We start from the raw sequence: 57,671 nt of genomic DNA on the forward strand, positions 1-57,671 counted from the left end.
GCTAAGGTCCCAAAGTCATAGTTAAGTGGGAAACGATGTGGAAAGGCCCAGACAGCCAGGAGGTTGGCTTAGAAGCAGCCATCCTTTAAAGAAAGCGTAATAGCTCACTGGTCGAGTCGGTCTGCGCGGAAGATGTAACGGGGCTAAACTATGCACCGAAGCTGCGGATTCAAACTTTGTTTGAGTGGTAGGGGAGCGTTCTGTAAGCCGTTGAAGGTGTACCGGGAGGTATGCTGGAGGTATCAGAAGTGCGAATGCTGACATGAGTAACGATAATGCGGGTGAAAAACCCGCACGCCGGAAGACCAAGGGTTCCTATCCCATGTTAATCAGGGTAGGGTAAGTCGACCCCTAAGGCGAGGCCGAAAGGCGTAGTCGATGGGAAACGGGTTAATATTCCCGTACTTGGTATAATTGCGATGGGGGGACGGAGCAGGCTAAACAAGCATGGCGTTGGTTGTCCATGTGAAAGTGAGTAGGTTGAGAGTTTAGGAAAATCCGGACTCTTAAGACTGAGACACGAGACGAGCACCTAAGGGTGTGAAGTTGTTGATGCCATACTTCCAGGAAAAGCCTCTAAGCTTCAGATTATACCGAATCGTACCCCAAACCGACACAGGTGGTCAGGTAGAGAATACTAAGGCGCTTGAGAGAACTCGGGTGAAGGAACTAGGCAAAATCGTACCGTAACTTCGGGAGAAGGTACGCTCCTATCTGTGATGAGACTTGCTCTCTAAGCGGACGGGAGCCGCAGTGACCAGGTGGCTGGGACTGTTTATTAAAAACACAGCACTGTGCAAAATCGCAAGATGACGTATACGGTGTGACACCTGCCCGGTGCCGGAAGGTTAATTGATGGGGTTAGTTTTCGGACGAAGCTCTTGATCGAAGCCCCGGTAAACGGCGGCCGTAACTATAACGGTCCTAAGGTAGCGAAATTCCTTGTCGGGTAAGTTCCGACCTGCACGAATGGTGTAACCATGGCCACGCTGTCTCCACCCGAGACTCAGTGAAATTGAAATCGCAGTGAAGATGCTGTGTACCCGCGGCTAGACGGAAAGACCCCGTGAACCTTTACTACAGCTTGGCACTGAACATTGAACCTACATGTGTAGGATAGGTGGGAGGCTTTGAAGCAGAGACGCTAGTCTTTGTGGAGCCGTCCTTGAAATACCACCCTTGTAGTTTTGATGTTCTAACGTTGGTCCCTAATCGGGATTACGGACAGTGCCTGGTGGGTAGTTTGACTGGGGCGGTCTCCTCCCAAAGAGTAACGGAGGAGCACGAAGGTTGGCTAAGTACGGTCGGACATCGTACGGTTAGTGTAATGGTAGAAGCCAGCTTAACTGCGAGACAGACACGTCGAGCAGGTACGAAAGTAGGTCATAGTGATCCGGTGGTTCTGAATGGAAGGGCCATCGCTCAACGGATAAAAGGTACTCCGGGGATAACAGGCTGATACCGCCCAAGAGTTCATATCGACGGCGGTGTTTGGCACCTCGATGTCGGCTCATCACATCCTGGGGCTGAAGTCGGTCCCAAGGGTATGGCTGTTCGCCATTTAAAGTGGTACGCGAGCTGGGTTTAGAACGTCGTGAGACAGTTCGGTCCCTATCTGCCGTGGGCGTTTGAGAATTGAGAGGGGTTGCTCCTAGTACGAGAGGACCGGAGTGAACGAACCGCTGGTGTTCGGGTTGTCATGCCAATGGCACTGCCCGGTAGCTACGTTCGGAACTGATAAGCGCTGAAAGCATCTAAGCGCGAAGCAGGCCTCGAGATGAGTTCTCACTAGACTTTTAAAGTCTCTGAAGGGCCGTTGAAGACTACAACGTTGATAGGCAGGATGTGGAAGTGGTGCGAGCCATTAAGCTAACCTGTACTAATTACCCGTGAGGCTTAACCATACAACGCCAAACGCGTTTTGTGACAGCGTAACAGACAGAAGTTAAGAAACTAAAGTAGACATTTACTTGATATCAGAATTCCGAATTTTAGTTAATTGCTAAGGCGATTAACGACCCAAATTTGCTTGGTGACAATAGCGTTTTGGACCCACCTGACCCCATGCCGAACTCAGTAGTGAAACGAAACAGCGCCGATGATAGTGTGGCATTTGCCATGTGAAAGTAGGACATTGCCAGGCTCCAAATTAAAGAAAGCCCGGTTCGAAAGAGTCGGGCTTTTTTGCGTCTGGAGCTGTCAGCTTTCAGCCGTCAGCTGAAATGTGGGGGTGTTTTTTACAGAGTCTCCCTCAGCAACAAAACCCTGTAGGAGGCACGTCAGTGCCGAATTCAGATCATAACCAACACATTCATGGCTAAAGCCATTCCTACGTGATGCGTTGTCAGACATAAGATGGCATTTGATCTACAGGATTGTTTGGTACTTCAGAGTCTCCCTCAGCAACAAAACCCTGTAGGAGGCACGTCAGTGCCGTATCTAGACCTTAATAAACACATTCATGGCTAAAGCCATTCATACGTGATGCGTTGTCATACATTAGATGGCAGTTGATCTACAGGATTGTTTGCTACTTCAGAGTGTTCCTCAGCAACAAAACGAGTAGGAGGCACGCCAGTGCCGTATCTAGACCTTAACAAACACATTCATGGCTAAAGCCATTCCTATGTGTTGCGTATCTCAGGTGCCAGACATTAGATGGCAGTTGATCTACAGGATTGTTTGGTACTTCAGAGTGTTCCTCAGCAACAAAACGAGTAGGAGGCACGTCAGTGTCGAATCTAGGCCATAACCAACACATTCATGGCTAAAGCCATTCCTACGTGATGCGTATCTCAGATGCCAGAGATTAGATGGCAGTTGATCTACAGGATTGTTTGGTACTTCAGAGTGTTCCTCAGCAACAAAACGAGTAGGAGGCACGTCAGGGTCGAATCTAGGCCATAACCAACACATTCATGGCTAAAGCCATTCCTACAACGACACTTTTCCTAGAGCCTAGAGCCTATATGGCTTATCCTAACTCGCTAACTTTACTCTCACAATTCGCTAACTCATAACCCAAAAACAAAAACGCCAGCATATAGCTGGCGTTTTTAATCTGAAGGTAAGCTTGGTATCATACCAATCCGCAATAATACTTAATCATTTTGAGGGATTAAACCTGTCGCTATCTGCGTTAAAAATTTCTGATTTAGAACAACTAAATAACGAAATTTTTGCCTTGCTATCAACGAGGTTTTATTGCCTCAAAATAGATCACTTAATTAAGCGAATTGGTATTAAGCTTTTGGACCTGCTGATTTGATTGCTTCTGAAACATCGTATTTTGCAAAGTTTTCAGTGAAGTCAGATGCTAGTTTGTTTGCGTATTCTGCGTACTTCTCTTTATCTTCCCATGTGTTGATTGGGTTAAGAAGCTTACTGTCTACACCAGGAACTGAAACTGGTACATCTAGGTTTAGAACATCTATGTGTTGAGTTTCAACATCAGCTAGTTTACCTGATACGATTGCATCAACTACAGCACGTGTAGTTGGGATATCGAAACGTTGACCAGTACCGTAAGGGCCACCTGTCCAACCTGTGTTAACTAGGTAAACTTTAGCGCCGAATTCACGTACACGCTTCATTAGAAGCTCTGCATAAACGCCTGCAGGGCGTGGGAAGAATGGAGCACCGAAACATGTTGAGAATGTAGACTCAATGTCGCTTGTTGAACCGATTTCAGTTGAACCTACTTTTGCAGTGTAACCGCTTAGGAAGTGGTAAGCTGCAGCTTCTTCAGTTAGTACTGAAACTGGTGGTAATACACCGCTCACGTCACACGTTAAGAATACAACCGCTTTTGGCTCGCCAGCACGGTTTTCTACTTTACGTTTTTCAACGTGCTCTAGAGGATAAGCTGCGCGGCTATTTTGTGTAAGGCTTGTATCATGGAAATCTGGTACACGGTTTTCGTCAAGTACCACGTTTTCTAAGATTGTACCGAAGCGAATTGCATTCCAAATAACAGGTTCGTTCTTTTGCGATAGGTCGATACATTTAGCGTAACAACCACCTTCGATATTAAATACGCTACCAGGTGCCCAACCGTGTTCGTCATCACCGATAAGGAAACGAGTAGGATCCGCAGATAATGTTGTTTTACCTGTTCCAGATAGACCGAAGAATAAAGCTGTGTCGCCTGCTTCACCTACGTTTGCAGAGCAGTGCATTGGTAATACACCTTTTGCAGGAAGTAGGAAGTTTTGTACAGAGAACATTGATTTTTTCATTTCGCCTGCGTAGCGCATACCAGCTAGTAGTACTTTACGTTGTGCGAAGTTGATGATTACAGTGCCATCACTGTTTGTCCCATCACGCTCTGGGTCACATACAAATGAAGGTACGTTCATTACCTGCCACTCTGGGAAGTCGGCAGTATTGTATGTTAGTGGTTCGATAAACATGTTTTTGGCAAAAATATGATGCCATGCAGTTTCTGTTGTAACTACAACTGGTAAATAGTGCTCAGGATCAGCGCCAACTTCTAGGTGAGAGATGAAGTGGTCTTTGCTTTTCACGTGTTCTTCTACACGTGCCCATAACGCATCAAACTTGTCTGCATCGAATGGGCGGTTTACGTTGCCCCATTGGATTTCGTTTTCAGTGCTTGGCTCTTGAACAATAAAACGATCTTTTGGAGAGCGGCCAGTGCGTACACCGGTTTTAGCAACAAAAGCACCATTAGCGGCTAAAGTCCCTTCGCCACGACGAATAGCGTGTTCGACAAGTTCAGCTGCTGTAAGATCAACAAAACTAGTAGCGTTTGCAGTCATGTTTATACCTAAATTGTGAGAGATTGAACGGGATAGCTCTGGGGTTCTTAGTTTTCCCTTTTGCTAAAAGAATAGTAACAGAAGGATTAGGGATATTCGAGTGTCTGAAGGGCCTAAAAAGGCATATATTTGGCAAAAAACATGAATAATTTCAATGATACCGGTGTCATAAAATGGCGCTTTTTCATGACACCGGTATCATTATTTTTGATAATTTTTTTTAATAAAAAAGCCGCATCGAATGCGGCTTTAATACAATAATATTTTTAATTGGGTGTATCAGTTAAAAATAGCTTTAATATCCTGTTCGTTAAAAATGTAATCTTTTAAGCAGTAATGGCAGCTAATTTTTACTTCGCCGTTTGCTTTTACATCGGCAAGTAACTCTTCTTGACCTACATTCACTAACGCAGCAATTGTTTTATCTCTGCTACAGCCACAACGGAAACTAATAGATTGTGGCTCGAATAATTGAGGGTTATCTTCGTGGTAAAGTCTGGTTAAAACTGTATTTGCATCTAAACCTAGTAACTCTTCATCTTTAATAGTGTTGCTGATAGCTTCAAGATGAGTGAAGTCTTCAACAGATTTTTCCTTATTCACAGGTAATACTTGTAAGAATAAGCCAGCTGCTTTTGCTGTGTCTGCTGTTACTTCAGTTGCAAACCAAAGACGTGTTTTTAACTGTTCTGATTGCTCAAAATAGTTCTCTAGGCATTTATCTAAGCTATCGTGCTCTAAAGGTACAATACCTTGGTATCGCTCACCTTTAGTAGGCGTAATTGTAATAACCATATAGCCATTACCAATTAAGTCTTTTATTGTGCTTCCTGTCACTTCACCTTGTAGACGTGCTATGCCTCGCATGTTTTGTTTATCGTCACCATTAATTACCGCATATTTAACAGGGCCATCGCCTTGTAGTTGAACGGCAATTTCACCTTCAAACTTTAAAGTAGCTGTTAATAAGCAGGTAGCAACAAGTAATTCACCTAATAAGGTTTGCACAGGTGCTGGGTAATTATGGTTTGCGATCATCTCTTGATAAGTGTTTTCAATTTGTACGAGTTCGCCACGTACATCGAGCTGATCAAATATATAACGATGAAGTAAATCTTGTTGCATGAGTTGCATTACCTAACTTGATTTCATTTTTAACAGTTCACGTCTTTGCTTTTTATCTGGTTTACGATCAGGATGTGGAGCAAAGAAGCTGTTGTTCTTACGGGCGATAGCATTTGCTTCGCGTTTCTCAATACTAGCTTGAGTTTCTTGATATAAGGTTTGTGCAATGGGGGCACCTTGACGTTTTTCAAGGATCTTTTCAATTGTCACGACCTTTTCGTCTACCCCTTGTAGCAGTTTAACTACAGCACCGACTTCAACAATTTTGCTGGGCTTGGTACGTTGTCCATTATAATGTACTTTGCCACCTTGCACCATGTCTCGTGCGATTGAGCGGGTTTTATAAAAACGTGCAGCCCATAACCACTTATCAAGGCGTACGTTTAATTCATCTTGCTTGTCTTGCGACTTATGAGTGTTACCTTTTGACACAATTGTGCTCTTTGAAAGCTGCTTATATATAGGCAAAATTTACCATGAAACTTAATCACAAATAAACAGTCGTAGTAATTCCTTGCAGCCCACTGTTCGTCGAATTTACCTTGTTTACAAAGTTTAATATAAGCGCGCTTGTTGAATGAAAAATGAAAAGGTACTATAGGCCAGCTATCAAGCAGTAAATTAAAATAAGAAATAGAGTTTATGGATCAACACTTACAACAAGTTAAACAGTTTTTGAACGGCTTACCTCATGCCAAGCTAAGTGCATTTGTAGTGCTGTTAGTTGTTGTTTATATTGCTTTTTTATCATCCAAGCTATTTTGGCTTGTGTGGCCGGAGCCCGATACAAGAGCACTGCCTGTAACAGGTGTTAACACCATGGCAAAGCGAGCAGAGACTGTAAGCTCACGTCAAATTATCGAACAGAATTTATTCGGCAAAGTTGTTGTCGAAGCTAAAAAACCTACCTCAAAACAAAATCAAGTTATTAACAACGCCCCTGAAACTCGCCTAAGTATTAACCTAACCGGTATTGTTGCGGTAAGCCAAAATGACCAAGCTGGCCTTGCAATAATCGAATCTCAAGGCAAGCAAGAAACATATGTTGTTGATGATGCAATTAAAGGAACTCGCGCAAAGCTAGCTCAAGTATTACCCGATCGAGTGATTTTAGATGTTAGCGGTCGTTTTGAAACTTTGATGCTGGATGGACTCGACTTTACGAAAACAGTTTCTATGCCCGTATTGGCAGAGCGTAAAGAGTCAGAATTAACCGCAGGTCCGCAGCTTGTCGAAAATAGTGAAATAAATGCGACTGAAGATGAAGAAATAAAAGAAGCGCTTATCGAAACGCGTGAAGAAGTATTAGACGATCCCGGTAAATTATTTGACTATATTCGCGTCTCTCAAGCGATGGTTGATGGTGAGTTAGTGGGTTATCGTTTAAGCCCAGGTAAAGATCCTGCTTTATTCAAGCAGATGGGATTAATGAATAATGATTTAGCTATTGCGATTAATGGCTATCAATTAAATGATTTGAAACAGGCAATGTCAGCAATAAACGAATTACGAAATAGTACTGACGCAAGTATCACTATCGAACGCGATGGTGAACAAATTGATGTGCAATTTAGCCTGCAATAACTAGCTTTGGAGTTTTTATAGAATGGTTCACGCGCTACACCTCACAAAAATCAAAAAAGGGTTAGCTAAATATGCAGCGCTTTTTTTATTAACAGGATTATCGCTTTCAGTTTCAGCTGTTGAGTATGCAGCTAATTTTAAAGGCACTGATATTAATGAGTTCATTAATATCGTAGGTCGGAATTTAAATAAAACCGTTATTATTGACCCAAATGTGCGCGGTAAAGTAAACGTGCGCAGTTACGAGCTAATGGACGAGAAGCTTTATTATCAGTTTTTCTTAAATGTACTCGAAGTTTATGGTTATTCAGCTGTTGAGATGGATAACGGTATTATTAAAATTGAAAAAAGTTCTGATGCTAAAAAGTCGAATGTACCGCTGATCACTGAAGATAACCAAGCCAGTGGCGATATGATGGTGACACGTGTGGTACGTGTTAAAAACGTAAGTGTACAAGAGCTTGGTCCTCTAGTTCGTCAATTTAGTGACCAAAAAGATGGTGGTCACGTTGCAAACTTTAATGCTGCGAACGTGATGATGTTGACTGGTCATGCTGCTTCAGTTAACCGCTTAGTAGAAATTATTCGCTCTGTTGACCAAGCAGGTGATAAGCGTGTAGATATTGTACAGCTTAAATTTGCTACCGCAGACGATGTGGTATCTGTTGTTGAGAATATTTACAAAGATGGTGGCAAGGGAAGCGTTCCTGAGTTCTTAATTCCTAAGGTTGTTGCTGATGGTCGTACTAACAGTGTGATTGTCAGTGGAGAGGCGCAAGCACGTACTCGTGCTGTTGAATTAATTAGCCGTTTAGATGGTGAGTTAGAGAACCAAGGTAATACTAAGGTTATCTATTTAAACTACGCAAAAGCTGAAGACCTTGTAAAAGTACTGCAAGGTGTGAGCAAAACATTAGCCGAAGATGCGCAAGGTGGTGCGACTAAAACTCGTTCTCGCAACCAAAACGAAACAAGTATTGAAGCACACCCTGATTCAAACTCTCTGGTTATTACTGCGCAACCAGATACGATGCGCTCACTTGAACAAGTGATAGAACGTCTTGATGTACGTCGAGCACAGGTACTTGTTGAAGCTATCATCGTTGAAGTGTTAGAGGCTGATGGTATCAACTTAGGCTTGCAATGGATTTCAGAGCAAGGCGGGATGATGCAGTTCAACAATGGTACAACAGTACCTGTTGGATCATTGGCAGTTGCTGCTGAGCAAGCTCGTGATAAAACGATACAAAAAACGATTACAGGTAATGAGACTGGTAATACGACTCCTTATGAAGAAACCGTTGAAGGTGATCTGGGGCCTCTCGGACAACTGCTCGGCGGTATCAATGGTTTAGCAATGGGTATTGTTAAGAACGACTGGGGTGCAATTATCCAAGCTGTTTCAACGGATACTAACTCTAATATTCTTGCTACGCCGTCTGTAACGACTATGGATAACGAAGAAGCGTCAATGATTGTTGGTCAAGAAGTACCGATTATCACAGGCTCGCAAACAGGCTCAAATAACGCTAACCCATTCCAAACAGTTGAACGTCAAGAAGTAGGTGTAAAGCTAAAAGTTACACCACAAATCAATGACGGTTCAGCGGTTCAGCTAACGATTGAACAAGAAGTTTCCAGTGTAAGTGGTGCTACTGCGGTAGATATCTCAGTGAATAAACGTGCAATTAAAACCACGGTTATGGCTGATGATGGTGGTATGGTTGTACTAGGTGGCCTGATTGATGAAGACGTGCAAGAAAGCGTCTCTAAAGTACCGTTATTAGGTGATATCCCGGTACTTGGTCATTTATTTCGCTCAACCAGCACTAATAAGCGTAAACGTAATCTGATTGTATTTATTCGTCCTACCATTGTGCGTGATGGCATTAGTATGAATAAGTTGAGCCACTCTAAATATAACTTTATCCGTGGCGAACAACACAAACAAAAAGAAGATGGTATTGATTTAATGCCGTTGACGGATGCACCAATTCTTCCTGAATGGAATGATGCCTTGGTATTACCGCCAACTTACGAAGAATATCTAAAGCAACAAAACGCGAATGAGCGCAACGATGACTAATGCAATTACAGAAATCAATGATGAGTTAGCACCCGATGTGCCAGCAAATCATGATGAGCTGCTAACAAGCGATGATCTTGTTAGCTTGCCAACCAAGCGTTTGCCATTCTCGTATGCGCGTCGTACAGGTGTATTATTAGGTAAAGATCAGGATAACTGGACTGTGTATTACCGCGGTGAGTTAGGCGTTGATGCATTACTTGAGGTACGACGTATCGCGGGTCATGGTTTTTCACTAGAACAATTACCAGATGACAAATTTGAGTTGTTGCTAGAGGCCTCATATCAGCGTGATAGTTCTGAAACGCAGCAAATGATGGAAGATATCGGTAACGAAGTGGATTTATTCTCGCTTGCAGATGAGTTGCCGCAAACTGAAGATCTACTTGCTGGTGATGATGATGCGCCAATTATTAAACTAATTAACGCTATGCTGAGCGAAGCGATTAAAGAAGGTGCGTCGGATATTCATATCGAAACCTTTGAACAAGAGCTAGTGATTCGCTTTAGGGTTGATGGGGTATTAAAAGAAGTATTAAAGCCAAATCGTAAACTCGCCTCATTGTTGGTGTCGCGTATTAAGGTTATGGCAAAACTAGATATTGCCGAAAAACGTATACCTCAAGATGGCCGTATTAGTTTACGAATTGCTGGTCGTGCTGTTGATGTGCGTGTTTCTACTATGCCATCAAGCTTTGGTGAGCGTGTTGTACTGCGTCTACTTGATAAAAACAACGCACGGCTGAATCTTGAAGATTTAGGTATGACTGAGCGTAACCGTGAATTGTTTGCTGACTTAATCAGTAAGCCCCACGGTATTATCTTAGTAACCGGTCCAACGGGTTCTGGTAAAAGTACCACTTTGTATGCAGGCATGAGCCAAATTAACTCGCGGGATCGTAATATCCTCACTGTTGAAGATCCAATCGAGTACGAGATCCCAGGGATTGGTCAAACGCAAGTCAATACTAAGGTTGATATGACCTTTGCACGTGGCTTACGTGCCATCCTTCGTCAAGACCCTGATGTAGTAATGGTTGGTGAGATCCGTGACCTTGAAACGGCACAAATTGGTGTGCAAGCTTCATTAACTGGTCACTTGGTTATGTCGACACTGCACACTAATACGGCTGCTGGTGCTATCACACGTATGGAAGACATGGGCGTTGAGCCTTTCTTACTATCATCATCGTTATTAGGTGTGTTGTCACAACGTCTAGTACGTACTTTATGTAATAGCTGTAAAGAAGGTCACATTGCCGATGAGCGCGAATGTCAGTTATTGGGGGTCAACCCTGCTGAGCCGCCAACAATTTATCGTGCCGTAGGGTGTGAAGAGTGTAACTTTAATGGTTACCGTGGCCGTACTGGTATTCATGAATTGTTGGTTGTTGATGAAGCAATTCGTGAAATGATCCACAGTGGTAAAGGCGAGCAAAGTGTTGAAAAGTATATTCGCAAACACAGTCCAAGCATTCGTCAAGATGGTTGTAATCGTGTGTTAGCGGGTCGCACTACCTTAGAAGAAGTCTTGCGTGTAACACGTGAGGAAGGTTAATCATGGCAGCATTTGAATACCGTGCCCTTGATGGCAAAGGTAAAGAGAAAAAAGGCATTCTTGAAGCCGACACGGTAAAACAAATCCGCCAAACCCTACGTGATCAGGGTTTAATGCCGTTAGAGGTCGTGGCTGCTGCTGAAGGTGAAAAGCAAGCTAAAGGAGCGAAGAGCTCTTTATTGAGTAGTTTCTTTAAACCAAAAATTTCTACTTCAGATTTAGCTTTGATCACTCGCCAGCTTGCAACCTTAATACAGTCGGCATTGCCTGTTGAGGGAGCCGTAATGGCGGTAGCTGAACAATGTGAAAAGCCGCGTTTAAAGCGTATGTTAATGGCCGTTCGCTCTAAGGTAGTTGAAGGTTACACCCTAGCCGATGGCATGAGCGAGTTCCCGCATGTGTTTGATGATTTATATCGTGCTATGGTGGCCGCTGGTGAAAAATCGGGTCACCTTGATCAAGTTTTAAATCGTTTAGCTGATTACACGGAACAACGCCAGCATATGCGTAGTCAAATAACACAAGCGATGGTGTATCCAACCATCCTGGTTGTATTTGCTATTGCAATTGTGTCGGTACTGTTAGGTACTGTGGTACCAAAAATCTTGAAGACCTTTGAAAAGTCAAAACAAGTTTTACCATGGACAACCGAATGGGTAATGGCAGCTAGTAATTTTGTACAAAACTACTGGTTCATAAGTTTAGTCATTATAACCGCATTAGCTGTGGCAATTAAGCAAGCGCTTAAGCAGCCGCATATTCGTTACTGGTATGACGAAAAAGTGCTTCATTTACCGGGGATTGGTAAGGTTGCACGAGGTGTGAATACGGCGCGTTTTGCGCGTACTTTAAGTATTTTGTCGTCAAGCTCAGTACCACTACTTGAAGGGATGCGTATCTCGGGTGGTGTATTGGTTAACGAGAAAATGAAAAAGTCGGTGCAAGATGCTGCAACACGTGTAAGTGAAGGGGCTAGCCTTCGTGCTTCACTTCAGCAAACCAAACTTTTTCCACCTATGATGCTACACATGATAGCCAGTGGTGAAAAGTCAGGTGAACTTGAGCAGATGCTTGAGCGTGCGGCAAATAACCAAGATCGTGAGTTTGAGAGCATGGTAAACGTGTCTCTGAAACTATTAGAGCCTGCGATGATTGCCTCAATGGCGGTAATTGTATTGTTTATTGTTATGGCAATATTACAGCCGATTATGGCAATGAATAAGGCTGTAGGTCTTTAAATTAGGGAATACTAGAGCAATTAGCAGTTAACACTGTCGCTCTATAATAAATTTTTGAAGAAAGTTAGAGGTATTTTTGTGAACAAACAGTCAGGTTTCTCATTACTAGAAGTCATGGTAGTACTGGTTATCATTGGTATGATCATGTCAATTGTGGCGCCAAATATCATGGGTCAGCAAGAAGAAGCTGCAATCGATAAAGCACACTTAGATATTCAACAAATTGAAGATGCGTTAAGCCTATACAAGCTTAAAAATAAAACGTATCCAACCACAGAGCAAGGCTTAGAAGCGCTAGTGAACAAAACAAGCATTGAGCCAATTCCAAGACGTTTTCCTGATGGCGGTTTCCTTGAGAAATTACCAGAAGATCCATGGGGTAACCCATACCAACTAATCAGCCCAGGAGAAATCGGTAAAATTGATATCTTCTCTATGGGTCCTGATGGTGAAGCAGGTACTGATGATGACATTGGTAACTGGGATGAAGAAAAGTAACAATGCCTAAATTCAGCCAACTGAACAAAGCTTATACACATCAAGGCTTACTATTATGGTAAGCCTTGGTCGTTTGCGTTTGGCTGACCGTGCTAAGCACGCGAAAGGGTTTAGCCTAATCGAGATTTTAATGGTGCTTGTGGTGATTGGTTTTGTCACCAAAATGGTTGCCTACAGTTTTGATGGTGGTGCTGAAGAAGAACTCGAAAAACAAGCTCTCAGATTACACACTACGATTAATATGGCTTCTGAGTTTGCAATTTTAAATCAGGTTGAGTTAGGTTTTCACCTTGACCAAGATACATTTGAATTTTTAGTTTTTGACGGTGATAAGTGGGTTACTTTTGACCGTGAAAAATTGTTTGCCCCAATTAAGGTTGATGAGCGCTTTAAGCTTACTCTTAACCTTGATGATTTAGCCTGGGCACAAGATAACTTGCTTGAGCAGTCAAACTGGCGTGAATTAATGAGCGGTGGTGACGAAGACAGCCTACTTGAGCTAAAAAAGCTCAAAATACCGCAAGTACTTATTTTATCTTCTGGCGAAGTCAGTGCGTTTCAACTGGTTTACGAGCTTAAAGATGAGCGAGAGCCGCAGTATTTTATCGAAGGCGAATTCATGGCCCCGGTAAAGTTTCGTATGGAGCCTGAATAATGAATAAGTCAGCAGGTTTTACCTTACTCGAAGTGATGGTTGCATTGGCTATTTGTGCAATGGCTGGTATTGCCGCAATGCAAGCAACCGGAGAGCACATTAATCATCTTTCGTCGATTGAAGAGCAAACTTATGCCTCTTGGGTTGCTGAAAACGTGATGGTTGAGCAGCGCGTCAAAGGCGAGAAGTGGACAGGTAAAAATGGTGTTAAAGGCACTGAAACATTAGCTGGCTTTGAATGGTATTGGCGTCAGGACGTGGTTCCTACTGCTGATAAAACGTTTGTAAAGGTAACCATTAACGTGTTCGCCGATGAAAAGCTTGAATATCCAGTTTATGAGCTTTCTACTTATTTAAATAAAGGTGATAAGTAGTGAAGCAACGCGGTTTTACCTTACTTGAAGTGATTGTCGCTATGGGGATCTTAGCTTTTGTGGTGTTATCAACTCATCAAATTCTTGATTCAACAACGAAAGCAAAAGAAGCTTCAGATGAAACGATTGCGGAATTAAATGGCTTGCAAACCTTGTTTCGTCTAATGGATCAAGACTTTAGTCAAATGACGAAACGTCAGGTTCGAAACGAAGCGGGTGACTTTCAAGAAACTTATGTTTTAGCTGGTCGCTACGTTCTTGATAGCCAATACGATGGCATTGGCTTTGTACGTGATGGTTGGATTAACCCAATTAATTTACTGCCGCGCTCTGAATTACAAGCAGTTGGCTATCGCGTTATAGATGACAAACTTGAGCGTGTATATCGTGTATATGTCGATCAGTTAGATAACATAGAGCCTCGTTCGCAAGTCATTCTTGAAGATATCGAAGACCTTAAATTTGAATTTTTAGATGACAAAGATGAGTGGCAAGAGCAGTGGCAAATAAAAGCGTTACCAAAAGCTGTTGCAGTTACTATTCAAAAAATTGAACAAGAGCCAATTCGTCGCGTGTTTTTAGTGCCTGGTGAAGGAAAAGTAACAGCCCAAGCAAATGATGGCAATAACGGAACGGGTGGCTAGCCATGACTGCGATTAAACGCTCTAAAGGTGCGGCGCTTGTTATCGTTTTATTCATCGTGGCGCTTGCGGCTATGTTAGCTGTCGAGATGAGCGCTAATTTAATGGTGCAAGTGCAGCGTAGTAGCAATATTCAAAACCATCAACAGGCAAAGTGGTATGCCTTCGCTGCAGAAGAGCTTGCAATTAAGGCACTTAAACAAACTAAAAAAGATGAACCAGATAAAACGCATTTAGAACAAGTTTGGGCGCAGCAGGGAGGGGTACCATATCCGGTTGATAATGGCACCTTGAGTGGCACTATTACTGACTTGCAAGCTTGTTTGAACCTAAATGCATTGCATGTAAAGCCCGATCAACAAACGGATCCAAATAATAAAACTAATCCAGCACATAAGGCATTGTTGGCATTATTAGAAAATATTGAAGATTTACCATCAGATGAGTCTGAAGAAGCTATGGCTGATAGTGTGTTTGATTGGTTAGACGCTGATAGTATTACCTATCGCTCGGGTGCCGAGGAAGATGAATATTTATCTCGACAATACCCATATATGACTGCAAATAGTTATTTTGCTTCGACCTCAGAGCTTCGTTTAGTAAAAGGCTTTAATCCATTAGTAATGGAAAAAGTCTTACCATTTGTGTGTGTGATTCCAGGCAGTGAGTTGCTACAAATAAACGTTAATACACTACCTGTAGAAAGTGCCATTATATTAAGCTCGCTTATTGATGGCTTAAGTCTTTCAGGGGCTGAAGCGGTATTATCATCACGTCCTCAAGATGGTTATGATGATTTAGAAGCATTTTTTGAAGAGGTTAATCAACAAGGCGCACAAAATGTGAAAGCCGTTGAAGACTTATTCAGTATCAACAGTGAATATTTTAAACTACAAACGCAGGCTGAATTTGCAGAGCTGCGTTTTTCGATGACCACCTTACTCCATGCCACTAATGGTACAGTAACGATACTGGCGCGAAAATTTGGAGGCGTACAGTGACAGAGATATTGTTGATCCGTACGGGTCAAACATTAAAAGACAGCCTTAATTGGCTAATTTACTCACCAACAGAACAAGAAATAATTGCCAGTGGCGAAATTGCCAATGCAACACAACTTGGTGAGCTTACAGAGAGAGCGCAATCACGGGAAGTGGTTGTAATATTGCCAAGTGATCAAGTACAACTAAAAACAGTTGCTTTGCCAACCAAGTGGAGCCGCAAGCTAGAGCAAGCACTTCCTTACATGCTAGAAGAAGAAATAGCCTGTGATGTTGACGACTTATTCATAGCGATTGCAGAACCAACACTTATTGATGAGAAGCACGCTATTAACATCGCGATGACCGATCGTGAATGGTTTGAGCAATGGCTGGCTGAGTTCAATGAGCATGGTATCGAAGTATATAAAATACTGCCCGATGCTTTATTGTTACCTGATGTCGATGACAACGCTCAGTTACGTGCTATTGAGCTTAATGGTCAGTGGCTATGTAAACACGGTAACTGGCATATTGCCGCTGTAGAGACGAATTGGCTTGCTGGCTATTTAACGGCATTAGGTAACCCTGATGTTGCACACTTTAGTCCAGCAAAGGGTTTTCCTGATACGGTTAACCTAAATGCTCGAACAGAACAATACGATTTACCATTAGCTTTATTTGCCAAACAATTACCAGAGGTTAATTTTAACCTGCGCCAAGGCGTTTATCAGCTTAAGAAAAAATCAGCGATTTGGTGGGGCTATTGGCAAAAGGCCGCTATTGCAGCTGGTGTAGCGTTAGTTTGTAGTGTCGGTGTTAAGTCACTTGAGCTCTATAAGTTAAATAGCGAACTTGAAGCAATGAAAGCCGAAGTAGTTGCCAATTATCAGCGTGCTTTTCCTAACAAAAAAGTGCGTCCGCAACTTATTCGCAGCCAAATTCGTAATGAACTTGCATTAATCGATGCAGGTAGTACGGCAGGCTTTTTAGATTTGACTAACGATCTGGTCTCGATTTTTAGTCAAGTGAAAGACTTCACACCAGAAACGCTTCGTTATGATCAAGGCCGTAACGAATTACGTATTCGTGCGCGCGGCAAAGATTTCCAGTCATTCAGTAAAGTTAAAGCAATTTTAGAACAGCGTGGCTTAACCGTTGATCAGGGTTCGCTGAATAATGATGGTGATTTTGTCGTTGGTGAAATTAAGTTACGAGGTGCGGCATGAAAAATCAAATAATCAATTATTGGCGCTCGTTAAAAGAACAAGAACAGCAACTTGTTATTGTTGCAGGTGTGGTGTTTGTTATTTTTGTGCTAGTTATGGGAGTCTTTCGTCCACTTAACACGGCTATCGAAAAGGCTGAGCAAGACACTATAAAACAGCAAGAGCTATTAGTTTGGGTTGATGAGAGTATTGCTAAATTAAAAGCAAGCGGTAATGCACGTAGTACGAGCAGTCGTAGTTTAAGCCAAATCGTTAATAGCACCCGTAATCGTTATCAAATTATCATTAGTAAAATGCAGCCGAATGACAATTCACTTCGTTTAACAATTGATTCTGTTGAGTTTAATAACCTTGTTGAATGGCTTGATGAATTGGTTAATTCGCACGGCGTACTAATCGAGAATTTAGATTTAAGTAAAGATGACAAATCAGGCTTTGTGCGTGTAAGTCGTTTGGTACTAGAGAAGTAAACGATGAAAAGAGTTATTTTATTAATCACAGTGTTTGTGATGTGTTTTTTGGTGTTTACGCTGGTAAAAACACCCGCTGCCGTTGCACTTGATTTAGCTAAGCCGCATTTACCAAAGCAATTACAATTAGGTAAGGCCAGTGGCACGCTATGGGACGGCCGCATTATGCAGGTACGTTTTGATGGTGAGCAATTAAATAATGTGCGTTGGCAGTTATCAGGCTGGTCACTGTTCACAGGTAAATTAGTAGGTACGGTGCGCTTTGGCAATCCTCGTGATAAAGCGGATATATCTGGTCATGGTGATTTTACATATGGTCTCTTTAACCAAACAGTCACTGTGAAAAAGACTACTTTACGCTTAACGGTTGAACGTGCCATGGAGCGTTTACAACTCCCTTTACCGATTAGTGCACAAGGCCGCGTAATAGTTGATTTAAACGAGTACAGCTCAGGTCAGCCTTATTGTGAGAGTTTAAGCGGTGAAATCGCGAGCCCTAACATTGATGTCAAAGGAATGAACAACTGGTTTAGTATTGGTCCTCTGAGCGGCCGTTTAAGTTGTAAATCGGGTGATGTAGCAGTACTTGTAGACCCAGAAAACCGTTTAGGACTTGAAGCTGATGCAGTATTAAAAGCGAATCTAGACTTTAAAGTAGCTGGCTATATTAAACCTGAAGCAAGCTTACCAAAAGAAGTGCATGATGCAGCTAAGTTCCTTGGTCGTCCTGATAACGAAGGCCGTTATCCGCTTAACTTTTAAATTGGATTAATTGAATAGTATGCAATTACCTGAGTTTTCAAAGCAGCAAAGCGAGCTTCTAAGTCAGTTTTTAGCGCAGCATCCAGATGCGCTTACTTTGGCGCAAACCCAAGGTTACTTGTTTGCCGTGATTTGTGCTCCTGAGCCGCTTGATGTTCACCAGTGGTTAGAAGAGGTTGCACCAGGCTCTGATGGGCAAATGGATGAGCAAGTATTGTTTGCATTTATGGCCTTGTATCAGCAGATCAGCGAGCAAGTATTTGAAACGGGTTTTGCATTACCTGTGAGCCTGCAGCTGAGCTCTCAAGGGCAACAATACCTAGATATTCAAGAATGCCAGCATTGGAGCCAAGGTTTTATGCATGGTGCACAAGGCTACGTTAATAAGCTACTAAGTGCTCCACATTTAGCTGATGAACTTAAAGAAGCGTTGGCTACCGCGCTGCAAAGCTTAGGCTTTTTTACTCTTGAAAGTAGTGAAATTGCAGCCCTCGCAACTGAGCATGGTTTATCTGAAGGGCAATTATGTCAGCAGCAGTATGAAGTGATGAATGAGTTTGCCGCTGGCTTTGCAGAACTTATTGAAGTTGTTGCTGTAAATAGCCAACTTTATAACGATGAGGGCTGGAACTAACCCAGCTCTAATAGGATGTCTGTGCAACCTTTGCTACAGCGTACAACGCCTTTACCTGGCTGATCAGTTTTTAAGTCTAAGGTAAGGGCGCCTTTACACACTTCACAGTATAAGGTTTGCCCTTTACCAAGCTTTTTTAAAATATTGCGCTGTTTTGCGAACGAATCGCTGGTTTTTTTGTTTAAAGCAGAAAAGTCCATTACTTGTTTAGCCTTTCCTCAAGCGCATTCGAGACAATACTACATACTCGGTTTAAGCGGTCACCATAAAAATACAAGTTAATGTCTTTTTCACGGCAGTAGTGTAAGTGAAAAATTTGCAGCTTATCGTCTGTTGTAAATGTGTCCTCAATATATTCAAGCTCTGAATTAGATAAATTGAGTTGTGACTTAATATTATTTTTTGCCATATTCGCCGCGGGACTACGATTAATTTTACTCGCATCAGATAGTAATGATACGCCATCTCCTAGTAACCTTTCCCTAGGCTCTTTGATCAAAGGGTGATCAATCGTGAAAAGTGCTAAAATAATAAGCACTAAAATAAGAAATTTTTTCATAGCACAATAATCTTTGATCTAAATAAATACGGTATAGGTGCAAGTTTAATAAAATGGTCGTTTTAAAAGCAAGCAGATACGATTAAATAATTAAAATGTCGTATTTTCGATCAATCCCTGAAATTTTTTATAGATTGAGTATAATGCTTTATAGATTTGAAGTTTCAGAAATCTTTGAACGTAATGAGATGTATTCTGATTTGCCTAAGAGCTTAGAGAACCATCTGCTATAAACATATGTTTGAATGTTATTTCCTAGTGGCGTTGAGGAATTTTAATGGATAAACAGATTAAGGTTAAAAATATCCCAACGGAAGTGAAAATCCAGAAACCGGAAAATGCTTCCCTCGATGATAGATTTAATCCACGCAACCGTATTTATGTTCGAGCTGTAACTGGCTTACATCAATTGCTCAGACAGCGAATTGGTTTTGTCGGTATGCTTGCGTTTATGTTACTACCTTGGATTAATTTCCACGGCCAACAAGCTGTATTGTTCGATTTGGTAGGGCAAAAGTTTAACATTTTTGGCTTAACGCTTTGGCCACAAGACCTGACAATCCTTGCCTTTATTTTAATGTTGGCGGCTTTTGCTCTTTTCTTGGTAACTACTTTCTATGGTCGGGTTTGGTGCGGTTATACCTGTCCACAAACCGTTTGGACCTTTATTTTCATTTGGTTTGAAGAAAAGTTTGAAGGTAGCGCTAATCAGCGTAAGAAACTTGATCAACGCCCGATGGATTTTGATAAGTTTTGGCGAAAAAGTGCTAAACACGGAAGTTGGTGGTTATTCTCACTTTATACCGCATTTACCTTTGTTGGTTATTTTACGCCTATCCGCCAACTATTACCTGATCTGTTTACTCTTGATGCAACAGCATATTCATATATTTGCTTAGCCGTATTTGCGGTGTGTACCTATGGTAACGCGGGTTGGATGCGCGAAATTATGTGTTTACACATTTGCCCATACTCTCGCTTTCAATCAGCTATGTTCGATAAAGATACCTTCACAGTAAGCTATGATGAAGCGCGTGGTGAGAGCCGTGGTCCACGTTCACGCAAACAAGATCCAAAAGAACTTGGTTTAGGTGACTGTATTGACTGTAACTTGTGTGTTCAGGTTTGCCCGACGGGGATCGATATTCGTAATGGTTTACAATACGAATGTATAAATTGTGGTGCGTGTATCGATGCATGTGATGGGGTGATGGATAAAATGAATTACCCTCGCGGACTTATTTCCTATACCACAGAGCGTAATTTAGAAACACCAGATAACAAAACCCATGCACTTCGTCCTAAGTTAATTGGCTATCTCGTCATCTTAGTGCTGCTAACTGGGGCGCTGGTGGCGAACATTGCAATGCGTAAACCTATGGACTTAGATATTATTCGTGACCGTAATCAGTTATACCGTGTTGACTTTAATGGTTTAGTTGAAAATACCTATACATTAAAGGTTATCAATAAAGCGCAACATGAGCAGACATTTAATATTCGTGTCGAAGGGCTTGATAACTTTGAGTACATAGGCAAACAAACATTCACTGTGCCTTCTGGTGAATCATACAATGTACCACTGTCATTGGTTGTTGACCCTTATGATTTGAAAAAGCCAATGACAAAGTTTGAGTTTATACTTTCTGTCGATGGTGAGCCTGATGTGCAGATTTCACAGCCGAGTAACTTCTTTAAGGCACGATAATTAAGTACACTGAGTAAATGAATAAAAAGCGGGATTTTCCCGCTTTTTTTATATGATGAGACATTATGAGTAAATTTAGTTTTGTTGACCTTACACCCGATTCAATTTTAGATGCAGTTGAAAGTATCGGTGTCTATGCTGAATCAGGACTGCTGGCATTAAATAGCTACGAGAACCGTGTTTATCAATTTAAAGCAGAAGATGGCCAACGATATGTTGTTAAGTTTTACCGACCAGAACGCTGGAGTAAGGCGCAAATCTTAGAAGAGCATGCGTTTGCATTTGAACTTGCTGAGGCCGAAGTGCCGGTTGTTGCGCCTGTTATTATCGAAGGGCAAAGCTTGTTTGAGCATAATGGCTATTTGTTTACGTTATTCCCTAGTGTGGGTGGCCGCATTTTTGAAGTTGATAATTTAGATCAACTCGATGTGCTTGGCCGTTTAATTGGTCGAATGCACCAGGTAGCAAAAGCAAAGCCATTTGAACATAGGCCTGTGATCAGTTGCGAAGAATATCTTCAGACAGCTAAAGTTCAGTTACAGGCAAGTAACTTGGTGCCAATGACATTAGAGAACGCCTTCTATACAATTTTAGATTTGGTAATCAAAGAAACCACACAACAGTATAAAAATGTTGAAACTATCCGCCTGCACGGTGACTGCCATGCTGGTAATATATTGTGGTCTGGTGATGCATTGATGTTCGTTGATTTGGATGACAGCCGACAAGGACCTGCCATTCAGGACCTTTGGATGATGCTCAGTGGCGATCGTAACAACCAACTGTTACAGTTAGACACTTTAGTGGCTGCCTATGAAGAATTTTGTGACTTCGATCACAGCCAATTAAAACTGATAGAACCACTCAGAGCGATGAGAATGGTGCATTACATGGGGTGGTTGGCAAAAAGATGGGATGATCCAGCATTCCCACGGAACTTTTCATGGTTTGCTGAAGACAAATACTGGGAGCAGCAAATACTAGCGTTAAAAGAACAGCTTGCAGCGCTACAGGAAGCACCATTAAAATTATTACCATAAATTTTTAAAAGCTAATAAAGACGAGAAAATAATGTTTAAAAAATTAAAGTTAAGTCTACTCATTTTATGTTTACCTTTTGCAGCCCTTGCTGCTGATTTTGAGGCAGGTAATCAATATGAAGTTTTAAAAGTTGAGAAAAGTGCAACACCGCAAGTAACCGAGTTCTTTTCGTTTTATTGCCCACACTGTTTTCAGTTTGAGCCTGTAGCAAAAGCATTAACTGCAAGTCTTCCTGAAGGTACCGAGTTTGTAAAAAGCCATGTTAACTTTTTAGGTGGTGTATCTAAGCAAACACAAAGTAATTTAAGCTATGCCTACTTAATTGCTAAGCAGCATGGCAAAGCAGAGCAAGTTGCTGACCAAATTTTTAATAGCATCCACAGACAACGCGCTTTACTTAAAGACATGAAAGACGTTAAAGCATTACTTGCGACCAATGGTATTAGCAACGATGTGTTTGATGCTGAAATTGCAAGCATGCCAGTGATTAGTGCTGAAAAAGCGATGCAAGATAAACAGCAAAAATATTCTGACATGGGTGCGTTAACAGGTGTGCCTACTTTTATCGTAAATGATAAATATAAAATCAATTTAAATACCATCAAAAGCCAGCAGATGCTTGATGAGTTAGTCGAATTCTTATTAAAACAATAATTTTGGAGTAAAGAAGTAATGATCAAGTTAGTAAAAGCTGTATTAATGGCTGCCACGCTAGGTTTAGCGGCAAATGCCTCAGCTGCTCAATATGAAGAAGGTAAGCATTATGAAACGATTGATGCACGCGCTTCTAAAAAGCCTGAAGTAAAAGAGTTCTTCTCATTCTACTGCCCACACTGTAATAACTTCGAGCCAGTAGTGAAAGAGCTTAAAACACTTCTTAAAGAGGGCGTAAAGTTCAAAAAGAGTCATGTTGATTTTTCAGGTCCTCGTGACCCAGAGATTCAAACCATCTTAGCGCAAGGTTATGCGACGGCTAATGTGTTACCACAGAAAGACGCGTTAGTAGCCGCTGTGTTTAATCATATTCACGGTAAGCGTGCACGTATTAACGAACTAGCAGACATGAAAGACATCTTCGTTTCACAAGGTGTATCGGCTGAAGATTTTGATAAGTACTACAACAGCTTCTCTGTACGTACTATGGCGTCTAAAATGAAACGCGACCAAGAATACTACCAACAAAAAGGTGCTTTAAAAGGCGTTCCAACTTTTATTGTTAATGGTAAATATCGCGTGATTATAGGTGCGGATTCAGGTATTAGCGATGCAAAGAGCATGGCAGACTTAATTAATTACCTAGCTGATAAATAAGTTTAGTTTAATTAAAATTAAAGCTCCGCACGCGGAGCTTTTTTTATTGGTAAAGCAAATGCAAAAAATACTAGTTTCAAGCTGTTTGTTAGGAAACCATGTTCGTTATGACGGGCAATCGCAAAATTTACTTCATCCTGGCTTAGAAACTCTAAAACAGCAGGGAAGGCTTATTGCATTCTGCCCTGAAGTAGCTGGTGGCTTACCTACACCAAGGCCGCCAGCAGAAATTAAATTGGGAAGAGTACTCACCAAAGATGCGCAAGATGTCACAGTGCAATTTGCTTATGGTGCAGAACAAGCTCTTAAACTTTGCCAAAAGCAAGGTATTCGTTATGCCTTGTTAAAAGAATCAAGCCCGTCATGTGGTCGCAATACGATTTACGATGGTAGTCATTCTGGAAGGAAAATTTCAGGGATGGGGTTAACTGCAAAGCTGTTAACTGACAACAATATAGAAGTGTTTAGTGAGCAGCAGTTGCCAGCACTATTTAAAGCGCTGGCAGACTAATTTTATTTACGCTGTAAAAACACACCTGATTCAATGTGGTGGGTGTAAGGGAATTGATCGAAAATAGCAAAACGCTTTACTGCATGGGTTTTGCATAAGTGGTCAAGGTCACGCTCTAGGGTATCTGGATTACACGAGATATAAATAATATTGTCGTAGTTCGCAACTAGGTCACAAGTCAGTGTGTCCATGCCAGCACGTGGTGGGTCCACCAAGATTGTTTGGCAGTTATAGCTTTTCAGATCAATGCCATCCAAACGAGAGAAAGTGCGCTCGCCTTTCATTGCTTGAGTGAACTCTTCACTCGACATACGAATGATATCTAAGTTTTCAACCTTGTTCTGCGCGATATTGTATTGTGCAGAGTAAACCGATGATTTTGAAATCTCAGTCGCTAATACGCGGTCGAATGAATCTGCAAGAGCAATGGAGAAATTACCATTCCCGCAATATAACTCCAGTAAGTCATTGCTAAGTGGTTGGCAAAGCGCTTGTGCCCACTCTAGCATCTTGATGTTCACTTTCGCATTAGGTTGAGTAAAGCTATTTTCGACTTGTTGATAGATAAGCTCTTTACCGTTTACGTTTAAACGCTCAATAACGAAATCATTACCAATCACTTCTTTTTGCTTGCGAGCACGGCCAATAAAATCAATTTTAAACTGTGTGCTAAGTTTTGCTTTAAGCTCTTTAATAGCTTGTAGCCACTGCTCATCTAATTGTTTGTGGTATAACAAACTAACTAGAATCTCGCCACTTAAGCTTGAAAGATAATCGATTTGAAACAGCTTGCGACGCAGAACTTCATTGTCTTTTAAGTTTTCGATCATGGCTTGCATGACTTCACCCACTAAAGGCGCTGCAGGGTCAAACTCGTCAACACGGATCTTTTCTTTAGTTTGTTGATCAAACATGATGTGAAAAAGGTCTTCACCTTCATGCCAGACACGAAACTCTGCACGTTGGCGGTAATGAATAGGGTCAGAGCCAAACACTTCTAATTTATCGACCCCAAAACGTCTAAACTGTGAGGTGATGCGCTGCTCTTTCTCACTCAATTGTGCATCATATTGAGTTGTATCAATTTTTATAACCGCCATGGCTGATTACCTTTTATCTCTTAGCTTTATAACGGCGCTATTGTAGGGAGCGCTGAGGATTTGTCTAGTTTTGTTATTTATTTTAGTGTCGTTTTTTTATACAAAAAACTTAAGTTCTGTGGTTTTTGGCCGATAATGAGTTAACCATAACATGGAGTCGGATCATGAAAATTGGCAACCTAGGCTATATGCCTAATACAAATGTGAATAAATACAATGGCAAACAGGCATTGCAGCAGCCTACTATTCAAAATCGTCAAGATAGTTACCAGCAACGAGGCCGAGAGCTGGCTGCTAAAGTTCTTGATGATAAACTTGCTGAGGCACTAGGTTTACCTAAAGCCGAAGAGAAAAAAGATAAACCACTGTTCGACTTTGAAGAGATCGTTAAAAACGTTCTCGACTTTGTTGGCGGTGCGCTTCGCAAAGCAAAAGCAGATGGTGCTGATGATGAAAAGCTCAAAGGTATGCTTGGTGATGCACGAAAAGGTGTACAAATGGGCATCGACGATGCTTATGATGAGCTAAAAGGGTCAGGTATTCTTAATGATGACATCGAAGAGGGTATCGAAAAGTCTAAAGAAGGTATCTATAAAGGTATTGATGAATTAGAAGAAGACTTGTTCAATCCTAAACCAAATTCGGTTTCAGTAAGCCAGGCCCAATACGTTAGTTTAAGTAATAACGCAGAATACACTTTCACTACTGCTGAAGGTGATGAAGTGAGTATTAGCTTTGCTGATGCATACGAAAGTAAGTCAGCAAGCGGCTATAGCAAAAATGGCGATAACGAAGCGTTTGTCAGTGAATCTTCTCAATCACGTGACTTATCATTCTCGATGACAGTCAATGGTGATTTAAATGAGCAAGAGCAGCAAGCTATCAATGAATTGATGGAAGACTTGCAGAGTGTTAGCGAAACATTCTTCTCTGGTTCATTAGAAGACGCCTTTGAACAAGCTAAAGAGTTGAACTTAGGTAACGAGCAACTCGTTGGCTTTACCATGGATCTGAAACAAACAAAAACAGTTGCTGCTATAAAAGGGTATGAAGAATATAAACCATCCCCTGAAAAAGAAGTCGCTGATAAAATAGCGCCATTTAATGACGATTTGAAACAAGCGTTCAATAAAGCGGGTGAGTTAGGTTTGCAAAATGAACTTGCTGGTATCTTACAATGGTTAAACCAAGATAAAGAAGAAGTAAGCAAGCTGGTGGATTATACCAAAGCAATGTTTGAACAAATGAATAAACTACGTTCGGCAACTGAAGAAGCTTAACCCTTTCTTTATTTTTATATAGCTGCATGGCAAACTGCTGGCCTTTGATAATCCGAGGTAAGCAGTTTGTCAGTTCATATAATGGTGTTTGATTCTGGTATAGGTGGGACAACCGTACTTGAACAGATCCAAGCACTGATCCCAGATGCTGATTATAGCTATTTTATGGATAATGCTTTATTGCCATATGGCGCGCAAAGCCAGCAAACGATCATAACCCGCCTTTTTGCGCTACTACAGTTTATCGAAATAGAAAAATTACACGTAGATATCCTAGTAATTGCGTGTAACACCGCCTCTACATCTGCATTAGAAACTATTCGCCCGTATACAAATATAGAAGTAGTTGGTGTTGTGCCTGCGATAAAGCCAGCAAGCGCTTTAAGCAATAGCAAACATATTGGTTTGTTGGCAACGCCATCGACGACCAAGAGCCACTATACTGCAAACTTAATTAGTACTTATAGCCAAGGCACTCAAGTCAGTTTATATGGTTCAACTGAGCTGGTGGAAATAGCAGAAACACTGTTTCATACGCAGACACTCAATAAAGAAAAACTTGAAAAAGAATTGTGTGGTCTAGCTATCGCAGAAGATATAGATGTATTGGTACTTGGCTGTACACACTTTCCATTATTAGCAAATGCGATTAATGACTATTATAAACAACGGATCTTACTTATAGATTCAGGCAAAGCGATTGCTAATCGCGTTAAAAGTTTAATTGAACTTCGGGGATACACAGTAACCGGAGATAAAAAAAAGCCGCTGCACTTTTATGCAACGGCTCCTATTTGTCACTCGCAATTAAACGTTGAGCTGATTACGCTGACTGATCAGATCCCTCACGGAAGCTATTAGTCTCGTTCTCTTGTTTTTGTTTTGCTTCACGTACTTTTAAAGTACGCTGTTGGAATTCGCTATCATTTAATTGATTGATTGCGTTTTCAGCATCTGCTTCAGCCATTTCCACAAATCCAAAGCCACGACGTTTACCTGTGTTTTTATCTTTTAGTAAGCGTACGTTGAAAACTTTGCCTTGTTCTTCAAATAAAGCACGAATAACACCTTCATTAGCACGATAAGGTAGGTTGCCAACATAAAGAGTTTTTGTTTTTACTTCGGCCTCCTCACTTGACGTTGATGAAAGCGCAGCAATAACTAAAGCACCAATTAATAAGCCTGCACCAAATAGCAATGCTGGGTCTAACGCTAAGCTTGCAAATGCAAACTTAACAACTACAAACCCCAAAACAGCAAGAATAACGGAGAAAAGAAAAGATTTTTGATCGGGTAATTTCATTTTGATCTACCAATAAACAAGAAATAAACATTAATTTAACATTGTGAACTTGCTATCTTAACGAGTTAAATGAACATAGCAATGAAATTTGCATGAAATTATGAATATTGGCATAAAAAACAGCCATAATAGCGACCGTTTTTGCTATTTTCGGTAATTTTAGTTCGCTTTTTGAGCGAACAGTAAAAAGATCGAAAAAAAGTGTTGAACTGTTTTTGGATCTCCCTATAATGCGACCCCACTGACACGGCGGGCAGCAACGAAAGACGCTGAACAACGTAGCAGAGAGTTAAGTGAAACTTCGGTTTCAAATTATCGAAAGAAAGTTTGAAATTAAGTGTTGACTCGAAAAATTAAGGATGTATTATACGCATCCCTAGCGACAACGTCGCAACGTTCTTTAACAATATAAAGCAATCATCTGTGTGGGCACTCGTACAGATTGAGTTCTAACAGCAGATTCTAGTTCGCTAGATGACGCAAACAAATTTAGAGTCTCAATTGAACTGAGTGACCAACGGAAACAAGTTTACTTGTTTCAGCACAGTCAATTCGATTCGAAAGAATCAAAATTCAGAATTCATTGAGCATGTCCTTCGGGGCAGAAAAAACTTTTAATTGAAGAGTTTGATCATGGCTCAGATTGAACGCTGGCGGCAGGCCTAACACATGCAAGTCGAGCGGAAACGAAGAGGTGCTTGCACCTCTGGCGTCGAGCGGCGGACGGGTGAGTAATGCTTGGGAATATGCCTTATGGTGGGGGACAACAGTTGGAAACGACTGCTAATACCGCATGATGTCTACGGACCAAAGTGGGGGACCTTCGGGCCTCACGCCATAAGATTAGCCCAAGTGGGATTAGCTAGTTGGTGAGGTAATGGCTCACCAAGGCAACGATCCCTAGCTGGTTTGAGAGGATGATCAGCCACACTGGGACTGAGACACGGCCCAGACTCCTACGGGAGGCAGCAGTGGGGAATATTGCACAATGGGCGCAAGCCTGATGCAGCCATGCCGCGTGTGTGAAGAAGGCCTTCGGGTTGTAAAGCACTTTCAGTAAGGAGGAAAGGTTAAGTGTTAATAGCACTTAGCTGTGACGTTACTTACAGAAGAAGCACCGGCTAACTCCGTGCCAGCAGCCGCGGTAATACGGAGGGTGCGAGCGTTAATCGGAATTACTGGGCGTAAAGCGTACGCAGGCGGTTTGTTAAGCGAGATGTGAAAGCCCCGGGCTCAACCTGGGAACTGCATTTCGAACTGGCAAACTAGAGTGTGATAGAGGGTGGTAGAATTTCAGGTGTAGCGGTGAAATGCGTAGAGATCTGAAGGAATACCGATGGCGAAGGCAGCCACCTGGGTCAACACTGACGCTCATGTACGAAAGCGTGGGGAGCAAACAGGATTAGATACCCTGGTAGTCCACGCCGTAAACGATGTCTACTAGAAGCTCGGGTCTTCGGACTTGTTTTTCAAAGCTAACGCATTAAGTAGACCGCCTGGGGAGTACGGCCGCAAGGTTAAAACTCAAATGAATTGACGGGGGCCCGCACAAGCGGTGGAGCATGTGGTTTAATTCGATGCAACGCGAAGAACCTTACCTACACTTGACATACAGAGAACTTACCAGAGATGGTTTGGTGCCTTCGGGAACTCTGATACAGGTGCTGCATGGCTGTCGTCAGCTCGTGTTGTGAGATGTTGGGTTAAGTCCCGCAACGAGCGCAACCCCTATCCTTAGTTGCCAGCGATTCGGTCGGGAACTCTAAGGAGACTGCCGGTGATAAACCGGAGGAAGGTGGGGACGACGTCAAGTCATCATGGCCCTTACGTGTAGGGCTACACACGTGCTACAATGGCGCATACAGAGTGCTGCGAACCTGCGAGGGTAAGCGAATCACTTAAAGTGCGTCGTAGTCCGGATTGGAGTCTGCAACTCGACTCCATGAAGTCGGAATCGCTAGTAATCGCATATCAGAATGATGCGGTGAATACGTTCCCGGGCCTTGTACACACCGCCCGTCACACCATGGGAGTGGGTTGCTCCAGAAGTGGATAGTCTAACCTTCGGGAGGACGTTCACCACGGAGTGATTCATGACTGGGGTGAAGTCGTAACAAGGTAGCCCTAGGGGAACCTGGGGCTGGATCACCTCCTTATACGATTTAGAACTTATTTGTTCGTAGTGTCCACACAGATGATTGTTGATTGTAAAGAGAACAACACTTATTGTTTGGGTCTGTAGCTCAGTTGGTTAGAGCGCACCCCTGATAAGGGTGAGGTCGGTAGTTCAAATCTACTCAGACCCACCACTTCTTTGAAGTGGAAACTAAACAGTAAGTACCAGCATATGTGGGGCTATAGCTCAGCTGGGAGAGCGCCTGCCTTGCACGCAGGAGGTCAGCAGTTCGATCCTGCTTAGCTCCACCACTTTTACTCCTTAAAAATAAACATTCTTAATCAGGTAATAAACTGCTTGAGAATAGAGTGTGTTTAATTTTGAGAAGTTTATTCTCTTGCTCTTTAAAAATTTGGAAAGCTGATATTAAAATTCTTATAGATACTTGTATCTATAAAGAGTTTTCAAAAGTAAAAATATGCCATTAATCGAAAGATTAATTGGTATCTACTTTAGTATTCTCATCATTATTTGATGAATTAACTTCTGGCGAAGTTAACAGCTGTCACTAACAAAGACCCGTTTGGGTTGTATGGTTAAGTGACTAAGCGTACACGGTGGATGCCTTGGCAGTTGGAGGCGATGAAGGACGTATTAACTTGCGATAAGCCTAGTCAAGCTAGTAAAAAGCGCTTGAGACTAGGATTTCCGAATGGGGAAACCCACCTGCTTGCAGGTATCGTTAACTGAATACATAGGTTAACGAGGCGAACGCGGAGAACTGAAACATCTAAGTACCCGTAGGAACAGAAATCAACCGAGATTCCGGAAGTAGCGGCGAGCGAAACCGGACCAGCCCTTAAGCTTATTATGTGTTAGTGAAACATTCTGGAAAGTTTGACGATACAGGGTGATAGTCCCGTACACGAAAATGCATCTTAAGTGAAATCGAGTAGGTCGGAGCACGTGAAACTTTGACTGAATATAGGTGGACCATCATCTAAGGCTAAATACTCCCAACTGACCGATAGTGAACCAGTACCGTGAGGGAAAGGCGAAAAGAACCCCTGTGAGGGGAGTGAAATAGAACCTGAAACCGTGTACGTACAAGCAGTAGGAGCCCTTCGAGGGTGACTGCGTACCTTTTGTATAATGGGTCAGCGACTTATATTTTGTAGCGAGGTTAACCGATTAGGGTAGCCGTAGTGAAAGCGAGCGTTAACTGCGCGTTTAGTTGCAAGGTATAGACCCGAAACCCGGTGATCTAGCCATGGGCAGGTTGAAGGTTGAGTAACATCAACTGGAGGACCGAACCCACTAACGTTGAAAAGTTAGGGGATGACCTGTGGCTAGGAGTGAAAGGCTAATCAAACCGGGAGATAGCTGGTTCTCCCCGAAATCTATTTAGGTAGAGCCTCGGACGAATACTTACGGGGGTAGAGCACTGTTAAGGCTAGGGGGTCATCCCGACTTACCAACCCTTTGCAAACTCCGAATACCGTAAAGTACTATCCGGGAGACACACGGCGGGTGCTAACGTCCGTCGTGAAGAGGGAAACAACCCAGACCGCCAGCTAAGGTCCCAAAGTCATAGTTAAGTGGGAAACGATGTGGAAAGGCCCAGACAGCCAGGAGGTTGGCTTAGAAGCAGCCATCCTTTAAAGAAAGCGTAATAGCTCACTGGTCGAGTCGGTCTGCGCGGAAGATGTAACGGGGCTAAACTATGCACCGAAGCTGCGGATTCAAACTTTGTTTGAGTGGTAGGGGAGCGTTCTGTAAGCCGTTGAAGGTGTACCGGGAGGTATGCTGGAGGTATCAGAAGTGCGAATGCTGACATGAGTAACGATAATGCGGGTGAAAAACCCGCACGCCGGAAGACCAAGGGTTCCTATCCCATGTTAATCAGGGTAGGGTAAGTCGACCCCTAAGGCGAGGCCGAAAGGCGTAGTCGATGGGAAACGGGTTAATATTCCCGTACTTGGTATAATTGCGATGGGGGGACGGAGCAGGCTAAACAAGCATGGCGTTGGTTGTCCATGTGAAAGTGAGTAGGTTGAGAGTTTAGGAAAATCCGGACTCTTAAGACTGAGACACGAGACGAGCACCTAAGGGTGTGAAGTTGTTGATGCCATACTTCCAGGAAAAGCCTCTAAGCTTCAGATTATACCGAATCGTACCCCAAACCGACACAGGTGGTCAGGTAGAGAATACTAAGGCGCTTGAGAGAACTCGGGTGAAGGAACTAGGCAAAATCGTACCGTAACTTCGGGAGAAGGTACGCTCCTATCTGTGATGAGACTTGCTCTCTAAGCGGACGGGAGCCGCAGTGACCAGGTGGCTGGGACTGTTTATTAAAAACACAGCACTGTGCAAAATCGCAAGATGACGTATACGGTGTGACACCTGCCCGGTGCCGGAAGGTTAATTGATGGGGTTAGTTTTCGGACGAAGCTCTTGATCGAAGCCCCGGTAAACGGCGGCCGTAACTATAACGGTCCTAAGGTAGCGAAATTCCTTGTCGGGTAAGTTCCGACCTGCACGAATGGTGTAACCATGGCCACGCTGTCTCCACCCGAGACTCAGTGAAATTGAAATCGCAGTGAAGATGCTGTGTACCCGCGGCTAGACGGAAAGACCCCGTGAACCTTTACTACAGCTTGGCACTGAACATTGAACCTACATGTGTAGGATAGGTGGGAGGCTTTGAAGCAGAGACGCTAGTCTTTGTGGAGCCGTCCTTGAAATACCACCCTTGTAGTTTTGATGTTCTAACGTTGGTCCCTAATCGGGATTACGGACAGTGCCTGGTGGGTAGTTTGACTGGGGCGGTCTCCTCCCAAAGAGTAACGGAGGAGCACGAAGGTTGGCTAAGTACGGTCGGACATCGTACGGTTAGTGTAATGGTAGAAGCCAGCTTAACTGCGAGACAGACACGTCGAGCAGGTACGAAAGTAGGTCATAGTGATCCGGTGGTTCTGAATGGAAGGGCCATCGCTCAACGGATAAAAGGTACTCCGGGGATAACAGGCTGATACCGCCCAAGAGTTCATATCGACGGCGGTGTTTGGCACCTCGATGTCGGCTCATCACATCCTGGGGCTGAAGTCGGTCCCAAGGGTATGGCTGTTCGCCATTTAAAGTGGTACGCGAGCTGGGTTTAGAACGTCGTGAGACAGTTCGGTCCCTATCTGCCGTGGGCGTTTGAGAATTGAGAGGGGTTGCTCCTAGTACGAGAGGACCGGAGTGAACGAACCGCTGGTGTTCGGGTTGTCATGCCAATGGCACTGCCCGGTAGCTACGTTCGGAACTGATAAGCGCTGAAAGCATCTAAGCGCGAAGCAGGCCTCGAGATGAGTTCTCACTAGACTTTTAAAGTCTCTGAAGGGCCGTTGAAGACTACAACGTTGATAGGCAGGATGTGGAAGTGGTGCGAGCCATTAAGCTAACCTGTACTAATTACCCGTGAGGCTTAACCATACAACGCCAAACGCGTTTTGTGACAGCGTAACAGACAGAAGTTAAGAAACTAAAGTAGACATTTACTTGATATCAGAATTCCGAATTTTAGTTGATTGCTAAGGCGATTAACGACCCAAATTTGCTTGGTGACAATAGCGTTTTGGACCCACCTGATCCCATGCCGAACTCAGTAGTGAAACGAAACAGCGCCGATGATAGTGTGGCATTTGCCATGTGAAAGTAGGACATTGCCAGGCTCCAAATTAAAGAAAGCCCGATTCGAAAGAGTCGGGCTTTTTTGCGTTTGGAGCTGTCAGCTTTCAGCCGTCAGACGTCAGTTGAAATGTGGGGTTGTATAGTACAGAGACTCCCTCAGCAACAAAACCCTGTAGGAGGCACGTCAATGCCGAGTTCAGCCCATAACTAACACATTCATGGCTAAAGCCATTCCTACAAATACACTCTTTCTAGAACCTAGAACCTAGAACCTAGAACCTAGAACCTAGAACCTAGCAATTCTTAGTGCCTCCGGCGGGATCTTATTGCTTAGGGGAGACTCTGACCAAAACACCTCCACCGAGCCGCTGAACGCTGAAAGCTGATAGCTCTGTGTTGGGTTTCACTTCGCTCTACCCAATCTACCAGACCTTAAAACGTTACCCTTTTTAACTTTACTCTCGAAACTCGCGAACTAAAAAAGCCCAGCAGGCTTCCCTGCTGGGCTTCTTAATGTATAAGCAGTTGTTGACTATTGAATCATGCTGTAAATAAGCGCAAATACAGCAAGAGAGCCAACTGTTAATACGAACAGTGTGCTCAAGCGGTTTCTGTATTTGTGTAAGCTAGGTACCTTATACACGGCAATCATTGGCATGATGAAAAGGATCATGGCAATGATTGGGCCTGATAACTGATCCATCATGTCTAAAATACTTGGGTTGATCACTGAGCAATACCAAATAGCGAAGAACATGATAACAGTGCCAATCTTATCAACGAGTTTAGGGTTCATATGTGCTTGCTTACTAACAAGACCGTTGAAGCTTTCACGGGCACCTAAGAAGTGACCTAAGAATGAAGACGTAATCGCAATAAAGGCAACTAATGGTCCTAAGGTCGCAATAAATGAGTTATCAGTGATATTGGCAAGGAATGACAAGATAGACACGTTATCAGCTTTTGCTTGTACCATTTGTTCAGTAGATAGTGACAGCACACACGAGAATACAAACAGTAAAACAAACACAATTAATAGTAGGCTGGTACGCTTCAGAATTGCTTCTGACTTCATTTTAGCATTGTTGCCGTAGTGAGCACGCTGTACATGCACAAAGCTTGATATTGCAGCTGCATGGCTAAATGAAAATACAATGATAGGTATTGATAACCAAAGTGTTTTCATGAAGCCCGAAAACTCAGGTACAGATACATCTGGCATTTGCCAGCTTGGGATTAAATAAATCGATAAGAAAAACAAAATAGCGACAAGTGGATAAACAAGTATCGAAAAAGCACGTAACATCAATGCTTCGCCACCCAGCATTAAGCTGATCATACCGCCAACGAGTACGCCAGATAACAACACGCGTGGTGGCGACTCCATGCCTAACTGATTAACGATAAAGCTATCAACGGTATTTGTTAGGCCAACACCATAAATAAGTAAGATAGGGAAGATAGAGAGAAAATACAGTAAAGAGATCAAGCGCCCGGCATTTATGCCAAAGTGCTCTTCTACTACATCAGTAAAGTCAGCTTCAGGCTTTTTTGATGATAAAACAAATCGGGCTAAGCCTCTGTGGGCTAAGTAGGTCATCGGAAAAGCAAGGCATGCCATGATAATCAATGGCCAAAATCCGCCGATGCCGATATTAATTGGTAAGAATAAAATCCCAGCACCGACTGCGGTGCCAAATAAACTTAACACCCATTGGGTGTCATGAAGATTCCATTTTGAGTTACTACTTGTTGTCGATGCATCATACGACATAGCATCTTGATGTGTGTTCATTAGCACTCCACTATTAGAATAATAATTGTCGCGCAGCATATAGAAAAGCGACTAAGAATGCATGTTTTAGCGTTGTGTTTAGATAACTATGCTGTAAGGAGAGACTTACAAAGGAAGAGAACTGAGCTCATTTAGAAAAGCCCAGTTGTGGTATTTATTCTGCTGCTGCAAGTGCGCGAGCTTTAATGTCTGCGGCGAATGCTAAACCTTTCTTAAAACGTGCCTCAGCTGCTGTGATTTCGCTTTCATCGCCATTAGCGGCAAGCACCCCTTGTGAAAGCGCTTTATAAAGTGCGCTAATTTGTGCCTCATAGCCGGCTTCAATTGCTTTTTCAACAGTCGTCATGGTTATTCCTTTAATAGATAAGATAGCAAAATACTATAGGAACAAGGACTTATTGGCTAGATAGAAGTGCCTATAAAGTAGGGAATATTAAAGTTTATGGCTCAATGCTGGGTTTCGCTGTGCTCTACCCAGCCTACGATATTTAACGGAAATCTTTAGTTCTGTAAGGCCGATACGACAAAAAACGGATTCAGATATTCTTCTTTACTGTTATACAGTAGTGGGCTGCCATCGAGTTTGCTAACCGTTGCACCTGCTATTTCGGCAATCGCATGACCTGCTCCCGTATCCCACTCACAGGTTGGGCCAAGGCGTGGGTATATATCAGCACTACCTTCGGCAACAAGACAAAGTTTTAGCGAGCTGCCTTTTGAAACCATTTCTACATCTTCAAACTGTTTTACGAATTCTGCTAAATCAGGAGAAGGGTGTGAGCGGCTTCCGACAACACGGATCAGCCCTTTATTTGGCTTACGGGTTACCTTAAGTTCGATACGCTCATCACCTTTATCTTTAAAGGCACCAATTGCTTCAGCAGCAATATACGACACACCTAATGCCGGTGCATCGACAACTGCCAATACTGGTTTACCTTTTTCAATCAAGGCAATATTCACGGTGAACTCGCCATTCTTTTTAATGAACTCTTTGGTGCCATCAATTGGGTCTACTAACCAGTAGCGTTGCCAAGTTTGACGGATATCCCAGCTAATATCAGCGCTTTCTTCACTTAGAATTGGTACATCAGGGGTGAGGTGTTGTAAGCCATTCACAATCACTTTGTGAGCTGCTAGGTCGGCGTCGGTAACTGGGCTTTCATCAGCTTTGTACTCAACATTAAAGTCCTTTTCGTAAATCCCCATTATTGCACTACCTGCTTGGCGTGCGAGGAGTAATATTTCTTCTAGCAGTTCCGTTTGATTCATGACTTAACCTATAATTTGCTGTTGTTTTAAATACGCTACCAGTTCTTGCACCGATTGGTCTAGGGTGTTTTTGCTGGTATCGATTTTAATTTCTGGCGATGCAGGGATTTGGTAGTCTGAGTCTATACCGGTGAAGTGCTTAATTTCACCTGCACGGGCTTTTTTATAAAGCCCTTTAGGGTCGCGGGTTTCACACACTTCAAGCGGGGTATCTAAAAATACCTCAATAAACTCACCATCCTCTACTAAGTTTCTTACCATATCGCGTTCGCTTTGGAACGGCGAAATAAATGCGGTTAATACCACAAGACCGGCATCGACCATCAACTTTGCGGTTTCGCCTACGCGACGAATGTTTTCAACGCGGTCTTCATCAGTAAAGCCAAGATCTTTACACAAGCCATGACGCACATTGTCGCCATCGAGTAGGTAGGTGTGAACGCCTAATTGGTTTAATGCGCTTTCTAGTGCGTTTGCAACAGTGCTTTTACCTGAACCTGAAAAACCAGTGAACCATAGAATGGTTGGCTTATGCTTTTTTTGCTCAATACGCTGTGATTTGCTAATGGCGTAATTATGCCAAACGATATTTTCATCCATTGTCTTTACTCTCGTTATTGAAATGGGAATACCAGTGGTATGAGTGTTAAAACCGTAATCGAGTAAATAATCGATAAAGGTAAGCCCATGGCAATATAATCTTTAAGGCGGTAGTTTCCCGCGCTGTAAACCATCAAGTTAGTTTGATAACCAAATGGCGAAATGAAGCTAGCCGATGCACCAAATGCGACAGCCATAATAAAAGGCAACGGTGATACATCAAAACCAACGGCTAGTGCATACGCTACCGGAAACGAAAGCGCAGCAGCGGCATTATTGGTAATGAGTTCGGTAAACAAAACCGTCATTAAAAATATTGCGATAAATGCCCCGTAGGGCCCAAAGTCACCTAAAACGTATAACATGGCTGATGAAATTTCACCGGCAAGCCCTGTGCCTATCATGAGTTTGGCAAGGCCAATAGCACTACCCACTACTGCGAGTAACTCAATCGGAAAACGACGTTTTACTTCACTTAGCTTGATTGTGCCCGTTAGCATTAAACCGATAAGAAGAACGAGTAGGCCTTTCACTAAGGGAACAAGGCCAATAATACTTAACCCCAATACGGTTGCAAAACTCGCTAACACAATATTTGATTGCTTAGGTTTTAAATGGGTTTGTAAATCAAGACCTGAAATATAAACAAACTCGCGCTTTAAATTGGGTAGCGAGTAAAACTCTTTGCCAGGCGCAAGGATCAATGAGTCACCCGCTTGCAATTGAACTTTACCTAAGCCGCCTTGTAAACGGTCATGGCCGCGACGAATAGCAATAACGGCTGCATGAAACTGCTCACGAAAGCGAACTTCTTTAATTGTTTTACCAATGTATTTTGAAGAATGGCTAACAACAACTTCAACTAGGTGCTCAACGTCTTTCTCATGTTTGTCGTGCACAACTTTTAAGCCATCAAATTGGGTAAGCAGAGGCACTGACTTTATGTCACCTACAAACAGCAGTACGTCACCTTCTTTGATAACTTGTTTTGGTGTAACCGCGCAAATTCGTTTATCACCACGGATTATTTCGGCTAAGAACAAGTCTTTTAATTCACGAAGGCCATTCTCTTCAACACTTTTACCAATTAATTTCGAACCTGTTTCTACTTTACCTTCAAGGTAAAAGGGCACCACTTCTTGGTCGTTTTTACCGTTATCTGGTAAATACTTGAGCATCACCAAAATAGTGATAAGTCCGACGCTCAATGCGCCTAAACCAATCAAGGTAAAATCAAAAAAACCAAGGGGCTCCATTCCTGCTTCAACGGCAAAGCCATTAACAATTAAATTGGTTGAAGTGCCAATCAGCGTAATTGTGCCACCTAAAATGGCGGTATACGATAAAGGTAATAAAAGCTTAGATGGTGAATGGGTCGGGCTTTCTTTTATTGCACTAATCAGTGATGCCACTACCGCAGTATTATTAGTAAATGATGATAAAAAGGCAGTTGATAAACCTAGTTTTGTCACCGAACTTGTCAGGCTGCCTTTCGAAAGAGACTGAGCAAGCTTTTGCACTAGCGTGGTTTTTTCTACAGCTATCGAAACGAGTACAAGTAGAATAAGCGTAATTAAAGAAGGGTTTGCATAGTTAATTAGCATATCTTCAAGACTGATCAGCCCTGCTAAATAACTAATACCAATAGCGCCGACAAATAACCATGCTGGTTTTAGTCGAGTGCCAAAAAGACACCCCACTAATACCAGCATAATGCCTGTTAATACCAGCTGTTGATACATGCTTTTTACTTCCTATAACAGGCGAATAATGATTATTTAAGCTTAGTTATATCAAGCGCTTGCCAATGAGGGAAGTGCTTGCGTACTAAAGCATTAAATTCAACTTCAAAGTCGCTAAAGCTACTTTGCTGCTCTTCAGTGCTAAGTAATTGTTCAATCATACCTGCCGCAACGGTTAAGTTTGATAGGCGATCAATTAAAATAAACGCACCTGTTTCATGGTTGTTGTGGTACTCATCGGCCAAAATTGTTTCAGTAAGCTCTAAGGTTACAATAGCAATTTCGTTAAGTTGTAATGAGTCAGCTTGACCATGCTCAAGGGTATTTACATCAATGGTGTGATCGATCTTTCTAACCACTGCTGAGGTGTTTTTGCTGCCTAACTTAAAGTTGTAGCTTTTACCTAATACTAACGGTGCTTCATGCATCCATACTAATTTAGCTTGAATACGGTTAGTAACAGCCGCTTTTGAAGCTGCTGGCACAATAACATCACCACGACTGATATCAATTTCATCATTTAACGTTAAAGTGATTGCTTGACCTGCTTCAGCCGTATCTAGGTTACCATCGAAAGTCACAATTTCTTTAATGCTTGAGCTTTTACCAGATGGTAAAACTTTTACTGCATCACCAACACTGAACTTGCCAGACGTTAAAGTGCCTTGGAAGCCACGAAAATCTAAGTTAGGGCGCACAACATATTGCACAGGAAGACGTGCTTCAAAACCGCTATCAATTTCAGCCGCTGGTGAGTCTTCAAGTAACTCAAGCAGTGGTTTATCTGTGTAGTAAGGTGTGTGTAGAGAGCGTGTTACTACGTTGTCACCCTTGAGCGCTGACATAGGTACAAACTTGATATTAGTAACATTTAGCTGCTCTGCAAATTTTAGATAATCCGCTTTGATTTTCTCATACACGGTTTCATCGAAATCGACGATATCCATCTTGTTGATTGCAACAACAAACTGCTTAATGCCGAGCGAATCGCAGATAAAGCTATGACGTTTAGTCTGCACTTGTACACCGTAACGAGCGTCGACTAAGATAATCGCCACATCGCTGGTTGATGCGCCGGTAACCATGTTGCGCGTGTACTGCTCATGTCCTGGCGTATCAGCAATGATGAACTTACGTTTTGCTGTTGAAAAGTAACGATAAGCAACGTCAATCGTAATACCTTGCTCACGCTCAGCTTGAAGGCCATCTACAAGTAGTGCTAAATCAAGCTCTTCACCCGCATTACCGACTTTTTCATTGTCTTTATGTAGTGCAGCAAGTTGGTCTTCATAAATTTGATGGCTGTCATGTAAAAGGCGGCCAATCAGGGTCGACTTACCGTCATCTACACTACCACAGGTAAGCATGCGTAAAAGGCTTTTGTCTTGCTGACGCGCAAGGTAGGCGTCGATGCCTAACTCTCTTACTTCATTAATTGTGTCGTTTGTTTTAGACATTAGAAATAGCCCTCACGTTTTTTCTTTTCCATTGAACCCGCAGAGTCATGATCAATCACGCGGCCTTCACGCTCAGAAGAGGTTGAAAGCAGCATCTCTTCAATAATTTCAGTTAAGGTTCCTGCCGTTGATTCCACTGCACCTGTTAGCGGGTAACAACCAAGGGTACGAAAACGGACAGATTTCATTTGTGGTACTTCACCTTCTTCCAATGGCATGCGCTCGTCATCAACCATGATTAGCGTGCCGTTACGCTCTACAACAGGGCGTTCTTTAGCAAGGTAAAGTGGAACCATTTCAATGTTTTCTTGGTAGATATACTGCCAAATATCAAGTTCAGTCCAGTTAGATAATGGAAATACACGAATGCTTTCACCCGGGTTAACTTGGCTGTTGTACGTATTCCAAAGCTCTGGACGTTGGTTTTTTGGATCCCATCTGTGGTGCTTATCACGGAATGAGTAAACACGTTCTTTAGCACGAGATTTCTCTTCGTCACGACGTGCACCACCAAATGCAGCATCGAAGCCGTATTTGTCTAACGCTTGCTTTAAGCCTTGCGTTTTCATGATATCGGTGTGCTTTGCTGAGCCGTGTACAAACGGATTAATATCAATCTCTAACCCTTCAGGGTTTTTGTGGACGATTAAATCAAAACCATACTCTTTAGCTAGACGGTCACGAAACTCAATCATTTCCTTAAATTTCCAGTTGGTATCAACGTGTAAAAGTGGAAATGGAATTTTTGCTGGATAAAACGCTTTACGTGCTAAGTGTAATAACACTGATGAATCTTTACCGATTGAGTAAAGCATCACCGGGTTTTCAAACTCAGCAGCTACTTCGCGCATGATTTTGATACTTTCAGCTTCTAATTGCTGAAGGTGTGTTAAAGCCATTGTTAGTCGTCCTACTAAAATGATTAAAAGTTAAATTAAGCTACGCCAGTGATTGGCTGGGCAAAGCTGCTGGTTTGCTCGGTTTTACCAAACCATGCAAGCTGATGGTGCAATGATGCAACTTCGCCAATAATTAATAAGGCTGGTGAAATAATGCTATGGCGCGAAATCAAATCGGCCAGCTCACCTAATTGCCCTGTAACCACTCGTTGTTCTTTACGTGTGCCGTTTTCGATTATGGCAACGGGGGTGTCTGCACCGCGGCCGTGTTTCAATAATTGTGCTTGAATATGCGGTGATTTAATCACTCCCATATAAATTGCTAATGTCTGATTTGGCTTTGCGAGTGACTGCCAATCTAATTCTTGACCATCTTTTTTACAGTGACCTGTTACAAACTGAATGGCTTGCGCATGATCTCTGTGGGTAAGTGGAATACCAGCATATGCACTACAACCAGCAGCAGCAGTAATACCCGGTACAATTTGGTAACGTACTTGATTAGCGGCTAGCACTTGCACTTCCTCACCACCACGACCATAAATAAACGGGTCGCCACCTTTAATACGGCATACTTTTTTGCCTTGTTTGGCAAAATCGACCAGCATCTGATTAGTATCTTCTTGTGCAACACTATGATCGCCTAAACGTTTACCTACGCAAACTAAGTCGGCATCACGGCGTACTAAATCCATAATTTCATCAGAAACCAAGTAGTCATAAACAACGACGTCGGCTTGTTGCATTAATTGCAGTGCTTTTAGTGTTAATAACTCTGGGTCACCTGGGCCTGCACCAACAACATATACTTCGCCTTCAGGCTCTGGCTTAGCATCTAATAGTTGCTCTAATTGCGCTGAAGCAGCTTCGGTATTACCCGCTTGTACTTTGCTTACCACTGATGAATCAAATACGCCCTCCCAAAATTGGCGACGATCAGCAAAGTGTTTAAAGCGCTGTTTTACTTTATTACGGAAGCTACCTACTAATGTAGCGAGAGGACCAATATGTTGTGGAATAAGTGTTTCTAGTTTTTCACGTAAACGACGTGCTAAAACTGGTGCTGTGCCTGCACTTGAAATCGCAATTGTGATTGGATCACGGTCAACAATTGATGGAAAAATAAAGCTGCACTTAGGTTGGTCATCCACCACGTTAACGAAAATATTGCGCGCATTCGCAAGTTCGAAAACATCTTTGTTAACACTGTCTATATCAGTTGCGGCGATTACCAGCATTTGCTGATCCAGATACTGCTCTTTAAAAGTATCAGAAATCAGGTTTACTTCACCTTGCTTAGCAAGAGCGAGCAGCTCATCGCAAAACTCAGGGGCGACTAGTGTCACATTGGCACGTGCTTTTAAAAACGCACGGCATTTGCGTAACGCGACATCTCCACCGCCGACTACCAGTACTGGTTTGTCGTCTAATTTGGTAAAGATTGGTAAATATTGCACTTTGTTCTCACCCCTAAAACACATCAACGAAACTGCTTATTGCAGGCAAGCAGAATATAGTGCTCTAAAAAAAGTAAAAAATAATTAAAACCAAGTTTATATAACTAAAAGTTATACCCGGTGGTTTGTTTTGGCTTAAGACTTAGTTAACAAGGGATTGCGACGAGTTACAAGTAAATAAGTAGCCTTATGGTGATTAGTTATGATTTATAGCCGAATGATAAAAATTTGCTACTATAGGTCACTAATATGGCAACACAAATATAAGAGCTATGACTAAAATGCAAACAAGCGCTGCCCAAGCGGTGGCACTGATGGACTTAACAACTCTGAACGACAGCGACACAACAGAAACCATTAATAACTTGGTTGCCAGTATTGAGCCAAAGTTAGGTATTCCTGCTGCGGTCTGTGTATATAGCCAGTTTGTAAGCGACGCAAAGCTTGCACTCGCTGAGCGTGAACTACAGCAAGTCAAAGTAGCTACAGTTACTAACTTTCCTAGTGGGGAGCAACCGTTAGAGCAAGTGATAAATGAAACGCTGTTTGCTATTGAGCGCGGAGCTGATGAAATTGATTTAGTGATCCCCTATAAAGCTTTAATTGCAGGTGATGAACGCAAAGTTTCAGAGTATGTCAAAGCGTCAAAAGAGGCATGTAGCAATAAAGCGCAACTCAAAGTGATTATAGAAAGTGGCGAATTAAGCGATGATCTCATCTCAACGGCCACTAAACTGGCAATTGAGGGCGGTGCTGATTTCGTTAAAACCAGTACCGGTAAAGTGGCTGTTAATGCAACTCTAGCTGCAACAGATATCATGTTAAACACCATAAAAGCGAGTGGTAAAAAAATTGGTTTTAAGGCTGCGGGCGGAGTCAGAACAGTCACCGATGCTGCTGAGTATTTAGCCCTCGCTGAATCAATTATGGGTGAAGCGTACTTACAACCCGAGCTATTTCGTTTTGGCGCTTCTGGGTTATTAAAAGATGTGTATGCAACATTAAATGAATCGTGAAAGTGAACGAGAGAAAATAGCGCTCGAGCATGGCGCAGCAAAGCTGTTTTTACGCTGCTACGAAAAGCAGTTTGGCGTAAGTATGCGTAATATTTGGCATAACACACCGAGTAAGCCAGACGTGAGTTGTTATAAAGGTGATGAGCGGCTCGATATTGAAGTCGCCCATTTATATGCCAGTGAAACAGAAGCAATGGCGGTGTTAGGTAGGCCGCTGTCTATCTCAATGCAACGAGATCTCGCTGAAATGGCTTTAGCTCCAAGTAACGAGCGTCTGCACTGTGCTTTGCATCGGTTGTTGGCACAAAAAGCCAAGAAACATTACGAATCTACGCAGCCTTGGTTATTAATTCGAAATGCCAGTACTATATGGCATCTTGATGATTTTAAGTCAGTACTTACTCACCTTGATGTGCCTAAACAACATCCATTTCAACAAATTTGGTTGTTATGTGATTTTTATCGTGGTGAGCTATTACAAATTTTATAATGGAATGAGATAACAAAAAATGAAATTTAAACGTTCAGGGACGCAAACACTTCTATCGAGTGTTTTTCCAAGTTTAGCATTAGCAGGTGTAGTTGCTGTATCGCTCACGGCGTGTACTAACCCTAGTACACCAGCGGGTGAAGAGGGTTACGTATTTGAAAAGCCGCGCGTGTTTGGTGAAGGCGGTTATCAAGGCACTATGATTGGCCCAGCTAACTACGGCATGTCACTTTGGCGTAATCAGGTGATTAATATAGACATGCGCCCGAACACCTATACTGAAGCATTTAAAATCTTAGCTAACGATGACTTAAACATTAGTTTTGATTTTCATGCGGTCATTTCAATAGAAAGCGGCTCTGTCAGAGCGGTGGTTGAACAATACGGTGGCGAAAATTGGTATCCGCGATTTGTTCGTGAAACATTTAGAACTTATGTGCGTGACATAGTCCAGCAATATGATAGCGGTGTGCTAAAAACCAATCGCGAGAAAATAGCTGCAGAAGTAACAGCCCGCTTAAAAGCGTATTTAGAACCAACGCCATTTAAACTCGCTAATGTTGTGGTGGGAAATATTAACTATCCGGCCATCGTTGCTAATGCCGTTGAGAAAAAATTAGCAGCACAACAATTACTTTCTGAAAAAGAAACGCAAAAAGAAATTGCACGAAAAGATGCTGAGATCCGTGTAGAAGAAGCAAAAGGTATTGCACAGGCGCAAAAAATTATTAATGCCACTTTGACGCCAAACTATCTACAACATGAAGCTATTAATGCGCAGTTAAAGATGGCTGAGTCACCTAACCATACAACAGTTTATATTCCTGTTGGTAACAATGGTGTACCACTGGTGAAAGGCACAAACTAAGGTTTTAAACAGCCAGTGCAGGCACTGGCTGTTAGTTTGCTTAGTTAAATTTAAAAATACTGCCAAGGCTTTCTAAACTTGATTTGTTCGTTTTGGCAATACACCCTGAATCATCAAGAGATTTTTTAGTCGTCTCATCCGCAAGGCCTGTCACTTTCAGCTTATTTTCTTGCTGATACTCAGTGAGTGCAATCACCGTTGCTTCATCGTACTCTACGTCTTCTACTTCATATTCTTCGTAGTGAGGCTGCCTTTTTAAATAACCTAAACAAACCAAGTTCAGTCGTGACATGGCTAAGTCTGTTTTTTCGTAGTAAGGCATTCTGTGAGTTGGAACATTAACCGATGCAACTGGCGCTTTAGCTGGTGCTGCAGCTGCGGTTACTTTTAGTGGTGCAGGTGCGGTATGGCCTGCTGCAATGGTGTTATCGCTATTATAGCGATAATAAGTTGTTGGTACTTTTGATTCCAAAAACTCAACGGCTTTGACGATGACTTCACGCAGTGCTTTTTCTTTTGGCGTGTTTGACCAGCTACTTAAGTTACCACCAACGAGTGCACCACCAAAGTTGGTAGCAGCTGATGTAAAGTCAAAATCTTTACTGCCACCCTCAACACTGGTAGCGGCTAAAATACGTGAAGTTCGCGTGTCGATCAAGCGCAAATCTATCGCCATGTGCGAACTTGAAAAACCCGCCGACACTGAGCTAAATACGTCACCGATAAAGCCACCACTGCCTACGCGGGTGCCCGAATTGTCATCATCGAATTCAGTAACAGCGGCAACTACGACAATTTCGGCACCTTCAATTTCACCATAAGCAGCACCTGAAGCTGCACTCACACGGCCTGATACAGCAAGGTCTTGTTCTGATAATACGGCATCAAGTGCTTGTCGTTCTAAGACAATAAAGCGATTGGTGCTAACTAATGCGGTTGTTAGTTGATCAGCCATACCTTCACCAATTTCTTTACGCCACCAACGTGAATCGTTTGATTTGTCAGTAAAGCGGGCAACAGCGATCCGAGCTTTTGGGCCATTGTATTGCTGCTGTGCCACTTCGTTTATATCTGGGCTATTGTTATTGCTTGTGGTGGTCGAAGTACTTTGGCATGCAGTCAGTGCCGCAGCAAGTAACGTAATCGAAATCGCTTTGTGTGTTTTGGTGAGCATATGACTTTCCTTAACTTATATCTCATGCAGTAAATAACGCCGCAATATGGGCTTTGTTGTTATTAATGTTTATATGGATAAGCTATAAAAATCAGTGTTTTATTGATAGCACTCAGACGAAAAGTTTATTCACTGATGCGAAATTCAACGCGTTTTTGATATTTTTCTCGGTACTGTTTTGGTGATAAGCCAACATAGCTCTTAAAGCTTCGCGCAAAATAGCTTTGCGAACTAAAGCCCGCTTGCTCTGCTACTTTACCAATCGCTAAATGGCCATCGACTAGCTGTTTCTTTGCAAACTCTAAGCGAGTATTGCGTAAATAGTCAGAGGGAGTTTGTGAATACAAGGCTTTCATTTTTAGTTGCAGAGCACGGGAGCTTAAACATAAGGCTGAGGCTAATTGCTCAACCGAAAAGTTTTCATCTTGATAATGGGCTTGTACTACTTGCTTGAGTTTTTCAGTGAAGGAATAATCTTTATTTTGTACTGTCAATGCGCCTGTATCACTATTCAGAGGAGCTGCCAGTTGGGCTGTTAGATGCTGGTTTAAAATTTGTCTAAGATTAAGCAATCCTTTTACTCTGCTTACTAGTAAAGTGGGCTCAAAAGGTTTGCTCAAAAAGTCATCGGCTAATAAATCAAGTCCTTTCAAGCGGCTGTGGGTATCTGCTTTAGCTGAAAGTAATAACACCGGAATATGGCTGGTGGCCGGGTTTGCTCTGAGTGCTGCTAACAGTTGATAGCCATTCATATTCGGCATCATTACATCACTGATAATGAGCTCTGGTAGGTCTGATTGGCATAAATCAAGCGCTTGCTGACCATCAGCTGCACAGATGCAGTTAAATTCTGCATTAAACAAAGCAAGTAGTAGTTCAGCCATTTCCTTATTATCTTCAACAATCAGTAATGTCTGTTGTGAGTTGCGTAGTTGCGTAATGCTATTAACCTGATTTTCAGCACACTCAACCATAGGCAATGACACAGTAAAGCAACTTCCCTCAGCAATTTTACTGCTTACGCTGATAGACCCACCGTATTGTTCTACAAGCTGCTTTACTAAGCTCAGGCCAATACCACTGCCAGGCTCTGATGATGCTACGCGGGTAAAGCGCTGAAAAATCGACTGTTGATGTTCACTGGCAATACCCACACCTGTATCAGTAATTTTAAAAATCAGTTGTTGCTGCACTTCATCAAGTTGAATATCGACTTTACCGCCGTTAGGCGTGTACTTAAGCGCATTACTTATCAGGTTACTGAAAATAGAATGAGCATGTTCGGGAGCAAGGTTAATCTTACATGTTGTTGAGGTAGTATCATCAAAGCTAAATTGCAGTTGTTTTTGCTCAAACAGAGCACTGAAATCTGCCACTAAGTCTGTTAAAAAGGTTGTAATGGAATAAGGGCTAACAGTGTAAATAGCTGTACTAGGGCGTTGACTCAATTGTAAAAGTTGATTGATCAGTTCAAGTAAGCGTTGGCAGTTACGTTTAATACTAGCCAGTTGATTTTGAGCTTGGGGGTCTGTATTACTTCGCTGTAACTGGCTGATCGGGGCAAGTATTAAACTCAATGGTGTTTTTAGCTCATGGCTAATGTTATCTAAAAATTGATCTTTTAATTTGTTTAGCTCAATCTCGGTTTGTTTTTCTTGCTCTGCGAGTTTGCGTTTGTACAAGGAATTTAAAAGAAGCCAGGTCAGTGTTAAAGCACAAATAAAGTAAATAGCATAGGCTAATTTACTTTGCCACCAAGGAGGCACAACAGTTAATGTTAGTAGCTTTTTGCTGTCACTCCATTGCCCATATTGATCTTTCACTTTTATTAATAATTTGTAGTTCCCAGCAGGGAGCTGAGGGTAATTAATTTGTCTAAGGGATGCATCTGTATATAAAAATTGTTCATCAAAGCCAGCAAGCTTGTAGCCGAATTGGTAGTGCTTTGGTGTCGATCCGTTTTTTAATGCACTAAATTTAAAGCCGATAACGCCAGCAGATTTTGCAAACGCAAATGTCTGAGTTGCACTCGCAAGGGTATTTGCTTGCTTATCGAAGTGATTACTCTTAATAACTCTGTTGTTTAATAATAATTCGGTTAAAACAGGGGTAGGGGGAGAGTGCGATAACTTTAGTTGCTCAGGATAAAAATGATTATAACCATTGATGCCACCAAAAAATAATTCGCCATCGTCTGCTTGAAAGCTCGCACCCAGTATAAAAGATTGGTGCTGAATGCCATCTTCTGGCAAAAACTGCTGCATTTGCTCTGTGGTGGGGTTATAGCGAGTGAGTCCGCCATTGGTTGCTAGCCAAAGCATACCTTGCTTATCGGCGAGAATGTCAAAAATGTTATCGTTCGCCAAACCTTGTTGCTCAGTAATTTGTTTCACCCTGAAGTTATGCTTATTAACTTGATTCAAGCCTTGCATGGTGCCAACCCAAACACTATCGCCATTCAATAATAAAGAGGTGACCATGTTATGGCTGAGCCCAGCTCCGTTAGAGCCTTGCTCATCTAATAAACTAAATTGCTTCGTAGTGATATCCAGTTTATTGAGCCCTGCTCGAGTGCCGACCCAAAGTGAGTGCTCATCACTATCGTAAGCAAGAGTAAATACGGTGTTATTGGCAAGACTGTTTTGAGAATCACTATGTTTATAGTGAGTAACTTTGCCTGATTTTGGCTCAAAGCGAGTTAACCCTTGGTTACTCCCAAGCCAAAGAGCACCAACTTTGTCGCTAGTTATTGCGTATACACGGTCACTGGCTAGCTGGTGGCTTTGCATAGTGAAGGCTTTAAATTCATCACGACTATCTAGATACTTAATTAAGCCACCACCGTAAGTACCTATCCATAACTGCTTGTTAGCATCTTCATGAAGGGCAAATATATTATTATTTGGCAGGGCATTTTTATAATGTTGGTAACCAAACGCTGTTTGACGGTTGAGTCCGTCACGGGTGCCAATCCATACCTCGCCATTGGCTCTTTTTATTATTGAGCGAACAAAATTATGACTTAGTGAATTTGGCTGTGAGGTTTGTAACTGATGAGAAAACTGCTGTTGCTTAGGATCATAGCGATGCACACCATAACCATCGGTGCCCAACCAAATAATGCCTTGTGAATCTTGATAAAGAGATAGGAGAAAGTCGCTAGTCAAGCCATTGGGGTTTTGCTTGTCATGGTCGTATCGAATGTATTGGTCTTGTAAGTCAGCACCTGCAGGTAAAAAGTATAGACCTCGCCCGTAGCTTGTAAGCCAAAGGTTTTGCTGTTGGTCAATAAGGCTGTCAGTGATCCAGACACCATTTAACTGTTCGATTTGCTCACTGGTTTGCGTAAGTAAATCTAGTGTATATAAGCCTTGCTTTGCACCAATAAGCAGTTTTTCATGATTCAACAATTTTAGATGCCAGAGCGGTGAAGTGATTTGAGTATGTTGAGTAAATTGCTCTGTGCTTGGGTTAAATGAAATAAGTCCCATATCAGTGGCAAGCCAGATGAGTTCATCGGTAATAACAATGTCACGTACAAGCGGCAACTGCTGATCTATTTTGTATTGGAAATGTTCAAATTCTTGGTTTGATATATCAAAACGAGTTAACTTACCATGTTCGTGACCTAGCCAAAGAACATCACCTTTAGCCAGTACCATTGACCAAATTTTATCTTCACTTAGTCCTGCCTCATTAGAAGTCGAATAAACCTCAAATTGGCCAGTCTCAGGATTGAGTTTATTGAGTCCTTTGCTGGCGGTCGAAAACCACAGCTGATTATTACTGTCCTTGGCACAGCCTGTGATCCAATTTCCAGAAATACTTTTATTATTGCTGTTAGCTTTGAAGCGTTTAAATTCATAACCATCAAAGCGGTTCAAACCTCCCTGTGTGGCAAACCATAAAAAGCCTTGCTGATCAGTTATGCTGCAAGTGATAGAGTTTTGACTTAGACCTTGTTGGCTATTAAAAGTAGCTAGGTGTAACGAGCGAGCATTAGCCTGCTTACAGATCAAGGTGACGAGGCATAACAGTACAATATTAAAAGAGAGTTTAAATGGCAGCACACTGATCCATGTAGTTTTTTAGTTCCTATATCGGGTTTATAATAAACTGCTTTTTAATCAATGTTAATATTGATTTTTAAACGAACTGATGAGATTTTAACTAATGGGTATCTTTTACTCTTGTGTTAATGAATTGCGTAAGTATAATAGGCATCCACTTTGCAGGGGCGTAGTTCCAATTGGTAGAACAGCGGTCTCCAAAACCGACGGTTGGGAGTTCGAATCTCTCCGCCCCTGCCACTTTTTAAACAATGTGTGTTGAGTCTGAATTTAAAAATCGGTTTAAACAAGTCAGTTTTTAAGTTTAGATTTTAATGGATTAACCCTGCCAGAGCGCAGGGTTGTTGTGTCTGTAGTTAAGGTAAAAATATTATGAGCACGAATGTAGAAACACCATCAAGTGCGATGGATTCAGTAAAGTGGATTGTAGCAATTGCGCTACTAGCAGGCGCAGTCGTTGGTAACCACATGTTTGCAGACCAATCTGTATTATTACGTGCTATTGGTGTAGTGGTTGCTGTTGCAGCTGGTTTAGGCATTGCCTCACTAACTGAAAAAGGTCGTACTTTTCTTGCGTTTGCAAAAGAGTCACGTATCGAAGTACGTAAAGTTGTGTGGCCAACTCGCCAAGAAACAACACATACGACATTAATTGTAATGGTTGCAACTGTGATTATGGCACTTATCCTTTGGGGATTAGATGGCATTTTGTTCCGCGCAGTAGGCTTTTTAACTGGATTGGAGATCTAATCCCATGTCGGATGAGAAGAACGAAAAGAAACTACGTTGGTACGTAGTGCAAGCTTTCTCTGGTTACGAGAAGCGTGTAGCACAAACTATTCTTGAGCACATCAAGATTGAAGGTTTGGAAGATAGTTTTGGTGAAGTATTAGTACCAACTGAAGAAGTTGTTGAGATGCGCGCTGGTCAAAAGCGTAAATCTGAGCGCAAATTCTTCCCAGGTTATGTACTAGTTCAAATGGACATGAACGATGCAAGCTGGCACTTAGTGAACAGCACAGCACGTGTTATGGGCTTCATTGGTGGTACGTCTGATCGTCCAGCTCCAATCAGCCAAAAAGAAGCTGATCGCATCTTGAACCGTCTGCAAGAGAACTCTGAAGCGCCTAAGCCTGCAACATTATTTGAACCAGGTGAAGTTGTTCGTGTTATCGATGGTCCATTTGCTGACTTCAGCGGTGTTGTGGAAGAAGTTGATTACGAGAAGAGCCGCGTAAAAGTGTCTGTTCTTATCTTCGGTCGTTCGACACCTGTTGACCTTGAATTCGGTCAAGTTGAGCAAGACAAGTAAGTAAGAAATTAAAGCTGCCAAAATTGTTTAATATTTTGGCAATAAGCTTGAAAAAGGCCGCTGATTAACTTATAATCAGCGGCCTTTTTGTGTTAGGGCAAGTTATAACTTGTTTTATCACTAAAAAGTGAGAACCAATTTTTAAACTGGGAAGCCGTTAGAGTACGCGTCCTCGCGCGCACAAGGCTATGACCCACCAAATGAGGTATTTATTATGGCTAAAAAAGTTGAAGCTATTATCAAGCTACAAGTTGCCGCTGGTATGGCTAACCCTAGTCCTCCAGTAGGTCCAGCACTAGGTCAACACGGTGTAAACATCATGGAATTCTGTAAAGCGTTCAACGCACGTACAGAGTCTATCGAAAAAGGCGCTCCAGTTCCTGTAGTGATCTCTGTTTACGGTGACCGTTCTTTCACGTTCGACATGAAAACTCCACCGGCTGCTTACTTACTTAAGAAAGCTGCAGGTATCAAATCAGGTTCTGGCCGTCCTAACACTGAAAAAGTGGGTACAGTAACTCGTGCTCAACTTGAAGAAATCGTTGAGACAAAACGACCTGACCTTACAGCGGCTGATATGGACGCTGCAGTTCGCACTATCGCAGGTTCTGCGCGTGCGATGGGCTTGAACGTAGAGGACTAAGATAATGGCAAAATTAACTAAACGTATGCGTACAATCCGCGAAAAAGTGGATGCGACTAAAGATTACGAAATCAACGAAGCAGTTGCTCTTTTAAAAGAGTTAGCGACAGCTAAATTCGTAGAAAGTGTTGACGTTGCTGTTAACCTTGGTATCGATGCTCGTAAATCTGACCAAAACGTACGTGGTGCAACTGTACTACCTAACGGTACTGGTCGTGAAGTTCGTGTTGCTGTATTCACACAAGGCGCTAACGCAGATGCTGCGAAAGAAGCTGGTGCTGAATTAGTGGGTATGGAAGATCTTGCTGAACAAGTTAAGAAAGGCGAGATGAACTTTGACGTTGTTGTTGCATCTCCAGACGCTATGCGTGTTGTTGGTCAACTAGGTCAAATCTTAGGTCCACGTGGTCTAATGCCAAACCCTAAAACTGGTACTGTAACGCCTAACGTTGCAGAAGCAGTTAAAAATGCGAAAGCAGGTCAAGTTCGTTACCGTAACGACAAGAACGGTATCATCCATACTACTATCGGTAAGGTTGATTTCACTGCTGAGCAACTTCAACAAAACCTTGAAGCTCTTATTGTTGCGCTTAAGAAGGCTAAACCTTCTCAAGCAAAAGGTACTTACGTGAAGAAAGTAACTATCTCTACAACAATGGGCGCAGGTGTTGCTGTTGACCAAAACTCTCTAAGCACAGTTGTTGCTTAATTAAGAGTTTACATGGCGCGAAATTTGAACTATAATTTTGCGCCATTTTGTTGAGAAAGTTAATTTCAAAACAAGTAAAGAATTCGGGTTGAAGTCCATAATTTCGTAATGCTCTCGGGTAAAAACGATAAATTGGGCTTCCGTCCAAGACCGTAGGCGGCTTCGGCCTTAATATTTTACCTACGTAGACGGTGTGAATCCCCAGATAGATTTTTCCTAATCTTCTGGCTCTCGCCGTAAAAAGCATCTCCATCTTAGATGGGGAAGAGTAGAACAGGGAAGCCAATTTCGGCAACCCATTAAACCAGGAGTAACACCCATGGCTTTAAATCTTCAAGGCAAAAAAGCAATTGTTGCTGAAGTCAACGAAGCAGCCACTGGTGCTCTTTCTGCAGTTGTTGCAGATTCTCGTGGTGTAACAGTTGGTGCTATCACTGCCCTTCGTAAAGAAGCTCGTGAAGCTGGTGTATGGATGAAAGTTGTTCGTAACACTTTAGCTAAACGTGCTATTGAAGGTACAGATTTTGAGTGCCTTTCTGACTCACTTGTTGGTCCAAGCTTAATCGCTTTCTCTTCAGAGCACCCAGGTGCTGCTGCGCGTATCTTCAAAGATTTCGCGAAGAAGAACGAGAAATTCGAAGTTAAGACGGCTGCATTTGAAGGTAACGTAGTAGACGCAGCTATGCTAGCAACTCTACCTACTTACGACGAAGCTGTTGCACGCTTAATGAGCGCTATGAAAGAAGCGTCTGCAGGTAAATTGTGTAAAACAATTGAAGCAGTACGTGTACAGAAAGAAGAGCAAGCTGCTTAATTTTAAGCTGTTTTTTTGTTCACTTTCGGTGTAATATTTTTTTGGGGCTATATTTAGTCCGTAATAATTAGGAAATTTGTAATGTCTGTAACTAAAGACCAAATCCTTGATGCTATTGCTGAAATGTCAGTAATGGACGTTGTTGCTCTAGTTGAAGCAATGGAAGAAAAATTCGGCGTAACTGCAGCAGCTGCTGTTGTTGCTGGTCCTGCTGCTGAAGCAGCTGAAGAAAAGACTGAGTTCGACGTAATCCTTACTGGCGCTGGCGCTAACAAGGTTGCAGCTATCAAAGCTGTACGTGGTGCTACTGGTCTTGGCCTTAAAGAAGCTAAAGCACTTGTTGAAGCAGCTCCTGCACCTATCAAAGAAGGTGTATCTAAAGAAGAAGCTGAAGCACTTGCAAAAGACCTTACTGAAGCTGGTGCTGAAGTTGAGGTTAAGTAATCTAGCTTACGCTAGGTTCGCTGCCTGAGTAATCAGGCAAGGGCTGGTGATTATTTAATCACCGGCCTTTTTGCGCTATGGAGCGATGCAATCCTGTAACGCAAATAAAATCTAATTTTCTCTTTACTTTCAAGTTGTTACCTTAATCGGTGTTGAAAGTGGCAGAGCAAAATAGAACAACAATTTAATGTTGTACATCTTGGCATAGATGCCAGTTAAGTCTGTTCTTACAAGAACAGGTCGGGTCAAAGATCAGCAAGCTGAGGAACCCCATGGCTTACTCTTATTCTGAAAAGAAACGTATCCGTAAGGATTTTGGTAAACGTCCACAAGTTTTGGATATACCTTTCTTACTGTCGACGCAGTTAGAATCGTTTAAAAAATTCTTAGTCCCTGACGCTGATGGCGATCACGGTTTGGAAGCTGCATTCCGTTCTGTGTTTCCTATCAAAAGCTACTCGGGAAATTCTGAGCTTCAATACGTAAGTTATCGTATTGGTGAGCCAGTATTCGATGTAAAAGAATGTCAAATTCGCGGTGTGACTTATTCTGCTCCACTTCGCGTAAAATTGCGTCTTGTGGTGATGGACAAAGAAGCACCAGGCACAGTTAAAGACATTAAAGAGCAAGAAGTTTACATGGGCGAAATTCCGCTCATGACTGATACCGGTACCTTTGTTATCAATGGTACAGAGCGTGTTATCGTTTCTCAGCTACACCGTAGCCCTGGTGTATTCTTTGATAACGACCGCGGTAAAACTCACTCGTCAGGTAAAGTGCTTTATAACGCGCGTGTAATTCCTTACCGTGGTTCATGGTTAGACTTCGAGTTTGATGCAAAAGATAACCTTTATGTACGTATTGACCGTCGTCGTAAATTACCGGCGTCAATCATCTTACGTGCACTAGAGTACTCAACGGATGAAATCCTAGAGATATTCTTCGATACAACTACGTTTGAAGTTGCTGACGGTAAAGTTCTTATGGAACTTGTTCCTTCGCGCTTACGTGGTGAAACTGCCGCTTTTGATATCAAAGGCGAAGACGGTGAAGTCCTTGTTGAAGCGGGTCGTCGTATTACTGCGCGTCACATCAAGAACATCGAGAAAAAAGGTATTAACCAATTAGAAGTACCGCATGAGTACATCATTGGTCGTGTTGTAGCTAAAAACTATGTTGATGAGTCAACAGGTGAGATCATCGCAAACGCGAATGACGAGCTATCACTTGAGCTAATGGCTGAATTGGTTAAAGCAGGTCACACTAAGATTGATACTCTATATATCAACGAAGTTGACAGCGGCGCCTACATGTCAGATACATTACGTATCGACACAACAAGCAACCGTTTAGAAGCATTAGTAGAAATTTATCGCATGATGCGCCCAGGCGAGCCACCGACGAAAGACGCGGCTGAAGCCTTATTTGATAACTTGTTCTTCTCTGACGAGCGTTACGATTTATCAACAGTTGGTCGTATGAAGTTCAATAGCCGTGTAGGTTATGACTCAGATACTGGCCCTGGCACATTATCGAAAGAAGACATCGTAGCTGTTATGAAAGTGCTTATCGCTATTCGTAACGGTGTTGGCGATGTTGATGATATCGACCACTTAGGTAACCGTCGTATCCGTAGTGTTGGCGAAATGGCTGAGAACCAATTCCGCGTTGGTCTAGTACGTGTTGAGCGTGCTGTACGTGAGCGTTTAAGCTTAGGTGACCTTGACGCTGTAATGCCACAAGATCTTATTAACGCTAAGCCTATTTCGGCAGCGGTTAAAGAGTTCTTTGGTTCATCTCAGTTATCACAGTTCATGGACCAAAATAACCCGCTTTCAGAAGTAACGCATAAGCGTCGTATTTCTGCATTAGGTCCGGGTGGTTTAACACGTGAACGCGCTGGCTTCGAAGTTCGAGACGTTCACGTAACTCACTATGGTCGTGTATGTCCAATCGAAACGCCTGAGGGTCCAAACATCGGTCTAATTAACTCACTGTCTACGTACGCACGTACTAATGACTATGGTTTCTTAGAAACACCTTACCGTAAAGTGGTAAACGGTGTAGTTACTGATGAAGTAGATTACTTATCAGCCATTGAAGAAGGTCAGTTTGTTATCGCTCAGGCGAACTCAAACTTGAACGAAAACAATGAGTTTGTTGATGAACTAATTCCATGTCGTCACAAAGGTGAATCAACCTTTATGGGCAAAATGGACCAACAATATATGGACGTATCACCACAACAGGTGATCTCTGTAGCGGCAGCACTTATCCCGTTCCTAGAACACGATGATGCTAACCGTGCATTGATGGGTTCAAACATGCAACGTCAAGCCGTACCAACTCTTATCGCGGACAAACCGCTGGTAGGTACAGGTATCGAGCTTACACTAGCGAAAGACTCTGGTGTAACTATCGTTGCTAAGCGTGGTGGTGAAGTAATGTATGCGGATGCAAGCCGCATCGTTGTAAATGTACATGAAGATGAGCGTGTTCCTGGTGAAGCGGGCATCGATATTTACAACCTTACTAAATACACTCGCTCAAACCAAAATACATGTATTAACCAAAAACCAACTTGTATGGTTGGTGAGCCGGTAACACGTGGTGACGTATTAGCAGATGGTCCTTCGACTGACCTTGGTGACTTAGCACTTGGTCAAAACCTTCGCGTGGCATTCATGCCATGGAACGGTTATAACTTCGAGGATTCAATCCTACTATCAGAGCGCGTAGTTCAAGAAGATCGTCTAACGACAATCCACATTCAAGAACTACAATGTATCGCACGTGATACTAAATTAGGTCCAGAAGAGATCACAGCAGATATTCCTAACGTAGGTGAATCTGCACTAGGCAAGCTTGATGAGTCAGGCGTTGTTTATATCGGTGCTGAAGTTAAAGGCGGCGATATCCTAGTAGGTAAAGTGACTCCGAAAGGCGAAACGCAATTAACACCAGAAGAAAAGCTACTACGTGCTATCTTCGGTGAGAAAGCGTCAGACGTTAAAGACAGCTCTTTACGTGTACCAAACTCTGTAACTGGTACTGTAATCGACGTACAAGTTTTCACCCGTGACGGTGTTGAAAAAGATAAGCGTGCGTTAGAAGTTGAAGACATGCAGCTTCGCGAAGCGAAGAAAGACTTCAACGAAGAGTTCCGTATCTTAGAAGCAGGCGTATTAGAGCGTGCTCGTAAGTTACTTGTTGACGCTGGTCTGAACGCAGATTCAATTGCATCACTAAATGCTGAAAAGCTGCTTACTCAAAGCCTTGCTGAAGAAGATAAGCAAGCTGAACTTGAGCAACTAGCCGCTCAGTACGATGAGCTTAAAGCTGAATACGATAAGAAGTTTGAAAACAAACGTCGTAAGATCACTCAAGGTGACGACTTAGCACCAGGCGTACTTAAGATTGTTAAAGTATACCTAGCTGTTAAACGTCGTATCCAACCGGGTGATAAGATGGCGGGTCGTCACGGTAACAAAGGTGTTATCTCGACTATCGTACCAGTAGAAGATATGCCATACGATGACAAAGGTCGTACGGTAGACATCGTTCTGAACCCGCTAGGTGTACCATCACGTATGAACATCGGTCAGATCCTAGAAACTCATATGGGTCTTGCTGCACGTGGTGTGGGTGAGCGCTTAGAAGAAATGATGAAAGAGCAGCGTGAACTGCACG

General features: G+C 42.5%; 47 protein-coding genes, 3 tRNA genes and 5 rRNA genes (2 of these 55 only partly in view). 38 read left to right on the forward strand and 17 right to left on the reverse strand.

Annotation, left to right across the window (positions count from 1 at the left end; all coding sequences use genetic code 11):
- Both J8Z25_RS01250 and rrf (J8Z25_RS01255) read left to right on the forward strand, forming a co-directional pair.
- A 23S ribosomal RNA gene (locus tag J8Z25_RS01250) occupies positions 1 to 1,904 on the forward strand (it extends 979 nt beyond the left edge of the window).
- A gap of 124 nt (positions 1,905 to 2,028) precedes the next feature.
- A 5S ribosomal RNA gene (gene rrf / locus J8Z25_RS01255) occupies positions 2,029 to 2,143 on the forward strand.
- Positions 2,144 to 3,242: 1,099 nt separating this feature from the next.
- Here rrf (J8Z25_RS01255) and J8Z25_RS01260 read toward each other — a convergent pair.
- From J8Z25_RS01260 to hslR, 3 genes are all read right to left on the reverse strand, one after another.
- Positions 3,243 to 4,781, reverse strand: coding sequence for a phosphoenolpyruvate carboxykinase (locus tag J8Z25_RS01260; RefSeq protein ID WP_167659200.1), 1,539 nt, complete (start codon positions 4,779 to 4,781; stop codon positions 3,243 to 3,245).
- Between the two features lie 279 nt (positions 4,782 to 5,060).
- Positions 5,061 to 5,906, reverse strand: a complete 846-nt coding sequence (gene hslO, locus J8Z25_RS01265; protein ID WP_167659201.1) for an Hsp33 family molecular chaperone HslO — start codon at positions 5,904 to 5,906, stop codon at positions 5,061 to 5,063.
- A gap of 12 nt (positions 5,907 to 5,918) precedes the next feature.
- The gene (gene hslR, locus J8Z25_RS01270; RefSeq protein ID WP_130052210.1) at positions 5,919 to 6,341 is read right to left on the reverse strand and encodes a ribosome-associated heat shock protein Hsp15; all 423 of its coding nucleotides are present in this window, start codon (positions 6,339 to 6,341) and stop codon (positions 5,919 to 5,921) included.
- Positions 6,342 to 6,548: 207 nt separating this feature from the next.
- On the opposite strand from hslR, the gene gspC reads away from it, so the two are divergent.
- From gspC to J8Z25_RS01335, 13 genes are all read left to right on the forward strand, one after another.
- On the forward strand, positions 6,549 to 7,490 hold the full coding sequence (gspC, locus tag J8Z25_RS01275) for a type II secretion system protein GspC (protein WP_130049935.1): 942 nt from the start codon (positions 6,549 to 6,551) through the stop codon (positions 7,488 to 7,490).
- Positions 7,491 to 7,512: 22 nt separating this feature from the next.
- Positions 7,513 to 9,576, forward strand: a complete 2,064-nt coding sequence (gene gspD, locus J8Z25_RS01280; RefSeq protein WP_130049934.1) for a type II secretion system secretin GspD — start codon at positions 7,513 to 7,515, stop codon at positions 9,574 to 9,576.
- Positions 9,569 to 11,134, forward strand: a complete 1,566-nt coding sequence (gene gspE, locus J8Z25_RS01285) for a type II secretion system ATPase GspE (RefSeq protein WP_284693406.1) — start codon at positions 9,569 to 9,571, stop codon at positions 11,132 to 11,134. The genes gspD and gspE overlap by 8 nt, the downstream gene beginning before the upstream one ends.
- 2 nt (positions 11,135 to 11,136) lie before the next feature.
- The gene (gene gspF / locus J8Z25_RS01290; RefSeq protein ID WP_130049932.1) at positions 11,137 to 12,372 is read left to right on the forward strand and encodes a type II secretion system inner membrane protein GspF; all 1,236 of its coding nucleotides are present in this window, start codon (positions 11,137 to 11,139) and stop codon (positions 12,370 to 12,372) included.
- Positions 12,373 to 12,450: 78 nt separating this feature from the next.
- Positions 12,451 to 12,870, forward strand: coding sequence for a type II secretion system major pseudopilin GspG (gspG, locus tag J8Z25_RS01295; RefSeq protein WP_130049931.1), 420 nt, complete (start codon positions 12,451 to 12,453; stop codon positions 12,868 to 12,870).
- A gap of 55 nt (positions 12,871 to 12,925) precedes the next feature.
- Positions 12,926 to 13,525, forward strand: a complete 600-nt coding sequence (locus J8Z25_RS01300; RefSeq protein ID WP_130049930.1) for a prepilin-type N-terminal cleavage/methylation domain-containing protein — start codon at positions 12,926 to 12,928, stop codon at positions 13,523 to 13,525.
- Positions 13,525 to 13,899: a type II secretion system minor pseudopilin GspI gene (gene gspI / locus J8Z25_RS01305; RefSeq protein WP_250661545.1), complete on the forward strand. Its 375-nt coding sequence runs from the start codon at positions 13,525 to 13,527 to the stop codon at positions 13,897 to 13,899. The genes J8Z25_RS01300 and gspI overlap by 1 nt, the downstream gene beginning before the upstream one ends.
- A complete protein-coding gene (gspJ, locus tag J8Z25_RS01310; RefSeq protein ID WP_250661546.1) occupies positions 13,899 to 14,543 on the forward strand; it encodes a type II secretion system minor pseudopilin GspJ in 645 nt (214 codons plus the stop codon). Before gspI ends, gspJ begins: the two co-directional genes overlap by 1 nt.
- Positions 14,544 to 14,545: 2 nt before the next feature.
- On the forward strand, positions 14,546 to 15,541 hold the full coding sequence (gene gspK, locus J8Z25_RS01315) for a type II secretion system minor pseudopilin GspK (protein ID WP_130049927.1): 996 nt from the start codon (positions 14,546 to 14,548) through the stop codon (positions 15,539 to 15,541).
- The gene (gene gspL / locus J8Z25_RS01320) at positions 15,538 to 16,749 is read left to right on the forward strand and encodes a type II secretion system protein GspL (protein ID WP_250661547.1); all 1,212 of its coding nucleotides are present in this window, start codon (positions 15,538 to 15,540) and stop codon (positions 16,747 to 16,749) included. The genes gspK and gspL overlap by 4 nt, the downstream gene beginning before the upstream one ends.
- Positions 16,746 to 17,219: a type II secretion system protein M gene (locus J8Z25_RS01325; protein WP_130049925.1), complete on the forward strand. Its 474-nt coding sequence runs from the start codon at positions 16,746 to 16,748 to the stop codon at positions 17,217 to 17,219. Before gspL ends, J8Z25_RS01325 begins: the two co-directional genes overlap by 4 nt.
- Before the next feature lie 3 nt (positions 17,220 to 17,222).
- A complete protein-coding gene (locus J8Z25_RS01330; RefSeq protein ID WP_250661548.1) occupies positions 17,223 to 17,981 on the forward strand; it encodes a type II secretion system protein N in 759 nt (252 codons plus the stop codon).
- A 19-nt stretch (positions 17,982 to 18,000) separates the two neighbouring features.
- Positions 18,001 to 18,615, forward strand: coding sequence for a YecA/YgfB family protein (locus tag J8Z25_RS01335; protein WP_130049923.1), 615 nt, complete (start codon positions 18,001 to 18,003; stop codon positions 18,613 to 18,615).
- Here the strand turns inward: J8Z25_RS01335 and J8Z25_RS01340 are convergent.
- Together J8Z25_RS01340 and J8Z25_RS01345 are read right to left on the reverse strand one after the other, a co-directional pair.
- Entirely contained in the window at positions 18,612 to 18,815 is a 204-nt protein-coding gene (locus J8Z25_RS01340; RefSeq protein ID WP_130049922.1) for a hypothetical protein, read from the reverse strand. The genes J8Z25_RS01335 and J8Z25_RS01340 overlap by 4 nt on opposite strands.
- Positions 18,815 to 19,174 carry a hypothetical protein gene (locus J8Z25_RS01345; RefSeq protein ID WP_130049921.1) on the reverse strand — a complete coding sequence of 120 codons (360 nt, stop codon included), beginning with the start codon at positions 19,172 to 19,174 and terminating at the stop codon, positions 18,815 to 18,817. Before J8Z25_RS01345 ends, J8Z25_RS01340 begins: the two co-directional genes overlap by 1 nt.
- Before the next feature lie 277 nt (positions 19,175 to 19,451).
- Here J8Z25_RS01345 and ccoG point away from each other — a divergent pair, with 277 nt between their 5' ends.
- The 5 genes from ccoG to J8Z25_RS01370 all read left to right on the forward strand — a co-directional run bounded on the left by ccoG (position 19,452) and on the right by J8Z25_RS01370 (position 23,745).
- Positions 19,452 to 20,882: a cytochrome c oxidase accessory protein CcoG gene (ccoG, locus tag J8Z25_RS01350; RefSeq protein WP_130049920.1), complete on the forward strand. Its 1,431-nt coding sequence runs from the start codon at positions 19,452 to 19,454 to the stop codon at positions 20,880 to 20,882.
- 65 nt (positions 20,883 to 20,947) lie between these two features.
- Positions 20,948 to 21,922, forward strand: a complete 975-nt coding sequence (locus tag J8Z25_RS01355) for a serine/threonine protein kinase (RefSeq protein WP_130049919.1) — start codon at positions 20,948 to 20,950, stop codon at positions 21,920 to 21,922.
- Between the two features lie 31 nt (positions 21,923 to 21,953).
- On the forward strand, positions 21,954 to 22,577 hold the full coding sequence (locus J8Z25_RS01360; RefSeq protein ID WP_130049918.1) for a thiol:disulfide interchange protein DsbA/DsbL: 624 nt from the start codon (positions 21,954 to 21,956) through the stop codon (positions 22,575 to 22,577).
- Between the two features lie 18 nt (positions 22,578 to 22,595).
- Positions 22,596 to 23,234, forward strand: a complete 639-nt coding sequence (locus tag J8Z25_RS01365) for a thiol:disulfide interchange protein DsbA/DsbL (protein WP_130049917.1) — start codon at positions 22,596 to 22,598, stop codon at positions 23,232 to 23,234.
- 58 nt (positions 23,235 to 23,292) lie between these two features.
- On the forward strand, positions 23,293 to 23,745 hold the full coding sequence (locus J8Z25_RS01370; protein ID WP_250661549.1) for a 2-thiouracil desulfurase family protein: 453 nt from the start codon (positions 23,293 to 23,295) through the stop codon (positions 23,743 to 23,745).
- A gap of 2 nt (positions 23,746 to 23,747) precedes the next feature.
- Here J8Z25_RS01370 and trmA read toward each other — a convergent pair whose 3' ends face one another.
- Positions 23,748 to 24,845 carry a tRNA (uridine(54)-C5)-methyltransferase TrmA gene (gene trmA, locus J8Z25_RS01375; RefSeq protein WP_250661550.1) on the reverse strand — a complete coding sequence of 366 codons (1,098 nt, stop codon included), beginning with the start codon at positions 24,843 to 24,845 and terminating at the stop codon, positions 23,748 to 23,750.
- A 164-nt stretch (positions 24,846 to 25,009) separates the two neighbouring features.
- Here trmA and J8Z25_RS01380 point away from each other — a divergent pair, with 164 nt between their 5' ends.
- Positions 25,010 to 26,125, forward strand: a complete 1,116-nt coding sequence (locus tag J8Z25_RS01380) for a DUF5610 domain-containing protein (protein ID WP_130049914.1) — start codon at positions 25,010 to 25,012, stop codon at positions 26,123 to 26,125.
- Positions 26,126 to 26,191: 66 nt separating this feature from the next.
- Entirely contained in the window at positions 26,192 to 26,986 is a 795-nt protein-coding gene (gene murI / locus J8Z25_RS01385; protein WP_130049913.1) for a glutamate racemase, read from the forward strand.
- On the opposite strand, the gene J8Z25_RS01390 is transcribed toward murI, so the two are convergent.
- Positions 26,949 to 27,428: an RNA recognition motif domain-containing protein gene (locus J8Z25_RS01390; RefSeq protein ID WP_250661551.1), complete on the reverse strand. Its 480-nt coding sequence runs from the start codon at positions 27,426 to 27,428 to the stop codon at positions 26,949 to 26,951. The genes murI and J8Z25_RS01390 overlap by 38 nt on opposite strands.
- A 615-nt stretch (positions 27,429 to 28,043) precedes the next feature.
- Between J8Z25_RS01390 and J8Z25_RS01395 the strand changes: the two genes are divergently transcribed.
- The 5 genes from J8Z25_RS01395 to rrf (J8Z25_RS01415) all read left to right on the forward strand — a co-directional run bounded on the left by J8Z25_RS01395 (position 28,044) and on the right by rrf (J8Z25_RS01415) (position 33,260).
- Positions 28,044 to 29,584: ribosomal RNA gene (locus J8Z25_RS01395) — 16S ribosomal RNA — on the forward strand.
- 76 nt (positions 29,585 to 29,660) lie between these two features.
- Positions 29,661 to 29,737 (forward strand) — tRNA-Ile (locus tag J8Z25_RS01400).
- Positions 29,738 to 29,779: 42 nt separating this feature from the next.
- Positions 29,780 to 29,855: transfer RNA gene (locus J8Z25_RS01405), tRNA-Ala, on the forward strand.
- A 283-nt stretch (positions 29,856 to 30,138) separates the two neighbouring features.
- Positions 30,139 to 33,021: ribosomal RNA gene (locus J8Z25_RS01410) — 23S ribosomal RNA — on the forward strand.
- A gap of 124 nt (positions 33,022 to 33,145) precedes the next feature.
- Positions 33,146 to 33,260 (forward strand): 5S ribosomal RNA (gene rrf, locus J8Z25_RS01415).
- Together the 16S, 23S and 5S rRNA genes with 2 tRNA genes alongside form the textbook arrangement of a ribosomal RNA operon.
- Positions 33,261 to 33,751: 491 nt before the next feature.
- Here the strand turns inward: rrf (J8Z25_RS01415) and J8Z25_RS01420 are convergent.
- The 8 genes from J8Z25_RS01420 to cysG all read right to left on the reverse strand — a co-directional run bounded on the left by J8Z25_RS01420 (position 33,752) and on the right by cysG (position 42,441).
- Complete coding sequence (locus J8Z25_RS01420; RefSeq protein WP_250661552.1) at positions 33,752 to 35,014, reverse strand: aromatic amino acid transport family protein; 1,263 nt, start codon at positions 35,012 to 35,014, stop codon at positions 33,752 to 33,754.
- A 154-nt stretch (positions 35,015 to 35,168) separates the two neighbouring features.
- A complete protein-coding gene (locus J8Z25_RS01425; RefSeq protein ID WP_055022144.1) occupies positions 35,169 to 35,360 on the reverse strand; it encodes a hypothetical protein in 192 nt (63 codons plus the stop codon).
- Positions 35,361 to 35,515: 155 nt separating this feature from the next.
- A complete protein-coding gene (cysQ, locus tag J8Z25_RS01430; RefSeq protein WP_130049910.1) occupies positions 35,516 to 36,286 on the reverse strand; it encodes a 3'(2'),5'-bisphosphate nucleotidase CysQ in 771 nt (256 codons plus the stop codon).
- 3 nt (positions 36,287 to 36,289) lie between these two features.
- The gene (cysC, locus tag J8Z25_RS01435) at positions 36,290 to 36,886 is read right to left on the reverse strand and encodes an adenylyl-sulfate kinase (RefSeq protein WP_250661553.1); all 597 of its coding nucleotides are present in this window, start codon (positions 36,884 to 36,886) and stop codon (positions 36,290 to 36,292) included.
- Positions 36,887 to 36,900: 14 nt separating this feature from the next.
- Positions 36,901 to 38,628, reverse strand: a complete 1,728-nt coding sequence (locus J8Z25_RS01440; protein WP_130049908.1) for an SLC13 family permease — start codon at positions 38,626 to 38,628, stop codon at positions 36,901 to 36,903.
- 32 nt (positions 38,629 to 38,660) lie between these two features.
- Positions 38,661 to 40,085: a sulfate adenylyltransferase subunit CysN gene (gene cysN, locus J8Z25_RS01445; protein WP_130049907.1), complete on the reverse strand. Its 1,425-nt coding sequence runs from the start codon at positions 40,083 to 40,085 to the stop codon at positions 38,661 to 38,663.
- Positions 40,085 to 40,984 (reverse strand): sulfate adenylyltransferase subunit CysD, encoded by a 900-nt coding sequence (cysD, locus tag J8Z25_RS01450; protein WP_105173930.1) that lies wholly within the window; start codon positions 40,982 to 40,984, stop codon positions 40,085 to 40,087. The genes cysN and cysD overlap by 1 nt, the downstream gene beginning before the upstream one ends.
- Before the next feature lie 35 nt (positions 40,985 to 41,019).
- The gene (gene cysG, locus J8Z25_RS01455) at positions 41,020 to 42,441 is read right to left on the reverse strand and encodes a siroheme synthase CysG (protein ID WP_130049906.1); all 1,422 of its coding nucleotides are present in this window, start codon (positions 42,439 to 42,441) and stop codon (positions 41,020 to 41,022) included.
- A gap of 272 nt (positions 42,442 to 42,713) precedes the next feature.
- Here cysG and deoC point away from each other — a divergent pair, with 272 nt between their 5' ends.
- From deoC to J8Z25_RS01470, 3 genes are read left to right on the forward strand one after another with little or no spacing between them, the layout of a single operon-like run.
- On the forward strand, positions 42,714 to 43,457 hold the full coding sequence (gene deoC, locus J8Z25_RS01460) for a deoxyribose-phosphate aldolase (RefSeq protein WP_250661554.1): 744 nt from the start codon (positions 42,714 to 42,716) through the stop codon (positions 43,455 to 43,457).
- A complete protein-coding gene (locus J8Z25_RS01465) occupies positions 43,447 to 43,947 on the forward strand; it encodes a hypothetical protein (protein ID WP_250661555.1) in 501 nt (166 codons plus the stop codon). Before deoC ends, J8Z25_RS01465 begins: the two co-directional genes overlap by 11 nt.
- A 19-nt stretch (positions 43,948 to 43,966) precedes the next feature.
- On the forward strand, positions 43,967 to 44,815 hold the full coding sequence (locus J8Z25_RS01470; protein ID WP_250661556.1) for an SPFH domain-containing protein: 849 nt from the start codon (positions 43,967 to 43,969) through the stop codon (positions 44,813 to 44,815).
- Positions 44,816 to 44,855: 40 nt separating this feature from the next.
- On the opposite strand, the gene J8Z25_RS01475 is transcribed toward J8Z25_RS01470, so the two are convergent.
- The gene (locus J8Z25_RS01475; RefSeq protein WP_167659196.1) at positions 44,856 to 45,989 is read right to left on the reverse strand and encodes a CsgG/HfaB family protein; all 1,134 of its coding nucleotides are present in this window, start codon (positions 45,987 to 45,989) and stop codon (positions 44,856 to 44,858) included.
- Between the two features lie 125 nt (positions 45,990 to 46,114).
- Complete coding sequence (locus J8Z25_RS01480; RefSeq protein WP_250661557.1) at positions 46,115 to 50,059, reverse strand: hybrid sensor histidine kinase/response regulator transcription factor; 3,945 nt, start codon at positions 50,057 to 50,059, stop codon at positions 46,115 to 46,117.
- Positions 50,060 to 50,222: 163 nt separating this feature from the next.
- Between J8Z25_RS01480 and J8Z25_RS01485 the strand changes: the two genes are divergently transcribed.
- The 8 genes from J8Z25_RS01485 to rpoB all read left to right on the forward strand — a co-directional run.
- Positions 50,223 to 50,299: transfer RNA gene (locus tag J8Z25_RS01485), tRNA-Trp, on the forward strand.
- A gap of 132 nt (positions 50,300 to 50,431) precedes the next feature.
- Positions 50,432 to 50,809 (forward strand): preprotein translocase subunit SecE, encoded by a 378-nt coding sequence (gene secE / locus J8Z25_RS01490; protein ID WP_130049901.1) that lies wholly within the window; start codon positions 50,432 to 50,434, stop codon positions 50,807 to 50,809.
- Positions 50,810 to 50,813: 4 nt separating this feature from the next.
- Positions 50,814 to 51,371, forward strand: coding sequence for a transcription termination/antitermination protein NusG (gene nusG, locus J8Z25_RS01495; RefSeq protein ID WP_054554826.1), 558 nt, complete (start codon positions 50,814 to 50,816; stop codon positions 51,369 to 51,371).
- 214 nt (positions 51,372 to 51,585) lie between these two features.
- A complete protein-coding gene (gene rplK, locus J8Z25_RS01500) occupies positions 51,586 to 52,014 on the forward strand; it encodes a 50S ribosomal protein L11 (protein ID WP_054554827.1) in 429 nt (142 codons plus the stop codon).
- A gap of 4 nt (positions 52,015 to 52,018) precedes the next feature.
- Positions 52,019 to 52,723 carry a 50S ribosomal protein L1 gene (gene rplA, locus J8Z25_RS01505; protein ID WP_062568393.1) on the forward strand — a complete coding sequence of 235 codons (705 nt, stop codon included), beginning with the start codon at positions 52,019 to 52,021 and terminating at the stop codon, positions 52,721 to 52,723.
- 319 nt (positions 52,724 to 53,042) lie between these two features.
- A complete protein-coding gene (gene rplJ / locus J8Z25_RS01510) occupies positions 53,043 to 53,537 on the forward strand; it encodes a 50S ribosomal protein L10 (RefSeq protein WP_130049900.1) in 495 nt (164 codons plus the stop codon).
- Between the two features lie 81 nt (positions 53,538 to 53,618).
- A complete protein-coding gene (gene rplL, locus J8Z25_RS01515) occupies positions 53,619 to 53,981 on the forward strand; it encodes a 50S ribosomal protein L7/L12 (protein ID WP_054554830.1) in 363 nt (120 codons plus the stop codon).
- 272 nt (positions 53,982 to 54,253) lie between these two features.
- Positions 54,254 to 57,671 carry the 5' portion of a DNA-directed RNA polymerase subunit beta gene (rpoB, locus tag J8Z25_RS01520; RefSeq protein ID WP_178926526.1) on the forward strand. Its footprint extends 608 nt past the window's final position, so 3,418 of the gene's 4,026 nt are visible here — the first part of the coding sequence; the start codon lies at positions 54,254 to 54,256; its stop codon lies off the right edge, out of view.

It is taken from the genome of Pseudoalteromonas sp. SCSIO 43101, from assembly GCF_023650775.1.
Taxonomy (GTDB): Bacteria; Pseudomonadota; Gammaproteobacteria; order Enterobacterales; family Alteromonadaceae; genus Pseudoalteromonas; species Pseudoalteromonas apostichopi.

Excerpts from the sequence above, each read along its gene's own strand:
- gspE (WP_284693406.1), top strand. The coding sequence starts at position 9,569 with ATGACTAATGCAATTACAGAAATCAATGATGAGTTAGCACCCGATGTG.
- J8Z25_RS01390 (WP_250661551.1), bottom strand. The coding sequence starts at position 27,428 with ATGAAATTACCCGATCAAAAATCTTTTCTTTTCTCCGTTATTCTTGCT.
- J8Z25_RS01360 (WP_130049918.1), top strand. The coding sequence starts at position 21,954 with ATGTTTAAAAAATTAAAGTTAAGTCTACTCATTTTATGTTTACCTTTT.
- deoC (WP_250661554.1), top strand. The coding sequence starts at position 42,714 with ATGACTAAAATGCAAACAAGCGCTGCCCAAGCGGTGGCACTGATGGAC.
- J8Z25_RS01440 (WP_130049908.1), bottom strand. The coding sequence starts at position 38,628 with ATGTATCAACAGCTGGTATTAACAGGCATTATGCTGGTATTAGTGGGG.
- trmA (WP_250661550.1), bottom strand. The coding sequence starts at position 24,845 with ATGGCGGTTATAAAAATTGATACAACTCAATATGATGCACAATTGAGT.
- cysQ (WP_130049910.1), bottom strand. The coding sequence starts at position 36,286 with ATGAATCAAACGGAACTGCTAGAAGAAATATTACTCCTCGCACGCCAA.
- rplL (WP_054554830.1), top strand. The coding sequence starts at position 53,619 with ATGTCTGTAACTAAAGACCAAATCCTTGATGCTATTGCTGAAATGTCA.
- J8Z25_RS01370 (WP_250661549.1), top strand. The coding sequence starts at position 23,293 with ATGCAAAAAATACTAGTTTCAAGCTGTTTGTTAGGAAACCATGTTCGT.
- cysN (WP_130049907.1), bottom strand. The coding sequence starts at position 40,085 with ATGTCTAAAACAAACGACACAATTAATGAAGTAAGAGAGTTAGGCATC.
- J8Z25_RS01470 (WP_250661556.1), top strand. The coding sequence starts at position 43,967 with ATGAAATTTAAACGTTCAGGGACGCAAACACTTCTATCGAGTGTTTTT.
- cysC (WP_250661553.1), bottom strand. The coding sequence starts at position 36,886 with ATGGATGAAAATATCGTTTGGCATAATTACGCCATTAGCAAATCACAG.
- secE (WP_130049901.1), top strand. The coding sequence starts at position 50,432 with ATGAGCACGAATGTAGAAACACCATCAAGTGCGATGGATTCAGTAAAG.
- J8Z25_RS01340 (WP_130049922.1), bottom strand. The coding sequence starts at position 18,815 with ATGGACTTTTCTGCTTTAAACAAAAAAACCAGCGATTCGTTCGCAAAA.
- cysD (WP_105173930.1), bottom strand. The coding sequence starts at position 40,984 with ATGGCTTTAACACACCTTCAGCAATTAGAAGCTGAAAGTATCAAAATC.
- J8Z25_RS01465 (WP_250661555.1), top strand. The coding sequence starts at position 43,447 with ATGAATCGTGAAAGTGAACGAGAGAAAATAGCGCTCGAGCATGGCGCA.
- gspK (WP_130049927.1), top strand. The coding sequence starts at position 14,546 with ATGACTGCGATTAAACGCTCTAAAGGTGCGGCGCTTGTTATCGTTTTA.
- rplK (WP_054554827.1), top strand. The coding sequence starts at position 51,586 with ATGGCTAAAAAAGTTGAAGCTATTATCAAGCTACAAGTTGCCGCTGGT.
- gspC (WP_130049935.1), top strand. The coding sequence starts at position 6,549 with ATGGATCAACACTTACAACAAGTTAAACAGTTTTTGAACGGCTTACCT.
- J8Z25_RS01355 (WP_130049919.1), top strand. The coding sequence starts at position 20,948 with ATGAGTAAATTTAGTTTTGTTGACCTTACACCCGATTCAATTTTAGAT.
- J8Z25_RS01345 (WP_130049921.1), bottom strand. The coding sequence starts at position 19,174 with ATGAAAAAATTTCTTATTTTAGTGCTTATTATTTTAGCACTTTTCACG.
- rplA (WP_062568393.1), top strand. The coding sequence starts at position 52,019 with ATGGCAAAATTAACTAAACGTATGCGTACAATCCGCGAAAAAGTGGAT.
- gspF (WP_130049932.1), top strand. The coding sequence starts at position 11,137 with ATGGCAGCATTTGAATACCGTGCCCTTGATGGCAAAGGTAAAGAGAAA.
- gspD (WP_130049934.1), top strand. The coding sequence starts at position 7,513 with ATGGTTCACGCGCTACACCTCACAAAAATCAAAAAAGGGTTAGCTAAA.
- J8Z25_RS01325 (WP_130049925.1), top strand. The coding sequence starts at position 16,746 with ATGAAAAATCAAATAATCAATTATTGGCGCTCGTTAAAAGAACAAGAA.
- J8Z25_RS01420 (WP_250661552.1), bottom strand. The coding sequence starts at position 35,014 with ATGAACACACATCAAGATGCTATGTCGTATGATGCATCGACAACAAGT.
- J8Z25_RS01425 (WP_055022144.1), bottom strand. The coding sequence starts at position 35,360 with ATGACGACTGTTGAAAAAGCAATTGAAGCCGGCTATGAGGCACAAATT.
- hslO (WP_167659201.1), bottom strand. The coding sequence starts at position 5,906 with ATGCAACAAGATTTACTTCATCGTTATATATTTGATCAGCTCGATGTA.
- J8Z25_RS01300 (WP_130049930.1), top strand. The coding sequence starts at position 12,926 with ATGGTAAGCCTTGGTCGTTTGCGTTTGGCTGACCGTGCTAAGCACGCG.
- J8Z25_RS01380 (WP_130049914.1), top strand. The coding sequence starts at position 25,010 with ATGAAAATTGGCAACCTAGGCTATATGCCTAATACAAATGTGAATAAA.
- J8Z25_RS01260 (WP_167659200.1), bottom strand. The coding sequence starts at position 4,781 with ATGACTGCAAACGCTACTAGTTTTGTTGATCTTACAGCAGCTGAACTT.
- J8Z25_RS01365 (WP_130049917.1), top strand. The coding sequence starts at position 22,596 with ATGATCAAGTTAGTAAAAGCTGTATTAATGGCTGCCACGCTAGGTTTA.
- nusG (WP_054554826.1), top strand. The coding sequence starts at position 50,814 with ATGTCGGATGAGAAGAACGAAAAGAAACTACGTTGGTACGTAGTGCAA.
- J8Z25_RS01475 (WP_167659196.1), bottom strand. The coding sequence starts at position 45,989 with ATGCTCACCAAAACACACAAAGCGATTTCGATTACGTTACTTGCTGCG.
- J8Z25_RS01335 (WP_130049923.1), top strand. The coding sequence starts at position 18,001 with ATGCAATTACCTGAGTTTTCAAAGCAGCAAAGCGAGCTTCTAAGTCAG.
- gspI (WP_250661545.1), top strand. The coding sequence starts at position 13,525 with ATGAATAAGTCAGCAGGTTTTACCTTACTCGAAGTGATGGTTGCATTG.
- rplJ (WP_130049900.1), top strand. The coding sequence starts at position 53,043 with ATGGCTTTAAATCTTCAAGGCAAAAAAGCAATTGTTGCTGAAGTCAAC.
- ccoG (WP_130049920.1), top strand. The coding sequence starts at position 19,452 with ATGGATAAACAGATTAAGGTTAAAAATATCCCAACGGAAGTGAAAATC.
- J8Z25_RS01330 (WP_250661548.1), top strand. The coding sequence starts at position 17,223 with ATGAAAAGAGTTATTTTATTAATCACAGTGTTTGTGATGTGTTTTTTG.